Source organism: Sphingomonas sp. AC449 (genome assembly GCF_979253475.1).
The window spans coordinates 615,929-657,140 of record NZ_CEEDCZ010000002.1 but is presented as its reverse complement, the minus strand read 5'-3'; the positions used below and the strand labels follow the sequence as shown (position 1 = coordinate 657,140).

Sequence of the window (41,212 nt, the reverse complement as noted above, 5' to 3'; positions counted from 1 at the left end):
GCTTGCAGCATCTGGTTTTTTGCGACCACCGCGGTAACCCGTAAGGCACTCCGCTGCGGTGACACCCCTCTAGGCCCCTCCCCCAACCCCGTCAAATGCAAATTTCACTTTTATGGCAATTTTTGACTGATCACGGTCGAAAGCCCTCTGGCCGGCTCCTCGAGAGCTTCCAGCGCTAATAGCTCGAGCATAAGTTTGCGCTGCCTTGCAGGAGAGCAGAACGCCGCTGCTTAAGTGAGCATGGACGCAGAACGTCAGGCATGAAAAAACCGGCGCACGCCTGATTGCGTACGCCGGTTCTGTCTCTCGGTCAGCTGGCACTCGGCCAGGCTGGCATTACTTGCGGAGCGTGAGACCGCCACCAAAGCGCTTGTTGAAGCGCGCGACCTGGCCGCCCGTGTCGAGCATCGTGCCACGACCGCCAGTCCATGCCGGATGCGCGAGCGGATCGATTTCGAGCGTCATCACATCGCCTTCCTTGCCCCAGGTCGACCGCGTCTGATACTTCGTACCGTCGGTCATCTGGATGGTGATCATGTGATAGTCGGGATGCGTATCGGCCTTCATCGAAAGTCTCCGGTATTGTGGCTGGTTCCGACCAGCCTGAAAGGAAGGCGCGCCCGTACACCGCAGCACGCCGAGTTACAAGATCGGTAGTCTTATGCCTTGGGCGGATCCGCGATCATGGCCGTGAAATTGGCTTCGGCGACGAGCTGTCCGTCGACAAGAGCACGACCCGCGAACTTGCAGACGCTGGCGCGCTTCTGAACAAACGATACGTCGAGTTGCAGGAGAACGCCGGGTTCCACGGGCTTGCGGAACTTCGCACCGTCGATCGCCATGAAATAGACGAGCTTGCCCGAGCCGGCGAGGCCGAGCGACTCGACCGCGAGGATCCCGGCCGCCTGCGCCATCGCCTCGACGATGAGCACACCCGGCATGATCGGCCGCCCAGGAAAATGTCCCTGGAAGAACTGCTCGTTCATCGACACCGCCTTGATCGCCGTGATCGACGTGTCGGGGACGAGGTCCACGACACGATCGACCAGCAGCATCGGATAGCGATGCGGCAGCGCCGCCATAACCCGGCCAATGTCGAGCGGACCGCTCGACCGGCCGGATGCGGCGTCGGATCCAGTATGTCCGTTGTCAGCGCTCACCGGAACGCGCCTCAGCGACCCTGGGGCTGCGTACGCGCAGGGGCACCACGCGCGGGAGCAGCCGGTACAGCGGCAGCGGCGCCACCCTGCTGGCCCTGCTGGTTGGGCTGCCAGCCTGCGGGCGGCGTAATGCCGACGGTTGGAACCAGTCGGTCGAGCTCGGCCGTGATCGACGTGGTGATGTCAGCCGCCGGCTGCGCGAACAGCGCTGCGTCGGGACGCAGCAGGAGCGTGACGTTCTTCGCGCGCACAGCGTTGGTGACCGCGTCGCCGAGCTTCGCCTGAATCTGCTCGATCACATATTGCTGCGCACGCTGCGCGGGCTGGGTCAGGCGGGCGAGTTCCTGATTAGCCGCGGTTTCGCGCGCCTGGATCGTCTGCGCCTGCGCCTGCAGCGCAGCCGCGTTCGGCGTCGGTGCGCGCTGCGCGGTCTGGAACGCGGTCACGAGCGGCTGAAGCTCGCGTGCGATCGCCTGGCGACGCGTTTCGGCCTGGTCGAGCTGAGCCTTGTACGTCGTCTCGATCTGGCCACGCGCGGTGGTCCAGGCCTTGGAGGCGGCAATCGCGCCCTGGGGATCGGCGACTGCGATACCCGAAACCTGGGCCTGCGCCGCGGGAGCGACGATCGCGGCGGGCGCGAGCACTGCCGCAGCGAGGAGAAGCGTCTTGAACGTCGTCATCAGAACTGTGTCCCTACGTTGAAAGTAATAAGCTTGGGGTCGTCACCCGGCTGCGTGAGCAATGCCTTGGCGAGATCGATACGCAGCGGTCCGAACGGCGAATTCCAGTTCACGCCGATACCGACCGACAGACGCGGTCGCGGCGAATTGCCGAGGAAGGTTTCCTTGAACGGCGCGATCGCGCTGGTCGCAATGATGTTCGCCTCTGCCCCGGCGCACGCGCCGCCGAGCGTATCCGAATAGCCAGTCTGGCACGTCGTGGCACGCTGCGCGGTCTCGGTCGCGCCGGTCGGCGTATACGTGTTGAAGTAGAGCTGGCGACCCGCGCTGTCGAACAACGGCGTGTTGATCGGCAGCACCGTGACGTTGCCGTTCGCGTCGACCGAGGTCGGGAAGGTCGCCGTCGGCAGCGGCCGCGTGATCCCGAACAGGCTGCCGACCTGTGCATAGATCGTCGGACGAAGCCCGAGCTCACGAGCACCCGAGCCCAACGGGATCTCGATTTCCGCGCGCGCCAGGTAATAGGCCCGGCCGCCGAGCGCGTCATCGACGATCTGGTTGCGATCGGTCACGACGGTCTGCGTACCATCCGCCGCGGTGACATATTGCTGGCGCAGCACGCGCGGTCCGACGCCGCGAATGTCGAAGCCACGGAACTGCGGCTCGCCGAGATAGAAGCGGTCCGTGATCCGGACGCGGTCGACGCCTTCGCCACGGCTCTTCTCGAGCGAATGGATATAGCCGCCCTCGGCGATGACCGACCCGATGAAGCCGCTGCCAAGATTCCAGAACTTCGACCCTTCGGCACGGGTACGAATATATTTCACGTCGCCGCCAAGACCGGCGAAGTCCTGGCTGAACGAGAAGCGCTGGCCCGCGGTCGGACGCAAGCGGCTGTTGAGCGTGTCGTAGATGAGCGAGTAGCCGATCGACGACGTCCAGCGGTTGCCGAGCGCCTCGCAGAGATAACGACCGGCCTTGAGCGGATCGCAAACACCGTTCGTGAAATAGGAGGCCTGATCGAGGCCGACCTCGTCATAGGACAGGCCGTATCGACCGGAAAGCGACCAGAATTCGGTCAGCGGCACGCCGGCGCGGATCTGGAAGCCGGTCGAGACCTGCGAATAGGTCGTCTGGCGATCGTTGCCGACATAGTTGAACGAGTTGAAATCGCGCCGGAAGAGGTCGCCGCCGATCGCGATATTCTTGTCCAGCAGGTAAGGCTCGGTAAAGCCCAGTTCGATCGATTTCGAATAGCTGGAATAGTTCACACCGGCGCGGAGTTCCTGCCCCTTGCCGCGGAAGTTGCGCTGCGTGATATTGGCCTGGATGATGAAGCGTTCGAGGCTCGAATAGCCTGCCGACAACTGAAGCTCGCCGGTCGACCGTTCTTCGAGATTGGTCTCGAGAATGACGCGATCGGGTGCGGAACCCGGCGTCTGCTTGATCTCCATCTTGTCCTGGAAATAGCCCAGCGAGTTGATGCGATCCTGCGAACGCTTGACCTGGAAGCTGTTGAAGGCGTCGCCCTCGGCAAGGCGGATCTCGCGACGCACGACCTTGTCCTGCGTCTGCGTGTTGCCGTTGATCTCGACGCGCTCGACATAGGTACGCTTGGCTTCGGCGATGTTGAAGTTAATCCCCATCGTCAGCGTTTCGGCGTCCTTCTGGAACTCCGGGTTCACCTCGGTGAACGCATAGCCGAACAGGCCCGCGGTCTGGCTCAGATTGTCGACCGAATCCTCGACCAGCTTCGCATTGTACCATTCGCCCTTCTTGAGCGGCAGCGTCGACGCGAGCTTCTTGTTGTCGAAATCGCGGATCTGGCTGTCGACGGTGACGTCGCCGAATTTGTACCGCTTACCCTCCTCCACCACATAGGTGATGATGAAGTCCTTCTTGTCCGGCGTCAGTTCGGCGACGGCGGACGTGACGCGGAAATCGGCATAGCCTTCGGTCAGGTAGAACTGGCGCAGCTTCTGCTGGTCGTAGCTCAGGCGATCCTGGTCATAGCTCGTCGCGGACGACAGCAGGCGGAACAGACGCGCCTGCTTGGTCGCCATCTGTCCGCGGATCTGGTCGTCGGAGAACACCTCGTTGCCGAGGATGTTGATCTGACGGACCTTGGACTTTGGTCCTTCGCTGATCTCGAACACCACATCGACGCGGTTCTGGTCGAGATTGACCATCTTCGGGTCGACGACCGCAGCAAAGCGACCCTGCCGGCGATACAGCTCGATGATCCGCGCAATGTCCTGACGGACCGCGGTGCGCGTGAAGATCTGGCGCGGCGCGAGCTTGATCTCCTTGGTGATCTTGTCGGCCTTGAGCGCCTTGTTGCCCTCGAGGATGACGCGGTTGATGATCGGGTTCTCGCGGATGCGCAGGACGATATTGCCATCCTCCACGCCCGAGATCGAATAGTCCGCGAACAGGTCGCTTGCCTGCAGGTCCTTGAGCGCCTGGTCGAGCGTTTCGGCGGTGTACGGAATCCCGACGCGCAGCTTGGTATAGCTGAGCACCGTCTCCGGCTCGATGCGCTGCGATCCCTCGACGCGCAAAGTCTTGATCAGCGTCTGGGATACAGGAGCCGCCAAGGGCGTTGTAGCTGCAGGTCGAGGGGTAGCCGCAGGTCGCGCGGCCGCCGGTCCCGTCGACCGAGCAACAGGTGCCGGTGCGGTCTGTGCCCAGACGGGCACGCCGGACAGCATCGTTCCTGCCAGAAGCAGGGCGCCGTTACGCGCAAAAGTGTAACCGTTGATCGCTGTCACCAAACCCACCCCAAGAAACTTGCATACGCAAGGGCGCGCCCGCCCTGCCCTAACCGCGTCACCCGATCAAGCCGGCCAGATTCTTCCACAGGCCGAAATTGCCCAGATCGTTGAAGGTCACGAGAAGCATGAGCGCAAGAATGGCGGCCAGCCCGCCGCGGAAAGCCCATTCCTGAACCTCCGGGCCGACGGGCCGGCGACGAACCGCCTCGATCGCATAGAAAAACAAATGTCCGCCATCCAGCATCGGCACTGGCAGGAGATTGATGAACCCCAGATTGATGGAGACGAGGGCAATAAGGAACACATAGGCCTCGATCCCCAGCGACATCTGCTCGCCCGACACCTTGGCGATGCTGAGCGGACCGCCGAGTTCCTTGACCGAACGGCGCCCGGTTATCACCTGGCCGAGCGTTTCCACCATCATCGACACGATCTCACCTGTCCGCTTGACCGCGACGACGGGGGCATCGAGCAGCCCGACGGGAACGATCACGGGCTTGGACCCGGCAATCCCGAGCCGACCGACTCGAAATTCATTGCCGAACCGATCACGCTGCAAGTCGGTCGCGATGACGACGTCGCGCGAGATCTGCTGCCCGTTGCGCGTCACGTCGATGCGGACGCGCTCGCCGGCACGGATTCGCGCGAAGCGAGCCATGTCGTCGAATGTCTCGATCGAGCGGCCGCCAAGCGCGGTGACGCGGTCTCCCGCCTGAAGCCCTGCCGCGGCCGCGGGACTGCCGGGCATCGCCGCACCGACGACGGGCGGCATGCGGATATCGCCATAAGCGAGCGCGAAGCCGCCGAGTATGACAATCGCGACGACGAAGTTTATGACAGGCCCCGCGGCAACGACGATCGCGCGCTGCCACACGGATTTTGCCTGGAACGTCTGCCGGCGTTCGGCCGCGGGGAGCGCAAGCCAGTCCGCCGAAGGCTGGCTCGCCGGGTTCATGTCGCCGGCAAACTTCACATAGCCGCCGAGTGGCAGCCAGCCGAACTTCCAGCGCGTCCCGCGCTTGTCGGTGAAGCCTGCGATCTCGCGGCCAAAGCCGATCGAAAACGCGTCCGCCTTGATGCCGAAATACCGGCCGGCCAGATAATGCCCCATCTCGTGAACGAACACGAGCGGTCCAATCACGAGGACAAAGGACAGGATCGTCAACAGGATACCCGGCGTTTCGATCAAACCACGCAATCCTTTACCCGCTTGTCCGCCAGTATCCGCGCCTCGGTGTCGATCGCCAGCACGGCCTCGACGCTGTCCGGCGCAACCGGGTCGTAGCACGACAGCGTATCTTCCACGATTGCGGCTATTTCGAGGAAGCCGATACGTCGTTGCAGGAAAGCCTCGACCGCGACTTCGTTGGCAGCATTCAGGATCGCCGGCCGGGCACCGCCCGCTTCCAGCGCCTCGCGGGCCAGCCGCAGCGCCGGAAAGCGCGCCGGGTCGGGCGCTTCGAAATCGAGGCGGCCGATCGCGACCAGATCGAGCGGCGCCATCGGCGTCGCCATTCGTGCGGGCCACGCCAGCGTGTGCGCGATCGGCGTCCGCATGTCGGGGGGGCCGAGCTGCGCAAGCACCGATCCGTCTTGATAGTCGACAAGCGAATGGATCACCGACTGCGGATGAATGATGATTTCGATCCGGTCATGTGGAATCGGAAACAGCCGGGCCGCCTCGATCAGCTCGAGCCCCTTGTTCATCATCGTCGCGGAATCGACCGAGATCTTCGCGCCCATCGACCAGTTGGGATGCTTGACCGCCTGTTCGAGCGTGACGTCGCGCATCCGTTCGGTCGTCCAGTCGCGAAACGGACCGCCGCTGCACGTCAGGATGATCCGTCGCACGCCCTCGGGGCGCGCGGAGTCGAAGCACTGGAAGATCGCGTTATGCTCGGAATCGGCCGGCAGCAGCACCGCGCCCGATCGCGCCGCGGCGGCCAGGATCACGTCGCCCGCGGATACCAGCGGTTCCTTGTTCGCGATGACGACGGTGCCGCCCTGCTCGATGGCAGCCATGACGGGTTTCAGTCCCGCACATCCGACGATCGCCCCCATCGTCCAGTCCGCGCCCGATGACGCGGCCTCCGCGATCGCGTCCGCGCCCCCGCCTGCGCGGATACCGGTGCCGGCAAGCGCCGCGCGCAGATCGGCGAGACACCGCTCATCGGCAACGACCGCCAGTTCGGCGCGCGTACGGATCGCGGCCGCCGCCAATCGGGCGACGTCGCAATTGGCAGTCAGCGCGACGACGCGGAAGCGATCGGGTTCGCGTTCGACGAGGTCGAGCGTCGAGGTCCCGACCGAGCCGGTCGCGCCGAGGATCGTGATCGTCTTCATGGCAGGAGATGCGGCAGCAGGATCAGCAGCGCCGCAACCGGTGCGACGGGAACGAGACCGTCGAGGCGATCCATGACGCCGCCATGACCGGGCAGGATATTGCCGCTGTCCTTGACGCCGGCGACGCGCTTCAGCCAGCTCTCATAGAGATCACCGCCTTGCGCCAGTGCCGCGAGGATCGGGGTCGCCAGCGCCAGGCGGAGCGGCAGTGCATAGCTATAATGCAGCGCGGCCGCGACGAGGCTTGCAAGGACGATCCCGCCGATCAGGCCCGACCATGTCTTGTTCGGGCTGATCACCGGCGCGAGCTTGGGACCGCCAAGCGTCCGCCCTGTGAAGAACGCGCCGATATCGCATGCCCAGACGAGCGAAAGCGCCCAGAGCGTATAGAGAATGCCGTCGTCCTGACGGCGGATCACCATCAGCGCGAGCACGGGCAGCCCGCAATAGATCACGCCGAGCGCGAGCCGCGGCCGGCGGGTAATGATGACCACGAAGAACGTCGCCCCGGCCAGCAGCCCGAGCGTGAAGAAGTCGCGGACGACGATGATAAGCGATGCAGGCGCCATCAGGGCGAGTGGAACCGACAGCGCGAACTGCGCGGTCCGCTTGGTCGCGCGATCGACGCCCTGGAGCATCGACCATTCGGCCATCATGAACAGCGCAGCGAGCGCGCCGAGCAGCCAGAAGACGATCCCGCCCATCATCAGCGCGACGGTCGCGACCGCAATCATCGCGACGCTCGCGATCATCCGCAGTTGCAGGTTCGACGGTGTGCGAAGCGCCTGATCGGGCGCCTTCTCAGGGTCGCTAAGCGTCACAGCCCACCATAACGGCGCTGGCGCAGACCAAACGCTGCAACCGCATCGGCGAGCGCGACGCCGTCGAAGTCGGGCCACAATGTGTCGACGAACAGCAGCTCGGCATAGGCTGCCTGCCACAGCAGGAAGTTCGACAGACGCTGCTCGCCCGAGGTGCGGATCATCAGGTCGAGCGGCGGCAGGTCGTGCGTGTCGAGCTCGGCCTCGATTGCCGCCGCATCGATGTCGGCAGGATCGAGCGAGCCGTCGCGCGCACGCTCGGCGAGGCGCCGCGCGGCGGTCACGAGCTCGGCATGAGCGCCGTAGTTCAGCGCGATCGCGAGGATCGGGCCGGTGTTGGTCGCGGTCCGCGCGATCGCGTCGTCGACCATCGCCACCAGATCGGGCGAAAAGCTGTGATAGTCCCCGATCACGCGCAACCGGACATTCTCGCGCGCGAGTTCGTCGAGATCGCTGCGGATGAAATGCCGGAGCAACCCCATCAGGTCGCTGACCTCCTCGACCGGGCGGCGCCAGTTCTCGGACGAGAACGCGTACAGCGTCAGCGCCTCGATCCCCATCGCGCGGGCGGCGCGCGTCACCTTGCGCACCGCTTCGACCCCGGCCTTGTGCCCGGCAAAGCGCGGCAGGAACCGCTTCTTCGCCCAGCGGCCATTGCCGTCCATGATGATCGCGACATGACGCGGCACCGCGCCGCCCGAAGGGACGGCAGCCAACGGCGCAGTCGAAGAGGCCAACGGCCTCACTTGCCCAGGATTTCCTTTTCCTTGGCGGTCGCGGTCGCATCGAGATCAGCGATCGTGCTGTCGGTCAGCTTCTGGACTTCGACTTCGTGACGCTTGCGCTCGTCCTCGCCGAACACGCCCTTCTTCTCGTCGACCTTCAGCGAATCCATGCCGTCGCGGCGGACGTTGCGGACCGCGATGCGCGCCTTTTCGGCATATTGGCCGGCGAGCTTGGCGAGCTCCTTGCGGCGCTCCTCGGTCAGATCGGGAATCGGCAGACGCAGCGTCTGGCCGTCGACGATCGGGTTGAGCCCGAGGCCGGCAGAGCGGATCGCCTTGTCGGTCGGGCCGACATTCGACTTGTCCCAGACCTGCACCGACAGCATGCGTGGCTCGGGCGCGGACACGGTCGCGACCTGATTGAGCGGCATCGACGAACCGTAGACCGTCACCATCACCGGATCGAGCAGCGCGGTCGACGCGCGGCCCGTTCGCAGACCGGCAAGGTCATGCTTCAGCGCTTCGACGGCACCCGCCATGCGGCGTTCCAGGTCGCTCTTGTCATACGCTGCCATCTTAACTCTCCTGCTCGTTCTGAACGACCGTCGACACGCCATCACCGCTAAGCACCGCGGCGAGATTGCCGGGTTCGCGGATGTTGAAGACGACGATCGGGATATTGTTGTCGCGGCACAGCGCGATTGCGCTCGCGTCCATGACCTTGAGGTCGTCGGACAGCACGCGGCTGTACGACACCGTCTCGTATCGCACCGCGTCGGGGTGAGTCTTCGGGTCGGCGTTGTACACGCCGTCGACCGAGGTGCCCTTGAACAGCGCATCGCACTTCATCTCGGCAGCACGCAGCGCGGCGCCCGAATCGGTGGTGAAATAGGGGCTTCCGACGCCCGCCGCGAAGATCACGACGCGACCCTTTTCAAGGTGGCGCTCAGCGCGGCGGCGGATGAACGGCTCGCACACGCTCGCCATCGGGATCGCCGACTGGACACGCGTGTCGATGCCGATCTGCTCGAGCGCGTTCTGCACCGCGAGCGCGTTCATCACGGTCGCGAGCATGCCCATATAGTCGCCGGTCGCGCGGTCCATCCCGCGGGCGGCGCCGGCCATGCCACGGAAGATGTTTCCGCCACCGACGACGATGCAGATCTCATAGCCCTTGGCTCTGATGTCGGCGATCTCCTGCGCGACACGCGCGGTGACGGTCGGATCGATCGACAGGCCGGACGGTCCCATGAGGACCTCGCCCGACAGTTTCAGCAAAATACGTTTGAAGCGCGGAGGCGTCATAAATCTCGAATTGTGATTGGCGGGGCGGCGCGGACCTTAGGCGGCGAGCGCCACGATGGGAAGCGCTGCGCGACGCCTGCACCGATTCCTGACGGCAATTCGACGGAAAAGTCATCGGTCGCGGGGTGCGCACACGACAAGTATCGTCATTCCCGCGGAGGCGGGAACCCATGATGGCTGGCGTCTCGATCGATCACCGCGCGGAGGATGTGGATCCCCGCCTGCGCGGGGATGACGGAGCGGGCGGAATACCACCGCCTACCGCTATCCTTCTCCCCACGGGGAGAAGGTGACCCGGCAGAGCCGGATGAGGGGGCGTGAGGTTCGCGACCTCGCCACTCCCCTCACCCTTCCCACAGCCAAGTGGCCGCGGGCCCCTTCCCTCTCCCCGTAGGGGCGAGGGAAAGTGTCAGCTTACGCCTGCGGAACGCCCGATGCGGCAGCGACTTCGGCTGCGAAGTCGGACTGCTCCTTCTCGATGCCTTCGCCGAGCTGGAAGCGGACATAGTCCACCAGCTTGATCTCGGCGCCCGCATCCTTGCCGGCCTTGGCGACGACGTCGGAGATCTTCGTCTTGCCGTCCATCACGAACAGCTGGCTGACCAGAGCATGCTCCTTCCGGTACTTGGCGATGCCGCCCTCGACCATCTTGGCGATGATGTCGGCAGGCTTGCCCGATTCGGCGGCCTTCTCGGTCGCAATCGCGCGCTCACGCTCGATCTCGCCCTCGTCGAGGTCCGCTTCGTTCAGCGCCTTCGGGAATGCGGCTGCGATGTGCATCGCGAGCTGCTTGCCGAGCGACTGGAGAACCTCGTCCGAAGCCTCCGATTCGAGCGCCACGAGCACGCCGATTTTGCCGAGGCCGGGAGCGGCGGCGTTGTGGATGTAGGGCACGACTGCGCCCTTGCTGACTTCCAGCGTGCGCGAGCGGCGCAGCGACTGGTTCTCGCCGATCGTCGCGACGTTGTTCGTCAGGACTTCCTCGACGGTCTTTCCCGATGGCATCGCCTGCGACTTCAGCGACTCGATGTCGCCGCCCGATGCGAGCGCGATCTGAGTCACGTCACGGACGAACGACTGGAACTGGTCGTTCTTGGCGACAAAATCGGTTTCCGAGTTCACTTCGACCGCTGCACCCTTGGTGCCCGACACAGCGACGCCGACCAGGCCCTCGGCCGCGGTACGGCTGGACTTCTTGGCAGCGGCGGCGAGACCCTTGGTCCGCAGCCAATCCATCGCCTGATCCATGTCGCCGGCGTTCTCGCTGAGCGCCTTCTTGCAATCCATCATGCCCGCGCCGCTCTTTTCGCGCAGATCCTTGACCATTGCTGCCGTGATATCGGCCATGTCTCTCATCCTTGTTTAGGTCTGAATGTAGTTGCGGGCGAGGCAGAGCGAATGCCCTACCCCGCCCGCATGACGGTTCGGCGACGACGCTTATGCGTCGATCTGGCGCTCACCCTCGGCCGCGAACTCTGCGGCGGTCTCGGCGTTTGCCGCAACCTGTGCCGTGTCAGCCGAAGCTTCCACGACCGGCTCGGCAACAGCCTCTTCCTTCGGCGGCTCGATCATCGCGCCGATATCGGCACCCGTGCGGCGCTGCTGCTCCTGGCCGCCACGCGTCGCGGCGATCGCGATCGCCTCGCAGTACAGGCGGATGGCGCGGGCGGCGTCGTCGTTCGCGGGAACCGGGAAGGCGATGCCGTCCGGCGACACGTTCGAATCGAGGATCGCGACGACGGGAATACCCAGCGTGTTCGCTTCCTTGATCGCCAGCTCTTCCTTGTTCGCGTCGATCACGAACATCACGTCAGGAATGCCGCCCATGTCGCGGATGCCGCCGAGCGAAAGCTCGAGCTTGTCCTTCTCACGGGTGAGCTGAAGCACTTCCTTCTTGGTCAAGCCGACGGTGTCACCCGACAGCATTTCCTCAAGCGTCTTCAAACGCTTGATCGAACCCGAGATGGTCTTCCAGTTGGTGAGCATGCCGCCCAGCCAGCGATGGTTGACGAAGTGCTGGCCTGCGCGACGTGCGGCGTCCGCGACGGGCTCCTGCGCCTGGCGCTTGGTGCCGACGAACAGGACCTTGCCGCCGCCGGCGACGGCCGACGAGACGAACTCGAGCGCGCGTGCGAACAGTGGCACGGTCTGCGAGAGGTCGAGGATGTGGACGCCGTTGCGGTCACCGAAGATGTAAGGCTTCATCTTGGGGTTCCAGCGATGCGTCTGGTGACCAAAATGTGCGCCCGTTTCAATGAGCTGCTGCATCGAGACGACTGGTGCCGCCATAGGGATATATCCTTCCGGTTGTGCCTCTGGGAAGCGGATGACGTGCCGGCCGAATGACCGAAACGCACCGGGCTATGATGCCTCCCATGCGGGGTTAGAGGCGCGGCCCTTAACCGGGTGCCAGGCAAAACACAAGCCACAGAGCGTCGCTTGACAGTCGGAACGCAATGAGAACATAAAGGGTTCAGAGGGGAACAGATGTTCGACTCGGCGCAGATTCGGCCCCGCATGACGGGAATCAAAATGCGACGAACGGAACGAAGTTTCTGGCCAAGTGTTTGCGGACGTTAGTGAATTGTTCGCAACTTACAGGAAGGCGGACGTGATGTTGGTTCTGAGCTTCGTGATATTCGCAGGTGCATTCGGGGTTGCAGGGATGACGATCGTCACGGCGATCGCCCCGCAATGGAACCGTATTGTCCGGCTTGCGCTCGGCAACGTCGAGCCCGCCTTCCAGCCGCTCCGGGCGCTTGCGGTTGCCGAGCGCCGGATAGCGGTCAGGCGCTGGGCGTCGACGTCGGTTCAGCCACCCGCGCGCCGCTGGAACGCTGCCGCCTGACCTTGGCGTAGCTTGCGATGCTGAACGGCATCGAGATCAGATAGAGAATGCAGATGATGCTGAGCGTGTGCCATGGCGCGCTCACCAGCGCTGCACCGAGCAGGACGACGAGCGCAAGCGCCTCGAACCTGACGTTCCGGCGAAGCTTGAGCGACCCCCAGGAATAGGTCGCGATGCTCGATACCATCAGCAGCGCGACGAACGCGATCCACGGCGCCACCAGATAGGGCGACGCGAAACGCGGCTCGTCGGTCCAGAACCAGAAGAACATCGGCATGAGCGCGAGCCCGGCCCCCGCAGGCGCGGGAACGCCGGTCAGGAAGCCCGCGGATTTATGCGGCTGGTCGCTTTCATCGATCTTGGCGTTAAAGCGTGCGAGACGTAGCGCGCAGAACACTGCGAAGATTAGCGCAGAGATCCAGCCGACACGCGGAAGTGCGGCGAGCGACCAGAGATAGACGATCAACGCCGGCGCGACGCCGAACGAGATCGCATCGGACAGCGAATCAAGCTGCTCGCCGAATCGACTCTCGCCGTGCAGCATCCGGGCGATCCGGCCGTCGAGCCCGTCGAGCACGCCCGCGACCATGATCATCGCGACCGCGCTCTCCCATTGTCCACCGATCGCGAACCGCACACCGCTCAGGCCGGAACACAGCGCAAGCGCGGTGACCGCGTTCGGGGCGACGGCCCGCAGCGGAAGGCCGCGCGGGGCGCGACGCGGTCGACCGGATCGAATCGGGCCACGCGCGTCCGCCGGCACGGCCGGATCGTGGTCGATCACTGTGCGATGCCGCCGACCGGCACGCCGCCGACGCGGCCCAGCACGGTCTCGCCTGCGATGCTGCGCTGACCGAGGCACACTTGCGGCACGACATGGTCGGGCAGGTACACGTCGACCCGGCTGCCGAATCGGATCAGACCGATCCGCTGGCCGACCGCAACCATGTCACCCGCCTTCACGAAGCCGAGAATGCGCCGTGCGACGAGGCCCGCAATCTGCGTGAAGCCGATTCGCATCCCGTTGCGATCCTCGACGACGAAATGCTGGCGCTCATTCTCTTCGCTCGCCTTGTCGAGGTCGGCGTTGAGGAACTTGCCCGAGATATAGACGACCTGGCGGATCGTGCCCGCGATCGGCGTGCGATTGATATGCACGTCGAACACCGACATGAAAATCGACACGCGGACGAGCGGTACGTCGCCCAGCCCGTTCTCGCCGGCCAGTTCGCGTGGGATCGGCACGCGCTGGATCATCGTGATCAGGCCATCGGCGGGCGCGACGATCAGACCTTCGCCCTGCGGCGTGGTGCGGACAGGATCGCGGAAGAAGGTCGCGACCCAGATCACGACGCCGACCATCGGCCAGAACAGCACATGGCTGACCATCGTCAGCAGCAGCGTGATGCCGGTCGCGATCGCGACGTATTTATAGCCTTCCGGATGGACTGCGGGAAATCGCCATTTGACCGTGGAGGTCGTGACGGGCGGCTTGTCGAGCGATGCCATAGCGTGCGGGTCTATCCGTGCTGAACGCGCGATACAACGCCGAACCTGAACGGGCACGCGATCGACGCTGTCGTCAATTGCCCGGCCGGGCGGTTGATCGACGCCGTCGGCTCCCCTAGACGCTCGTCCAACCCCCTCCCCCGAAGGACCGAAAATGGCGAAGATCAAGGTAAAGAATCCGATCGTGGAGATCGATGGCGACGAGATGACCCGGATCATCTGGGAATGGATCCGTGAGCGCCTGATCAAGCCGTATCTCGACATTCAGCTCGATTATTACGACCTCGGCGTCGAGCATCGCGACGCGACCGACGACCAGGTCACGATCGACAGCGCGCTCGCCACGCAGAAGCACGGCGTCGCGGTCAAGTGCGCGACGATCACGCCCGACGAGCAGCGCGTGACCGAATTCGGCCTGAAGAAGATGTGGAAGTCGCCGAACGGCACGATCCGCAACATCCTCGGCGGCACGATCTTCCGCGAGCCGATCGTGATCAAGAACGTCCCCCGCCTGATCCCGGGCTGGACGCATCCGATCGTCGTCGGCCGTCACGCATTCGGCGATCAGTATCGCGCGACCGATTTCCTCGTCCCCGGCCCCGGCAAGCTGCGTCTCGTGTTCGAAGGCGATGACGGCGCGACGATCGACCGCGAGGTGTTCCAGTTCCCGTCGGCGGGCGTCGCGATGGCGATGTACAACCTCGACGACTCGATCCGTGATTTCGCACGCGCATCGATGCATTACGGCCTGAACTTGAAGTGGCCGGTGTACCTGTCGACCAAGAACACGATTTTGAAGGCCTATGACGGCCGCTTCAAGGATCTCTTCGCCGAGGTGTTCGAGGCCGAGTTCAAGGACAAGTTCAAGGAAGCGGGCATCGTCTACGAGCATCGCCTGATCGACGACATGGTCGCCTCTGCACTGAAGTGGAACGGCGAGTTCGTCTGGGCGTGCAAGAACTATGACGGCGACGTCCAGTCGGATCAGGTCGCACAGGGCTTCGGCTCGCTGGGTCTCATGACCTCGATCCTGCTGACCCCGGACGGCAAGACCGTCGAGGCCGAGGCCGCGCACGGCACGGTCACGCGCCACTTCCGCATGCACGAGCAGGGCAAGGCGACCTCGACTAACCCGATCGCGTCGATCTTCGCGTGGACCGGTGGCCTGAAGTATCGCGGCAAGTTCGACGACACGCCCGACGTCACGAAGTTCGCCGAGACGCTCGAGCGCGTCTGCATCAAGACGGTTGAGGACGGCCACATGACCAAGGATCTCGCGATCCTGATCGGGCCCGACCAGCCCTGGATGACGACCGAGCAGTTCTTCGAGCAGGTCCGCTCGAACCTCGAAGCCGAAATGGCCAACTGGGCTTAACCGAATTCCCCCGCTCCCCGATGACGGGAGCGGGGTTTTTCGCCAGACACTGCCCCCCTCCCGTCATCCTGACGAAAGTCAGGATCCAGGGTAACCGAGCGCCGTCCCTCGCGGCTCTGGATCCTGACCTTCGTCAGGATGACGGAGGAGTCTGAGGACGATGCAACACCACGGGTGACAATTCCGCCACGCCTCCCCTAAGGTTGCAGGCATGGCATTACGGCTCGACAACCAAAGTTTCAGCGACGCGCTCGTCATTCTCGGCGCCGCCGGGCTGGTGATCCCCGCCTTCGCGCGGTTCAAGGTAAGCCCGGTCATCGGCTTCATCCTGGTTGGATTGCTCGTTGGCCCTGCCGGGCTTGGTGCGCTCACGGGCGTCGCGCCGTGGCTTTATTACCTCACCATATCGAACCCCGAATCGATCGAACCGTTCGCCGAGTTCGGGATCATCCTGCTGCTGTTCTCGATCGGGCTCGAACTCTCGTTCAAGCGGCTGTGGTCGATGAAACGGCTGGTGTTCGGGACGGGTGCCGCCGAGCTGATCGGCTCCGCGCTGATCATCGGCGTCGCGCTCCACTTCATCGGCCAGGGATGGGCCGGCGCGATCGGGCTGGGCTTTGCGCTCGCACTCTCGTCCACCGCGCTGGTCCTGCCGCTGGTCGGCACCACCGGCGCGGTCGGGCGCGGCGCGTTCGCGATGCTGTTGTTCGAGGATCTGGCGCTCGTCCCGATCATCTTCGTGCTGGGCGCGCTCGCGCCGACCGCGAGCGACGATGGCTGGGTGGATATCGCCGGCGTGGCCCTGCGCGGCGGGCTGACCGTCGTCGCGATGTATGTCGGCGGCCGTGTCGTGCTGCCGCGGCTGTTCGGCCAGGCTGCGCGGACCAAGAGCCCCGAACTGTTCCTCGCGGCGTCGCTGCTGGTCGTCATCGTCGCCAGCGTCGCGACCACCGCGGCCGGACTGTCGCCGATCGTCGGCGCGCTGCTCGCCGGGCTACTCATCGCCGAGACCGAATATCACAGTGAGGTCGAGGTGATCACCGCGCCATTCAAGGGCCTTGCGCTCGGCGTGTTCCTTATCTCGGTCGGGATGAGCCTCGACCTCCGGCTGATCGCGCAGAACTGGCCGTCGCTGCTGCTCGCGGTGACGGGCGTCGTCGCGGTCAAGGCGGTCGTGACGTTCCTGTTCCTGCGCGTCGCCAATTCGCGGCGCGGCGTGGCAGCCGAAACGGGCCTGTTGATGGGCAGCCCGTCCGAGACGACGCTGATCGTGCTCGCCACCGCCGCGCAGGCGCAGTTGATCATGCCGTCGACCGCGTCGTTCTGGCAGACCGTCACCGCGATCGGCCTTACGATCACGCCGTTGCTCGCCAAGCTCGGCCGCACCGTCTCGCGCCAGCTGGAAAGCCGGACGGTCGCGGACACGGGCGACATCGAGATCGACGACGACGGCCCCGGGACGGTCGTGATCGGCTTTGGTCGCGTCGGCAGGATGGTGGCGGACATGCTCGCCGTGCATGGGCAGAAATATGTCGCGGTCGAGGCGGATATCGATTCGGTCGAGGCCGCGCGGCGGCAAGGGCACCCGGTGCTGTTCGGCGACGTCTCGCGCGCGGAGCTCGTCGACCGGCTGAAGCTGCAGACCGCGAAGGCGCTGATTCTGACGATGGACGATCCGGTGCTGACGGTGCGGCTCGCGCGGCGGGTGCGCGCGTTGGCGCCGGACCTGCCAATCGTGGCGCGTGCCCGCGATACCGCGCATGCTGCCGAGCTGTACCGCGCCGGCGTGACCGATGCGGTGCCCGAGACGCTGGAGAGCTCGCTTCAGCTCGCCGAGGCGGTACTCGTCGATCTGGGCGTGGCGATGGGCCCGGTGATCGCGTCGATCCATGAGAAGCGTGACGAGCTCCGGCAGGAGATCAAGAAGGCGGCGGACATGCTGGTCGAGCCGCGTATCCGGAAGGCCAAGCGCACGCCGCGCTCGGTTTAAGGCGCGAACTACGAGCGAAGCGCCGTTGTCGGCCATTTCCAAAAAAAGGTCGACACCGCGCCCCTCCGCACGCCGGAAAGGCACGGTATACGACCGCGCTCGATTACGCCGCCAGCGCGAAATCCTTGAAGCGATCGCGGAGCGCGGTCTTGAGCAGCTTCCCCGTCGCGGTGTGCGGCAGTTCGTCGACGAAGACGATCGCGTCGGGCAGCCACCATTTGGCGACGTGTTTCGCGAGGTGGTCGAGGATCGCCTGATCGGTAACCTCGCTGCCGGGTTTGCGGACGACGATCAGCAGCGGGCGCTCGTCCCATTTGGGATGATACACGCCGATCGCCGCCGCCTCGGCAACGCCCGGACAGCCGACCGCGGCGTTTTCGAGATCGACCGAGCTGATCCATTCGCCGCCGGACTTGATGACGTCCTTCGAGCGATCGGTGATCTGCATCGTGCCGTCGGGGTGGAGCATCGCGACGTCGCCGGTGTCGAACCAGCCGTCCGCGTCGACCGCATCTTCGTCGGCGCCGAAATAGCGCTGGACGACCCACGGCCCGCGGACCTGGAGCTTGCCCGCGATCGACCCGTCGCGCGGGAGGACGGTCCCCTCGTCGTCGACGATGCGCAGTTCGATCCCGAACGGCACGCTGCCCTGCTTGCCGACGAGATCGAGCTTCTCGTCGTGGCTCATGTCATCCCAGTGCGGCGGCGCGAAGCCTGCGGTGCCGATCGGCGAGGTCTCGGTCATGCCCCAGAGGTGCTTCACATCGGCCCCCATCCGCATGATCCGGTCGATCATCGCGCGCGGCGCCGCCGAGCCGCCGATCGTCACCAGCTTCAAATGCTCGGGCGCCTCACCGGTCGCGTCCATATGGCCGAACATCGCCAGCCAGACGGTCGGTACGCCGGCGGAGTGCGTCACGCGCTCCTGGTTCATCAGCCGGCACAGCACCGCGGGATCGTTGACCGCCGAATAGACGACCTTCGCCCCCGACAGCGCGCAGGCAAACGGCAGCCCCCAGGCGGCGGCGTGGAACATCGGCACGACCGGCAGCACGACCGCGCTCGGCGACAGGTCGAACACCCAGGGCGCGACCTCGGCCATCGCGTGGATCATCGTCGAGCGGTGCGTGTAGAGCACGCCCTTGGGATTGCCCGTGGTGCCGCTGGTGTAGCAGAGCATGCACGGATCGCGTTCGGGGCCTTCGACCCAGTCGTAATCGCCATCCTCGGCATCGAGCAGCGCCTGGAAACCGTCGGGGCCGAGATCGTCGAAGCAGATATAATGGCGGACGCTGGTCCATTGCCCGCGCAGCCGGTCGACGAGCGGCTGGAACGCCTTGTCGTAGAGCATCACGCGATCTTCGGCGTGGTTGGCGATGTAGACGAGCTGTTCGTCGAACAGCCGCGGGTTGATCGTGTGGATCACGCCGCCCATCCCGATCGTCCCGTACCAGGCGATGAGGTGATGCGCGTGGTTCATCGCGAGCGTCGCGACACGGTCACCGGTCGCGACACCGAGCTTTTCGAGCGCCTGCGCGAGCTTGCGCGCGTCGCACGAAATGCCCGACCAGCTCGTGCGCGTCTCGCGACCGTCGGCCCAGTAGCTGACGAGTTCCCGCGCCCCATGTTCGCGCGCAGCGTGGTCGATCAGCCGGGGGACGCGAAGCTCGAAATCCTGCATTCCACCCAGCATTCTCGCTCTCCCAAGCTGTTATCCGACCAGAGCGAGCCTCGTTTCAGAGGTCTTCAGCTCCACCTTGGTCACACCGTGCAACGACTCGATGTGCTCTGCAAGTTCGCCGTCGAGCAGGAAGTCGCGACCGAGCAGGATGCAGACCTCGCCATCGGGGAGCGGCGCTCGGACGCGCACCTCGCCGCGCGCGCCGCGATGGTCCGCGAGCAGCGATGCGAGCCCGGCGAACGCGGCCATGTCCGAGATCGTCACCACCACCTGGAACCGCGCAAGGTTGGCGAGCCCCTCGAACGGCTGGATCCGCTTGATGCTGACGCGCGGCGTGTCCTCGCCGGGCTTGCGATCAAGCTCGACGGTGATGAGCCCGCAGCCGCCGGCCTTGGCGGCTTCCTCGAGATCCCTCGAAACCTGCTCGTCGAAGCACGTCGCCATGAACTGGCCGCTGGCATCCGAGCACTGCGCCATCATGAAGCGCTTGCCGCGCGCGGACGTGCGGTAGCGCGCGTCCTCGACCAGCACCGCCATCGTCGCGCCCGCGCGGCTGCCGTCGTCGGGGATGTTGAGCTCGGACAACGCGGTATAGGCGCGCGCGCCGTGGCTGTTGGCGATGTGGCGGTGGCGATCGACCGGGTGCGCGGAGAAATAGAAGCCGAAAGCCTCCTTCTCCTGATCCATCCGCTGGCTGAGCGTCCAGCGCACCGACGGCGGCAGCTTGATCGCGTCGCCCGCGGGTTCGGCATCGCCGAAGAGGCCGCCCTGCCCGCTGGTCTTCTGTTCGTGCGTGCGCGCGGCGATCGCGAGGATCGTCTCGGCGGTGGCATGGATGCCGGCGCGGTTGGGCTCGAACGAGTCGAACGCGCCCGCCGCGGCGAGCGTCTCGAGCTGGCGCTTGTTGAGCAGGCGCGGATCGACTCGCTTGGCGAGCTGGTCGAGCCCGGCGAACGGGCCGTTCTCGACACGCTCGACGACGAGCTTCTCCATCGCGCCCTCGCCGACCGACTTGAGCGCACCGAGCGCATAGCGGACGGCGAGCCCGTCCTCATGCGCCTCGACGTCGAACTCGGCCTGGCTCTCATTGATGCAGGGCGGCAGCGTGGCGATGCCCAGACGGCGCATGTCGTCAGTGAAGATCGCGAGCTTGTCGGTCTGGTGCAGGTCGTAGCACATCGACGCGGCGAAGAATTCGTGTGGGTAATGCGCCTTCAGCCACGCGGTCTGATAGGCGAGCAGCGCGTACGCCGCGGCATGGCTCTTGTTGAAGCCGTACCCTGCGAACTTGTCGATCAAGTCGAACAGCTCGTTGGCCTTGGCCTTCGGGATGTTGTTCACCTTGGCGCAGCCCTCGACGAAGATCGCGCGCTGCGCGTCCATCTCCGCCTTGATCTTCTTGCCCATCGCGCGGCGCAGCAGATCGGCGCCGCCGAGCGAGAAGCCCGCCAGGATCTGCGCGGCCTGCATCACCTGTTCCTGGTAGACGAAGATCCCGTAGGTCTCCGACAGAATCGTCTCCAGCGCAGGGTGCGGATATTCGATCGTCTCGGTGCCGTTCTTACGCCTACCGAACGACGGGATATTGTCCATTGGGCCCGGTCGATACAGCGACACGAGCGCGATGATGTCGCCAAAATTGGACGGACGGACTGCGGACAGCGTGCGGCGCATGCCCTCCGATTCGAGCTGGAACACGCCGACCGTGTCGCCCTTCTGGAGCAGCGCGTAGACGCCCGCATCATCCCATTCGAGCGCGTCGAGATCGACCTTGACGCCGCGCTTGGCGAGCAGCTGGACGCCCTTCTGCAGCACCGACAGCGTCTTCAGCCCGAGAAAGTCGAATTTCACGAGGCCCGCGCCCTCGACATATTTCATGTCGAACTGCGTGACGGGCATGTCCGAGCGCGGATCGCGGTACAGCGGCACGAGCTGCGCAAGCGGCCGGTCGCCGATCACCACGCCCGCGGCGTGCGTCGAGGAGTGACGCGGCAGCCCCTCCAGCTTCATCGCCAGATCGAGCAGCTTTCGCACGCCATTGTCGTTGGCATATTCCTTGGCGAGCTCGCCGACGCCGTTCAGCGCGCGCTCGAGCGTCCAGGGATCGGTCGGGTGGTTGGGGACGAGCTTGGCCAGCCGGTCGATCTGGCCATAGCTCATCTGCAGCACGCGGCCGGTATCCTTTAGCACCGCGCGCGCCTTTAGCTTACCGAAGGTGATGATCTGCGCGACCTGATCGCGGCCGTATTTCTCCTGGACGTAGCGGATCACCTCGACCCGCCTGGTTTCGCAGAAATCGATGTCGAAATCGGGCATCGACACGCGTTCCGGGTTCAGGAAGCGCTCGAACAGCAGCCCCAGCTTGATCGGGTCGAGATCGGTGATCGTCAGCGCCCAGGCGACGACCGAGCCTGCGCCCGAGCCACGGCCGGGACCGACCGGAATGTCGTGATCCTTCGCCCATTTGATGAAGTCGGCGACGATCAGGAAATAGCCGGGAAAGCCCATCTGGACGATCACGTCGACCTCGAACGCGAGGCGCTTGCGATACACCTCGCGCCAGCCGTCCTCGCCCTCCCCGTGGAGCTCGGTGATGCGCGCCAGACGCTTTTCGAGCCCGGCCTCGGCGTCGTCGCGCAGCAGCTTGGCCTCGCCCTCGATATCGCCGGCGAGGCTGGGGAGGATCGGCTTGCGGTACGGCGCCATCACCGCGCAGCGCTGGGCGACGACGAGCGTGTTGGCGATCGCCTCGGGCAGGTCGGCGAACATCTCGTGCATCACCGGCGCGGGCTTCATCCACGCTTCGGGGCAGCTGCGGATGCGGTCCTCTGTCTCGACATAGGTCGAGTGCGCGATGCAGAGCATGGCGTCGTGCGCGTCGCCGAACGCACTTTCGGTGAAGCAGCACGGGTTGGTCGCGACGAGCGGCAGGTCGCGTTCGTAGGCGATGTCGATCAGCGCCTCCTCGGCGGCGGTCTCGGTCGCGTCGCCGCGGCGTGAGAGCTCGATGTAGAGGCGGTCGCCGAACAGCCCTTGCAGCCGGTCGAGATAGGCGCGCGCGCGGTCGGGCTGGCCCTCCGCGAACAGCCGCGCGAGACCGCCCTCGCCGCCAGCGGTCAGCGCGATCAGCCCGTCGGTGTGGCGTTCGAGCGCGGCGAAATCGACATGCGCGGGCATTTCGATCGGGCGGTCGAGATGCGCCATCGAGACGAGCGCGCAGAGATTGTCGTAGCCGGTCGTGTTCTGCGCGTAGAGCGCGATCCAGTCGAACGGCGTGGCGACGCCGTCGGGCATGTCGGGGCGGCTCAGCCCGAGCATCACGCCGATGATCGGCTGCACGCCGTCCTTCTTGGCGGCGTCCGAATAGGCCATCGCGGCGTAGAGCCCGTTGCGATCGGTCAGCGCGGCGGCGGGGAAGCCGAGCGCGCGCGCCTGCTTGGCGATCGCCTTGGGATCGATGGCGCCGTCGAGCATGGTGTAGCAGGAGAAGACGCGGAGCGGGACGTAACCGGAATGCATCGATTGCAGGTAGGCGCTCGAGCGTGATTCGACCAGTCGCGTTGGGGGGCTATGCACGCGCCGACGCGACGAACCGAGGCGGGGGTTGCCGGGGGCGCGGGGGTCGTCCGCCCTGCCCCCGTCATCCTGGGCTCGACCCAGGATCCAGAGCCGCGGACGACGGACTGCGTGGCTCTGGATCCTGACTTTCGTCAGGATGACGGGAGTGTGGGTTGAGGACGGCGCCGGCACGCAAGACGGGCGCGCGCGCGTTTTCGGTTAGCATTGTTCTCCCGCGAAGGCGGGAGTCCAGTCTGGGCCCCCGCCTTCGCGGGGGAACATCCTTTTGGTGAGGGTGCTGTCCACCGCCACCGCCACCCCGGCGGAGGCCGGGGTCCAATTGGGGGACGGTGGTGGCGGAGGTGCGCTTCGTTACTGCGACCTTTCCAATTGGGCCCCGGCCTTCGCCGGGGTGGCGGTGCGAGGGGTGACGGCGCGTTAGAGCAGCTCCTCGATATCCGTCCGAATGTCCGCAGGCTTGGTCGTGGGCGCGTACCGATCGACCACGTTGCCCTCCCGGTCGACGAGGAACTTGGTAAAGTTCCACTTGATCGCCTTCGACCCCAGCACACCCGGCGCATCCGCCTTCAGCCGATCGAACAGCGAATCCGCCTCCCCACCGTTGACGTCCACCTTCGCGAACACGGGGAAGGTCACGTCGTAGGTCAGCGAACAGAAATTCGCGATCTCCGCCGCGTCGCCCGGCTCCTGCCCGCCGAACTGGTTGCAGGGGAACGCCAGCACCTCGAACCCGCGGTCGGCATAGTCGCGGTGGAGCGCCTCAAGCCCTTCATATTGCGGGGTGAAGCCGCATTTCGAGGCAGTGTTGACGATTAACAGCACCTTGCCGGCATAGGCCGCGAGCGACGCGGGGGTGCCGTTGGCGGTCTTCACGGTGAAGTCGGTGATGGTCATGCGCGGTCCTCGTGTCGGGCGAGCAGATAGGTCAGGTTCTGACGGACGCCCGGCCATTCGTGGCGCAGAATGCTGTACACGACAGTATCGCGCAAGCGGCCGTCGGCCATCACCTGATGCCCGCGCAGCACGCCGTCGCGTTTCGCACCGAGCCGCTCGATCGCGGCCTGTGAGCGCTTGTTGAGGCTGTCGGTGCGGATCTGGACGCATTCGCAGCCGAGCGTGTCGAACGCGTGGGCGAGCAGCATCCGCTTGGCCTCGGTATTGACGCCGGTGCGCTGGACCGCGGTGGCGTAGAAGGTGCCGCCGATCTCGAGCCGCCGGTTCGCCGCGCTCATCCGCATGAAGCGGGTGCTGCCGCGGACGATGCCGTCGACGACCACCGCGAAGACCCGCGCGCGGCCAAAGTCCTGCTGCTCGAACGCCGCCGCGAGCCAGCGGTCGGGCGCCTTCATCAGCGCGACATTGGCGTAGAACAGGTCCCACAGGCCGTCCGCCGATGCGGCGGCGACCAGCGCGTCCTTGTCCGCCGCGACCAGCGGGCGGAGCGTGACGTGACGCCCGACGAGCGTCGGTGTCGCGTCCCAGCTCAAGCCAGCCGGCCCTCGTGCAGCCGGAACACGCGGTCCATCCGCGCGGCGAGCCGTTCGTTGTGGGTCGCGACCAGCGCCGCGGTGCCCTGTTCGCGGACCAGCCGGACGAATTCGGCAAAAACGATGTCGGCGGTATGCTCGTCGAGATTGCCGGTCGGCTCGTCCGCCAGCACGAGCGCGGGCTTGTTGGCGAGCGCGCGGGCGACCGCGACACGCTGCTGCTCGCCGCCCGAGAGCTGGCTGGGACGGTGCGTGAGGCGGTGGCCGAGCCCGAGCTGGGTCAGGAGTTCGGCCGCGCGCGCATCCGCCTGTGCGCGCGTCGCGCCGTGGACGAGCTGCGGCAGGACGACATTCTCCGTCGCGTTGAAATCGGGGAGGAGGTGGTGGAACTGATAGACGAAGCCGAGGCTGTCGCGGCGCACCACGGTGCGCTCGTGCGCGTTGAGCTTCGACGCCTCGGTACCGGCGATCTTGATCGATCCCTGGAAGCCACCTTCCAGCAGCCCGACCGCCTGGAGCAGCGTCGACTTGCCCGAGCCCGACGGGCCGAGCAGCGCGACGATCTCGCCCGGTGCGATTCCGAGCTCGATGCCGCGCAGCACGTCGATCGTCGCGCCGCCCTGTGTGAAGCTTTTGGTCAGGCCGCTGGTCTGCAGGACATAGTCGTACGCCTGCGCGCTGCGCCGCTCGATCGGAAGGCCATTATTCATAACGCAGCACCTGCACGGGGTCGGTACTCGCCGCCTTCCAGGCCGGATAGAGCGTCGCGAGGAAGCTGAAGATCAGCGCCATCAGCGCGATCACGATGATCTCGACCGGATCGGTCTTGGACGGGAGTTCGGTCAGATAGCGGATCGAGGGATCCCAGAGATTCTGGCCGGTGACGAGCTGGACGAAGTTCACGACGCCCTGCCGGTAGAACAGGAAGACGAAGCCGAGCCCGAGCCCGGCGAGCGTGCCGAGCGCGCCGATCGTCGTGCCGACGACGATGAAGATCCGCATCAGCCCGCCGCGCGTCGCGCCCATCGTCCGCAGGATCGCGATGTCGCGCGTCTTGGCGCGGACCAGCATGATCAGCGAGGACAGGATGTTGAACACCGCGACGAGGATGATGATCGACAGCACGGTGAACATCGCGACGCGCTCGACCGCCAAGGCCTCGAACAGCTGCGCGTTCATCGTCCGCCAGTCCTGGATGACCGCGCGGCCGCCGATCTTCTCGGCGAGCGGCCTCAGGATCTCGCCGACCTTGTCCGCATCGACGGTCTTCAGCTCGACCATGCCCGCGGCGTCGCCCATCAGGAGGAGCGTCTGCGCATCCTCGATCGGCATGATGATGTACGCCTTGTCATAGTCATAGACGCCGATCTCGAAGATCGCGCCGACCTTGTAGCTGACGATGCGCGGTACGGTGCCGAACGGCGTGGTTTGCCCCTGCGGGCTGAACAGCGAGATGTCCGAGCCGACCTGCGCGCCGAGCGACTCGGCAAGCCGCGAGCCGATCGCGATCCGGCCGGACCCTTGCGTGATCGACTGGAGCGACCCCATCAGCACCTTGTCCTGGATCGTCGAGTTGCGGCGGATGTCGTCGACGCGCATGCCGCGGACGAGCACCGCCTCCGCACGGCCGTTATAGGTGGCGGCGAGCGGCTGTTCGATCAGCGGCACCGCGCTGGTGACGCCGGGGGTGGCGCGCGCCTGTGCGACGATCTCGCGCCAGTCGGGCATCCGGCCACCGAGCGGCTGGACCACCGCATGGCCGTTGAGCCCGACGATCTTGTCGAACAGCTCGGCACGGAAGCCGTTCATCACGCTCATCACGATGACGAGCGCGGCGACGCCGAGCATGACGGCGACCAGGCTGATCGAGGCGACGAGGAAGATGAACGCCTCGCCCTTGCCCGGCAGCAGATAGCGCCGGGCGATCATCCGTTCATAGCGTGACAGGATCATGGGTGCGGGGGTTCGATCGTTAGAAAAGACAGTCCTGCGGCTCTAGGACGCGGCCCGGCGCTAGGCAACCACTCCGCCCTCCCCGCTGTCCGCTCAGCCCCTGAGCGCGCATGGCTAGATTGGTCTGTTGCGGATTCGACACAGCACCGATCCAATCGTGTGGCCTCGCCCGCAAACAGGGTGACAAACCCCCTGTAAGTATTTAGCAAAAACCTCGCTGAGACACAGGCAACGGCCGTGGTTCGGGGAATGCTTCTACGCCGCACCCAAGGTGCTGAGCGGAAGCGAAAAAATGGGGGCTGACGAGCGATCGTCACGCAGGCGCCCGGATCGGCAACGGTCCGGGCGTTTGCTTGTCCGGAACAGTTCTGGACTTGGGCTGTACTTCATCATCGTAGATTAGTTGCCGGGCGGAAAGCGGGAGCTTCCGGATCTCACTTCCCGCCCGGCGCCCCCCTTAGAGGGGATTCCTTTGCATATCCTTGCTGAACCGCATCAGAACGACCGCGATACCGTGACACCGTAAGTGCGCGGATCGCCCGGCTGGCCGACGATCAGCCCCGTGCTGCCCGACTGTAGCGCGAGAAGCTCGTAATAGTCCTTGCCGAACGCGTTGCGGACCCAGGCGAATACGTTCAGCCGGTCCTCGCCACGGAAGCCGAGGCGGAAGTTGCTGAGCGCATAGCCCTTGATGTTGGTATAGGCGGAGGGCGACGGGTTGGATGAGAAGGTCGAGCGATAGCTCCCGTCATAGCCGAGATAGACCTGGCCATCGAGGTCGCCGATCCGGGCCGGCAGGTCATATTCCGCCCCGTACGAAAACGCCCATTTCGAGATGCCGGGCAGCCGCTGTCCCGAGATGTTGCAGTTGGACGGGCTGACGGTGCCGGTGCCCGCAGGCGCCGCAGGGCTGGTCGCGGTCGGTGCCGACCCGCCGGAGAGCTCGGGCGGACACGGCGCATCGACGAAGCGGACATATTTGGCGTCGGTATAGGCACCGTTGGCATAGACATTGAACCGCGAGGTCGGGCGGAACGCCGAGTCGAATTCGAACCCGCGCGTCCGGACCTTGCCCGCATTCGCCAGATAACCGCGAAGCACCCCCAGCTGCCCGTTGGTGACGGTCGCCTGGTAATCGTTGATCTCGGTCCAGAAGCCCGCGAGGTTCAGCGTCACGCGGCGATCGAGAAACTGCGTCTTCAGCCCCAGCTCATAGTGGTTGACGGTCTCCGGCTTGACCGTCGCGGAGGCGAGGATCGGGTTGTTCGCACCGTCGAGCGGGAGCCCCGACAGGTTGATGCCGCCCGATTTGTAGCTGCGCGCATAGGTCGCGTAGGCGTGAATGTCCTGCGCGAGATCATAGGCGAGCGTCGCGTCGCCCGACACGTTCCAGTCGTCGAAATCCGGGGTGTAGACCTGTGGCGCGAGCGTGCTGCACTGGTCGCGGACGACCGAACTCGCCCCCTGCGCCGCGGTCGAGCAATTCAGCACCGCGCCCGCGCCGGTCGTCACGACCGATACGTAGGAGCCCGTCTTCTTGTCATAATTGACGCGGACGCCGGGTGCGAAGGACAGCTTGTCAGTGACGTGCCACGTCAGCTTGCCGAACCCTGCGGCCGACGTGTTCTCGAACCCGATCGTGTTGACCGAGGTGAGCCCGTTGAGCACCGCGGGGTTCGACGCGTTCGCGCTGGTCGGGTTGAGCAGATAGCGACTCGCGGCGGGGCCCTGGACCTGCAATCCCTGCGTATCGATCGTCTGGTGGAAGTAGAACAGCCCCGCGACGTAATCGACGGTGTTGCGGCCGTTGGACGACAGGCGAAGCTCCTGGCTGACCTGTTCCTGCTGCGACGGGTTCGCCGACACGGTGGTGATCGGCAGCCCGATGAAGTCGCGATCGTTCGACGGCTTCCAGTCCCAGAACCGCCACGCGGAAACGGACGTCAGCGACACCGCACCCAGATCCCATTCGGCGAGCAGCGAAGCGCCGCCCAGTTCCTGCCTGGCACGCAGCGGGGTATCGAGATCGGTGACGCGGTCGAACGCGTCGCGCGATGGCGGCGCATAGCCGAATGCGGCCGCGAGCGCGTCGTACTGACGCGCGGTCGGCCGCTGCGTCTTGCCGACACGGGCGAAGATCTGCGCGCAGCAATCGGGATCCTGGTGGTTGTAGTCACCCGACAGCGTCAGATCGAGATTGCCCGTCGCATGCCAGTAGAGCTGCCCCCGCAGGCTCTGATTGTCCTGCGCGTTGACGTCCTTGCCCGTGCGGACGTTCTCGATCGTCCCGTTGCGGCGCGTGATCGACGACGAGAGCCGGATCGCAAGCCTGTCGTCGACCAGCGGCCCCGACACCGATGCCTTTGCCTGGACGAACTGCAGATTGCCCGCGGTCAGCTCGATCCGCGCCTCGGGAGTGAAGCTGGGCTTGCGCGTATAGATGTTGATCGCGCCCGCGGTGGTGTTCTTGCCGTACAACGTGCCTTGCGGGCCACGCAGGATCTCGATCCGCTCGGTATCGGTGAAGTCGAACGTCGCCGAGGCGATGCGGCTGTAATAGACCTGGTCGACATAGATGCCGACGCCCTGCTCGATCCCGTCGTTGGTCAGGCCGAACGGCGCGCCGAGCCCGCGGATGTTGGCAGCCGAGTTGCGCGGGTTGGTCGAATAAAATTGCAGCGTTGGCTGGAGCTGCGTGATGCGGTTGACGTTGTACGCGCCAGTGTCGGCAATCGCCTGCCCGCCAATGACCGAGATCGCGATGGGGACGCTCTGGATCGTCTCGGCGCGACGACGCGCGGTGACGACGATGTCCCCCCCGCCCTGCTGCGCGGTGCCGAGCCGTCCGGTCTCGCGGGCGGAGTCACGCGACTCTCCCGCCGCGTCGGTGGGTGTGGACTGGGCGGGTGCGGTCTGGGCTGAATCGGGCGCGGGTTGGACGGGCACAGCCGCCTGCGCCGCGAGTAGAAACGCTAATGTTATCGACATTCCGTGAATTCCCCTGAGCCGTCCCCGTTAAACTCTACTGATTTGGTGGGCGTTCAACGCGATTCAGCTTGCCACCGGGAAAGCGTGCCTATCGAAGCGGATAATTTTCCCCTGGTCGCGGGGATTTCGCCCTCTTGACGGATCCGGACGCGATCCCAGATCTGCACCGCGCAGTGCCAGACGGGCTACGCGCCCAAGTCGCGCACAGGCGGACATGGGCTTTTGTTGGATTGCTCAAGACGAGGATTTGACCATGCGACTCGACCTTACCCCCTATCGCCGCTCGACCGTTGGTTTCGACCGGCTGTTCGACATGATCGAGACGAACGCGCGCGCCGCATCGTCCGATAATTACCCCCCGTTCAATCTCGAACGCATCGCGCAGGACCGCTATCGGATCACGCTCGCGGTCGCGGGTTTCGCGCGCGACGAAATCGCGATCACCGCGCAGCAGAACCTGCTGCTGGTGTCGGGCAAGAAGGACGAAAAGGCGCCCGAAGGACAGTTGCTCCATGTCGGCATCGCCAACCGTTCGTTCGAGCGGCGCTTCGAGCTCGCCGACTTCGTTCTGGTGCACGACGCGCGGCTTGCAGACGGCCTGCTGGTGATCGATCTGGTCCGCGAAGTGCCCGAGGCGATGAAGCCCAAGAGCATCGCGATCAAGACCGGCGCGCCGCTGGCTGCGGTCGACGCGAGCGCGGATACGGCGGTGATCGACCAGGCTGCCTGAACGACGTTGCCTAGGATTGTTGGGCGTCCGGACTCTTGGGTCCGGGCGCCCTTATTGTGTCTGGGGTTCGGAGCGTAGGAAGTTTGTTCGCGCGGAGGCGCTAAGGCGCGAAGATTTTGGGGTCTTATGTGAGCGGCGCCTGGGTTCGAGTCCCTCCGCGCCTTTGCGTCTTCGCGTGATCAATACTCCGCTTTCGTGGGCGCCCTTTGGGGGGCGCCCACTGCAGTTCAGACCAGGCGGCTCTGCTTCACGGCGGCTTCGATGAAGCTGGCGAACAGCGGATGCGGGTCGAAGGGCTTGCTCTTCAGTTCCGGGTGGAACTGGACACCGACGAACCAGGGGTGGTCGGGCCGCTCGACGATTTCGGGGAGCGTACCGTCGGGCGACATACCCGAGAAGACGAGGCCGCCGCGCTCGAGCGCTTCCTTGTACCCGGTGTTGACCTCGTAGCGATGGCGGTGGCGTTCCGAGATCTCGGTGCCGCCATAGATCGACGCGACGACGCTGTTGCCCGCGAGCTTGGCATCATAGGCACCGAGCCGCATCGTACCGCCGAGATCGCCTTCCGCCGCGCGCGTCTCGAGCCCCTCGCGGCCCATCCATTCGGTGATCATGCCGACCACAGGCTCGTCGGTCGGGCCGAATTCGGTCGACGACGCATTGGGCACGCCGCTCAGGTCGCGCGCGCCCTCGACGCACGCCATCTGCATCCCGAAGCAGATCCCGAAATACGGGATCTTGCGCTCGCGCGCGAACTTGACCGAGGCGATCTTGCCCTCCGCGCCGCGTTCGCCGAACGCACCGGGGACGAGGATCGCGTCGCATGGCTCCAACTGGCCGGCGATGTCGCTCTCGGCATTCTCGAACAGCTCGGCGTCGATCCAGCGGACGTTGACCTTGACGCGGTTCGCGATTCCACCGTGGACCAGTGCCTCGTTGAGCGACTTGTACGCGTCCTGCAGCCCGACATATTTGCCGACCACGCCGATCGTGACTTCGCCTTGCGGATTGGTCAGCCGGTCCATGATCTCGGTCCAGCGCGACAGATCGGGTGCCTCGGCAGGCTCGATCCCGAACGCGCGGAGCACTTCGATGTCGAGGCCCTCGCCGTGATACTGGAGCGGCACGCCGTAGATGCTCTTCGCGTCGAGCGCAGGAATCACCGCGCTTGCGGGCACATTGCAGAAAAGCGCGATCTTGGCGCGCTCCGACGGCGGCAGCGGGTGCTCGCAGCGGCACACGAGCACGTCGGGCTGGACGCCGAGCGCGGCCAACTCACGGACCGAATGCTGCGTCGGCTTAGTCTTCAACTCGCCCGCGGCGGCGATGTAGGGGACCAGCGTCACGTGGATGCTGATCGCCTTGCCGCGGCCTTCCTCGTTCTTCAGCTGGCGAATCGCCTCGATGAAGGGGAGCGATTCGATGTCGCCGACGGTGCCGCCGATCTCGCAGAGCACGAAGTCGACATCGTCGGTCTCGGCGCGCGCGAACGCCTTGATCGCGTCGGTGACGTGCGGGATGACCTGCACCGTCGCGCCGAGATAGTCGCCGCGGCGTTCGCGCGCGATGATCTGCTGATAGATGCGACCGGAGGTGACGTTGTCCGACTGGCGCGAGGGCACGCCGGTGAAGCGTTCATAGTGACCGAGGTCGAGATCGGTCTCGGCGCCGTCGTCGGTCACGTAGACCTCGCCGTGCTGATAGGGCGACATCGTGCCGGGATCGACGTTCAGATACGGATCGAACTTCCGGATCCTGACGCTGTAGCCGCGTGCCTGGAGGAGGGCGGCAAGCGATGCCGCCATGAGACCTTTACCGAGCGACGATACCACGCCCCCGGTGATGAAAATGTACCGAGCCATGGGAAGAGTCTCGTAGCGTGTGTTGGGGACGAACGACAAGAGCCCCGCGGATCACGCAGGGGCCTTTTGTCGGCGAATGGAGTGTTTAGTTGGCTAGCGGGACGGCGCCGTTGTCGGCCGGGGCCGGCGCAGCGACGCCCGCATTCTCGGCACCACCGGCGAACGGCGCGGCGTCGCCCTTGGGCTGCGCGGTCGGGACCGCGGTGGCCGCTGCGGCTGGCGTGCGTGCCAGCGAGGTATCGATCTCGCTGGTGCGGTGATTCGCGGCAAGCACCGCGAGCAGGATCGAGAAGAGCACGAACATCGTCGCGAGGACGCCGGTCGCGCGCGTCAGGAAATCCGCCGCGCCACGCGCCGACATCAGCCCCGCCGGGCTGCCGCCCATGCCCAGACCGCCGCCTTCCGAGCGCTGCATGAGGATCACGGTGACAAGGGCCGCCGCGATGATCGCGTGGATGACAAGCAGAAAGGCGAACATTGCGCGGAAAACCCCGGAACTTTTGCGAAGGCGCGCACATAGGCGAGTCAGCGGCAACGATCAACCGCAACCCGGGCTCCGCTTATCGCGCCCTCAGCCCGAAACCACGGAAACAAGCCGCGAGGGCGGGCGTTGTGACACCGTAATGACGCTCTTGGATGAGCATCGTGCTTAATATTCAGATGGCGGATCAACGCTGTGGCATCAATGGCAGTCAATACCCTATCAACCTGGATGACGGCTTTGGTTGATTATGTCCGGTCGGGTGAACCTGATCTGACCAATCGCCAGATGGCGCTCCTCCTGCTCGTCTACCTCAAACCCGGCCCGCATACCGTGCGCGGTCTGGCGCGTGCACTGAACGTATCGAAGCCCGTCGTAACGCGCGCCTTGAACAGGTTGGGTGCCCTCGGCTATCTGCGCCGGCAACGCGACGATAGCGACAAGCGCAACATCTTTGTCGCACGGACCAGCGAAGGGGCAGTGTTTCTTGAAGAATTCGGGCAATTCATCGGCGATAACGACGCCCAGCCCCACGCGGCATAAGCCTGACACCGTCTCGCCGCGCCGGGACGCCGTTGATTCGCCCCGGCAGAGCTTTGCGCTGACGGGGCGGTCGGTCGAGCTCGACCCGCGGACGCACGCGGTACGGCGCGACATTGCCGACATCCGCCTCGCCGAGCTGGTTTTCGCGCCGCATTACGCCGTTCCCATGCCACGTATTGTCGCCCGCCCGGTGACGTTGCGCAGCGCGCGCGACGACGACAGCACACCAATGGCAACGCTCAACAGCGGCGACACGCTCGAAGTGCTCGAGATCGCGGGCAAGTCTGCCTGGGGCGTTGCGCGGCCAAGCGGGCTGGTCGGCTATGTCGATCTCGATGCGATCGATCAGGCAGCGCTAGCGGCGGTGGCGGCATGAGCGCGACGGTCTTCATTGACGGCGCGGTTGGTACCACCGGGCTCGAAATTCGCGACCGGTTGGCGGGTCGCACCGATCTGACAATCGCATTGCTGCCCGAAAAACGCCGCAAGGATCCCGAGGCCCGTCGTCAGGCGCTGAACGACGCCGATTTCGTCATCCTCTGCCTGCCCGACGATGCCGCGCGCGAAGCCGTGGCGTTGATCGACAACCCGCGCACGCGCGTGATCGATGCGTCGAGCGCGCACCGCGTCGCGCCGGGCTGGACCTATGGCTTTCCGGAACTTCCGGGCCAGGCGGAGCGGATCGCGAACGCCGCGCGCGTTGCCAATCCAGGCTGCTACCCGACCGGTTTCCTCGCGCTGGTCGCGCCGCTGGTCGCCGCCGGGCTGATCCCCGCAGACCTGCCGCTGAGCATCAATGCCGCGTCGGGCTATTCGGGCGGCGGCAAGTCGATGATTGCCGAATTCGAGGCAAATGGCCCGACGACCGCGTTCCGCGCCTATGCGCTCGGCCTCGCGCACAAGCACATCGCCGAGATGACGCAGCACGCCGGGCTGACGCATGCCCCGATCTTTGCACCCGCGGTCGCCAACGCGTATCGCGGCATGGTGGTCGAGGTGCCGCTGCACCTGCATGCCCTGCCCGGCCGCCCCTCGCTCGCGGCCATCGAGAACGTCCTGCGCGCCGCGTTCGAGGGATCGACGCTCGTCAACATGGCCGCCGGTGACGCTGGCGTGGTCGAGATCGAGGAGAATGCCGGCACCGATCGGCTTACGCTGAGGGTGTGCGGGAACGACGCGGTCGGCCATGCGCGGCTGATCGCGACGCTCGACAATCTGGGGAAGGGTGCCGGCGGCGCCGCAGTCCAGAACCTCAACATCATGGCCGGTGTCGACCCGGTCGCCGGCCTGGTCTTCTGACCGGGCAGTTCAGGAGCTTCCATGCATCGTAATCCCGTAGCCAAGCTGCTCCTGTTCGGCGCCACCGGCGATCTCGCGCAGCGCATGCTGCTGCCGTCGCTCTATGGCCTTCACGCCGACGGGCTGTTGCCCGAGGAGCTGACGATCACCGGTGCCGCGCGCCACGAATATGACGATACGCAGTACCGCGCGTTCGCCGAGAAGGCGCTCGGCGAGTTTCTGTCGGACGACCGCAAGGACGAGAACGCGATCGCGTCGTTCCTCGAGCGCATTCATTACCAGCCGACCGACCTGTCCGATCCCGCCGCGTTCCAGCCGCTCGCGGACAAGATCGGCGACATTTCCGGCGGTCTTGCGATCTATCTCTCGACCGCACCCTCGCTGTTCGAATCGGCGATCGAAGGCCTTCACAAGGTCGGGCTTGCCGGCGAGACGGTGCGCGTCGGTCTCGAAAAGCCGCTCGGCTACGACCTCGACACCAGCCGCGAGATCAACGACGCGGTCGCACGGGCCTTCCCCGAGGACCGGACCTACCGGATCGATCATTATCTCGGCAAGGAAACCGTCCAGAACATCCTCGCGCTGCGGTTCGGCAACTCGTTCTTCGAGCCCGTCTGGAACGCGCAGGGGATCGACAACGTCCAGATCACGATCTCGGAGACCGTGGGTCTCGAGGAACGTGCCGGCTATTATGAAAGCGCGGGCGCGCTGCGCGACATGGTCCAGAACCATATTCTCCAGCTGCTCGCGCTGATCGCCATGGAGCCGCCCGCGCGGTTCGAGGGTACCGACGTCCGTGACGAGAAGTCGAAGGTGTTCCGCTCGCTCCGCCTCATCAAGCCCGAGGAGGTGCCGCATGTCACGGTCACCGGCCAATATGGCGAAGGCGCGGTGAACGGGAAGTTCGTGAAAAGCTATGCCGACGAGCTCGGCGAGGCGTCGACCACCGAGACGTTCGTCGCGATCAAGGCGCATGTCGACAATTGGCGGTGGCGCGGCGTTCCCTTCTATCTGCGCACCGGCAAGCGCATGGCCGCCCGCCGCAGCGAGATCGCGATCCAGTTCAAGTCGGTACCGCATTCGATGTTCGCGGGGCGCGGCGGGCTGCTGCAGCCGAACATGCTGATCATCCGCCTCCAGCCCGAGGAATATGTCCAGCTGCTGGTGATGGCCAAGGAACCGGGTCTCGACCGCGAGGGCGTCCGCCTGCGCGAGGTGCCGCTGAACCTCAGCCTCGATGCGGAATTTGCAGGGACGCGGCGACGTATCGCCTATGAGCGCCTGCTGCTCGACCTGATCGAGGGCGACCAGACGCTGTTCGTGCGCCGCGACGAGGTCGAGGCGCAGTGGACGTGGATCGATGCAATCCGCGAGGGCTGGAAAGCCAACGGAATGAAGCCCAAAAGCTATCCGTCGGGCAGCTGGGGCCCGTCCGCCGCGATCGCGCTGACCGAGCGCGACGGCGTGACCTGGCAGGACGACTGAAGGTGCTTTTTTCCGTTCGTCCCGAGTAATCATCGAGCGAAGTCGAGATGGCGTATCGAGGGATGGCCCGCTTGTGGCATTGTACCTCGATACGGGCTCTCGGCTTCGCTCGATCCCTACTCGGCACGAACGGCCTGCGAGGCACGAGCGGGAATGTCGGGTACGAACGGTACCGTCGGGCACGAACAATAATTACTGAGTGAGTTTGAGCATATGACCGAGATCGAATGGTGGGATTACGAGGATTCCGAGGAACTCGCCAACGCCGTTGCCGGCGATATCCAGTTCGTCATCGAGAGTGCGCTCGACGCGCGCGGCTCGGCGGTGATCGCGCTGGCGGGCGGCAAGACGCCGATGGCGGCGTATGAGAAGCTCGCCCAGGCCAAGCTCGACTGGAAGAAGGTCACGATCATCCCCGGCGACGAGCGTATCGTGAAGCTGGGCGATCCGCTGTCGAACGTTACCGCGCTCGCCAAGATCTTCCTGCCCAAGGGTGCGCGGGTGAAGCCGATCGTCCCCGACGCGATCTCCGACTACAAGGCGGCGGGCCGCTCGGCGGATGCGCTGATGCAGGACCTGCACTGGCCGCTGGACTTCTGCCTTCTCGGCATGGGCACAGACGGCCATACCGCGTCGATCTTCCCCGGCCCCGATTTCGACGAGGCGCTGAGCGGTCCCAAGGAACGCCGCGCGGTGGGCGTGATGCCCGAGCCGCTGCCGCCCGAGGCGCCGGTCGCGCGCGTCACCCTGTCCGCGGCGGCGATCGCTTCGTCAAAGGCGCTGATGATCATGATCACCGGCGAGGAGAAGAAGACGCTGCTCGAACAGGCGATCGAGCAGGGTCCGTCGTCCAAATATCCGATCGGGCGCGTGCTGGCCGAGGTCGAGCTGCCCGTCGACATCCACTGGGCCGCCTGAGATGCTAAACGCCGTCGTCTCCGCGGTCACCGACCGGATCATCGAACGGTCGCGCGACAGCCGCGCCGCCTATCTCGCGCTGATCGACCGCGAGGGCGAGGCGCAGGTGCGCCGGCCGTCGCTGGGCTGCGCGAACCTCGCGCACGCCTATGCCGGGACCGAGGAGGACCGTGATGCGATGAAGGCCGATGCCGGCATGAACATCGGCATCGTGACGGCGTATAACGACATGCTGTCGGCGCATGCGGTCTATTACCGCTACCCCGAGCTGATGAAGGTCTGGGCACGCGAGGCAGGTGCCACCGCGCAGGTCGCGGGCGGCGTGCCCGCGATGTGCGACGGCGTGACGCAAGGCTATCCGGGGATGGAGCTGTCGCTGTTCAGCCGCGACACGATCGCGCTGAGCACGGCGATCGCGCTGAGCCACGGCACGTTCGAGGGCGCGGCTTTGCTCGGCATCTGCGACAAGATCGTGCCGGGGCTGCTGATGGGCGCGCTGCGCTTCGGGCATCTGCCGATGGTGCTGATCCCGGGCGGGCCGATGCCGACCGGATTGCCCAACAAGGCCAAGGCCGCGGTGCGCGAGAAGTTCGCCGAAGGGCTGGTCGGCCGCGAGGAACTCCTCGAGGCGGAGATCGGCGCCTATCATTCGAAGGGTACCTGCACCTTCTACGGCACCGCCAATACCAACCAGATGATGATGGAGGTCATGGGCCTCCACATGCCGGGCGCGGCGTTCGTCAATCCGGGCACCAAGCTGCGCCAGGAGCTGACGCGCGCCGCGGTCCACCGGCTCGCCAAGATCGGCGCGCGCGGCGACGATTACCGGCCGCTCGGCCGCTGCGTCGACGAGCGTGCGATCGTCAATGCGGCGGTCGGCCTGCTCGCGACGGGCGGGTCGACCAACCATCTCCTCCACGTCCCCGCGATCGCGCGTGCGGCGGGGATCGTGATCGACTGGGAGGATTTCGATCGCCTGTCGGCCGCAGTGCCGCTGATCGCGCGTGTCTATCCCAACGGCTCGGCGGACGTGAACGCGTTCGAGGCGGCGGGCGGCATGCCCTATGTCATCCGCGAACTGCTCGGCGAAGGCCTGCTCCACGGCGATATCATGACGATCGGCGGACAGGATCTGTCGGCCTATGCTAAGACCGCGGTCGTCGCGGACGGCGCGCTCGAATGGCAAGACACGCCCGACAGCGGTGACGAGACGATCCTTCGCCCCGCGACTGCGCCGTTCTCGGCGGATGGCGGTATGCGGATCCTCGCGGGCAATATCGGCCGCGCGTGCATCAAGGTGTCCGCGGTCGAGCGCGATCGCTGGATCGTCGAGGCGCCCGCAATGGTGTTCGACGACCAGCTCGACGTGATCGAGGCGTTCAAGCGCGGCGAGCTGGAAAAGGACGTCGTCGTCGTCGTCCGCTTCCAGGGGCCGCGCGCGAACGGCATGCCCGAGCTGCACAAGCTGACCCCGCCGCTGGGCGTGCTGCAGAATCGCGGGTTCAAGGTGGCGCTGGTCACCGACGGGCGCATGTCGGGCGCGAGCGGCAAGGTGCCGTGCGCGATCCATTGCTCGCCCGAGGCACTGCTCGACGGCGCGATCGGGCTGATCCGCGACGGCGACATGATCCGCGTCGATGCGGTCAACGGCACGCTCGAGGCGCTGGTCGACGCGGACGTGTGGGCGACGCGCGAGATGGTGACGTTGCCCCCCGCGGTCAGCGGCATGGGCCGCGAGCTGTTCGGCATGTTCCGCGGGCTGGCCGACGAGGCCGAAAAGGGCGCGTCGGCGATGCTGGCGGGCGCGGGACTTTAAAGCCCGCGCCTACCGTTCGTTCCGGGCGATGTCCTTCGACGTCGCTCAGGACGAACGACGATAAGAGATCAAGGATCGGGAGAGACCAATGGAAATCGTAGCGGCAGATATCGGCGGGACGCATGCGCGCTTTGCGATTGCCGAGGTCGAGAATGGCCGCGTCGTCAAGCTGGGCGAGCCGGTGACGATGAAGACCGCCGACCACGCGTCGCTGCAGACCGCCTATCAGGCGTTCGAGGCGGGGCTGGGACGGCCCCTGCCCCGCGCGCTGGGCATCGCGGTCGCCTCGCCGGTCGCCAACGACGTGATCCGGCTGACCAACAATCCGTGGATCATCCGCAAGTCGCTGATCACCGAGCGGCTGAAGGCGGACCAGTGGGTGGTCGTCAACGATTTCGGTGCGGTCGGCCATGCCGTCGCGCAGGTGCCCGACAGCGACTTCATCCACCTCTGCGGTCCCGATACGCCGCTCCCCGCCGAGGGGATCACCACGGTCTGTGGTCCGGGCACGGGGCTCGGCGTCGCGCAGGTGCTGCGTCACAAGAACCGCTATCAGGTGCTCGAAACCGAGGGCGGCCACATGGACTTCGCGCCGCTCGACGGGATCGAGGATGCGTTGCTGAAGCGGTTGCGCAAGACCTTCACCCGGGTCTCTGCCGAGCGCGTCGTCGCGGGGCCGGGCATCGTCGCGATCTACGAGACGCTCGCGGAGATGGAAGGACGCTCGGTGCCCAGCCGCGACGACCGGACGATCTGGACCGAAGCGATCGACGGCACCGATTCGATCGCGCTCGCAGCGCTCGACCGTTTCTGCCTCGCGCTTGGCGCGGTTGCGGGCGATCTCGCGCTGGCACAGGGCGCCAAGGCGGTCGTGATCGCGGGCGGGCTCGGCTTCCGGATCAAGGATCGCCTGATCCGCTCGGGCTTCGACCAGCGCTTCGTCGCCAAGGGCCGGTTCCAGACGATGATGGCGGCGATGCCCGTCAAGCTCATCACTCATCCCCAGCCCGGCCTGTTCGGCGCCGCGGCCGCCTTCGCACAGGAACACACGCAATGACCACGACCCCCACGATCGTCGACATCATGCAGACCAGCGCCGTCATCCCGGTGCTGGTGATCGAGGACGCGGCGCTGGCGCGTCCGCTCGCGGAGGCGCTCGTCGCCGGTGGCTTGCGCGTGCTCGAGGTGACGCTGCGCACCGGCGCCGCGCTCGAGGCGATCGCCGAGATGAAGAAGGTCGAGGGCGCGATCGTCGGTGCGGGCACCGTCGTCAACACGCGCCAGTTCGCCGAGGTGATGGACGCGGGCGCCGAGTTCATCGTCTCGCCCGGCCTGACCGAGCGGCTCGCGACGCCGATCATCGAGAGCGGCGTGCCGTTCCTGCCCGGCATCGCCAATGCCGCGGACATCATGACTGGGCTCGACCTCGGCCTCACGCATTTCAAGTTCTTCCCGGCGGAGGCGAGCGGCGGGCTGAAGGCGCTGAAGGCGCTGGCGGCACCCTTCTATCAGGCGCGCTTCTGCCCGACCGGTGGGATCACCGAAGCCAGCGCACCCGAATGGCTCGCATTCAAGCCGGTGCTGTGCGTCGGTGGCAGCTGGGTCACCGGCGGCACGATGGCGGAGATCGAAATGAAGGCGCGCGCGGCAAACGCGTTACGGGGGTAACGATCGGACGTGAGGCACCCATGCCCACGTCACCCCCTGCCCGTTCGTGCTGAGTAGAGACCGAGTAGACCTGAAGGGGCGTATCCCTGAAGGGGCGTATCGAGGGCTCGTATCGAAGCGCCGCTTGTCCAAGGAGGGCGTATCGGCGGAGGAGGCGCGTGCGCCAATTGTCCCTCGATACGCCGCTTCGACTTCGCTCAGCAGCTACTCGGGACGAACGGGGAAGATTACCGACCCGGCGCCATTCTGTCAGGTGCCGAGAGGCCGATCACATCTCGCCGCGGGCTTTGCGGATCGCGTACCATTTGCGGACATTGGCGTTGTGCTGGTCGAGCGTGTCGGCGAACACATGCCCGCCGGTACCGTCTGCAACGAAATACAGTGCGTTGGTCTGTGCCGGGTCGAGCACGGCATCGATCGACGCGCGACCGGGATTGGCGATCGGCCCCGCCGGCAGCCCGGCACTCGCATAGGTGTTATACCCGTTTTTCGCGCGCAGCTCGGACCGCAGGATACGCCGGCCCAGCGGGCGCCCCCTGGTGATCGGATAGATCACGGTCGGGTCCGCCTGCAGCGGCATGCCACTCCGCAGGCGATTGCCGTACACCGCCGCGACCATCCGGCGCTCCGACGGCTTGCCCGTTTCCTTCTCGACGATCGACGCGAGGACGATCGCCTCGGCCGGGGTCGATACCGCGATGCCCGGCTTGCGCGCGGCCCAGGCCTTGGCGAGGTACCGGGTCATCGCGCTCTGCATACCCGCCACGACCGACGCGCGCGTGTCGCCGCGCTGGAAGGCGTAGCTGTCGGGGAGCACCGATCCCTCGGCCGGGACCGCGACCGTGCCGGTAAGACCATCGGCCTTCATCAGCGCATCATGGACGAGCACCGACGGATAGCCCTCGGGCACCACCACCAGCCGCTGCAGCGTCTTGCCGCCCTGCAGCAGCTTGAGGATGTCCGACTGGCTCAGATGTGGCGGGATGCGGTATTCGCCCGCTTTGATCGGATCGCCCGAGCCGAAGATGCGCGCGTAGAGGCGGAAGCGGCTGGCCGAGCCGATCGCGCCGGCCTTTTCGAGCTCGGTCGCGGCGGCGGCGAGGCTTGACCCTTGCGCGACCTGGACGGTGAGCGTGCGCGCGGCCGGGCCGGCGCCGCCCCAGCCCTGGACGACGAGGAACAGCGCGACGAT

Annotated in this window: 35 protein-coding genes (1 of these 35 only partly in view); 11 read left to right on the top strand and 24 right to left on the bottom strand. The window is 65.7% G+C overall.

The features are described 5' to 3' along the window. Positions 1-336: 336 nt before the first annotated feature. The 14 genes from rpmE to AC0CH3_RS06580 form a co-directional block, all read right to left on the bottom strand. Complete coding sequence (rpmE, locus tag AC0CH3_RS06645; protein WP_031393312.1) at positions 337-567, bottom strand: 50S ribosomal protein L31; 231 nt, start codon at positions 565-567, stop codon at positions 337-339. Between the two features lie 92 nt (positions 568-659). Then, on the bottom strand, positions 660-1,160 hold the full coding sequence (gene fabZ / locus AC0CH3_RS06640; RefSeq protein ID WP_354302832.1) for a 3-hydroxyacyl-ACP dehydratase FabZ: 501 nt from the start codon (positions 1,158-1,160) through the stop codon (positions 660-662). 11 nt (positions 1,161-1,171) lie between these two features. Next, a complete protein-coding gene (locus tag AC0CH3_RS06635) occupies positions 1,172-1,840 on the bottom strand; it encodes an OmpH family outer membrane protein (protein WP_354302830.1) in 669 nt (222 codons plus the stop codon). Next, on the bottom strand, positions 1,840-4,551 hold the full coding sequence (gene bamA, locus AC0CH3_RS06630; RefSeq protein WP_354302875.1) for an outer membrane protein assembly factor BamA: 2,712 nt from the start codon (positions 4,549-4,551) through the stop codon (positions 1,840-1,842). Before bamA ends, AC0CH3_RS06635 begins: the two co-directional genes overlap by 1 nt. Positions 4,552-4,669: 118 nt before the next feature. Further along, positions 4,670-5,803, bottom strand: a complete 1,134-nt coding sequence (rseP, locus tag AC0CH3_RS06625; protein WP_354302828.1) for an RIP metalloprotease RseP — start codon at positions 5,801-5,803, stop codon at positions 4,670-4,672. Beyond that, entirely contained in the window at positions 5,800-6,957 is a 1,158-nt protein-coding gene (locus AC0CH3_RS06620; protein WP_465237711.1) for a 1-deoxy-D-xylulose-5-phosphate reductoisomerase, read from the bottom strand. The genes rseP and AC0CH3_RS06620 overlap by 4 nt, the downstream gene beginning before the upstream one ends. Further along, positions 6,954-7,709: a phosphatidate cytidylyltransferase gene (locus AC0CH3_RS06615; protein ID WP_354302873.1), complete on the bottom strand. Its 756-nt coding sequence runs from the start codon at positions 7,707-7,709 to the stop codon at positions 6,954-6,956. Before AC0CH3_RS06615 ends, AC0CH3_RS06620 begins: the two co-directional genes overlap by 4 nt. A 65-nt stretch (positions 7,710-7,774) precedes the next feature. Continuing rightward, positions 7,775-8,494 carry an isoprenyl transferase gene (locus AC0CH3_RS06610; RefSeq protein WP_354302824.1) on the bottom strand — a complete coding sequence of 240 codons (720 nt, stop codon included), beginning with the start codon at positions 8,492-8,494 and terminating at the stop codon, positions 7,775-7,777. Positions 8,495-8,520: 26 nt separating this feature from the next. Continuing rightward, positions 8,521-9,078 carry a ribosome recycling factor gene (gene frr / locus AC0CH3_RS06605; RefSeq protein WP_056021953.1) on the bottom strand — a complete coding sequence of 186 codons (558 nt, stop codon included), beginning with the start codon at positions 9,076-9,078 and terminating at the stop codon, positions 8,521-8,523. A gap of 1 nt (position 9,079) precedes the next feature. Then, positions 9,080-9,808, bottom strand: a complete 729-nt coding sequence (pyrH, locus tag AC0CH3_RS06600) for a UMP kinase (protein ID WP_354302821.1) — start codon at positions 9,806-9,808, stop codon at positions 9,080-9,082. 414 nt (positions 9,809-10,222) lie between these two features. Then, a complete protein-coding gene (tsf, locus tag AC0CH3_RS06595) occupies positions 10,223-11,155 on the bottom strand; it encodes a translation elongation factor Ts (RefSeq protein WP_354302819.1) in 933 nt (310 codons plus the stop codon). 90 nt (positions 11,156-11,245) lie between these two features. Further along, positions 11,246-12,097, bottom strand: a complete 852-nt coding sequence (rpsB, locus tag AC0CH3_RS06590) for a 30S ribosomal protein S2 (protein ID WP_056021946.1) — start codon at positions 12,095-12,097, stop codon at positions 11,246-11,248. 497 nt (positions 12,098-12,594) lie between these two features. Then, positions 12,595-13,395, bottom strand: a complete 801-nt coding sequence (locus tag AC0CH3_RS06585; RefSeq protein WP_200916291.1) for a CDP-alcohol phosphatidyltransferase family protein — start codon at positions 13,393-13,395, stop codon at positions 12,595-12,597. Between the two features lie 41 nt (positions 13,396-13,436). Beyond that, on the bottom strand, positions 13,437-14,165 hold the full coding sequence (locus tag AC0CH3_RS06580; RefSeq protein ID WP_056021944.1) for a phosphatidylserine decarboxylase: 729 nt from the start codon (positions 14,163-14,165) through the stop codon (positions 13,437-13,439). Positions 14,166-14,319: 154 nt separating this feature from the next. On the opposite strand from AC0CH3_RS06580, the gene AC0CH3_RS06575 reads away from it, so the two are divergent. Together AC0CH3_RS06575 and AC0CH3_RS06570 are read left to right on the top strand one after the other, a co-directional pair. Next, a complete protein-coding gene (locus tag AC0CH3_RS06575) occupies positions 14,320-15,540 on the top strand; it encodes an NADP-dependent isocitrate dehydrogenase (protein WP_354302816.1) in 1,221 nt (406 codons plus the stop codon). A gap of 211 nt (positions 15,541-15,751) precedes the next feature. After that, entirely contained in the window at positions 15,752-17,530 is a 1,779-nt protein-coding gene (locus tag AC0CH3_RS06570) for a cation:proton antiporter domain-containing protein (RefSeq protein WP_354302814.1), read from the top strand. 103 nt (positions 17,531-17,633) lie between these two features. Here AC0CH3_RS06570 and AC0CH3_RS06565 read toward each other — a convergent pair whose 3' ends face one another. The 7 genes from AC0CH3_RS06565 to AC0CH3_RS06535 all read right to left on the bottom strand — a co-directional run bounded on the left by AC0CH3_RS06565 (position 17,634) and on the right by AC0CH3_RS06535 (position 29,218). Beyond that, the gene (locus AC0CH3_RS06565; protein ID WP_465237710.1) at positions 17,634-19,223 is read right to left on the bottom strand and encodes a long-chain fatty acid--CoA ligase; all 1,590 of its coding nucleotides are present in this window, start codon (positions 19,221-19,223) and stop codon (positions 17,634-17,636) included. 18 nt (positions 19,224-19,241) lie between these two features. Next, the gene (gene dnaE, locus AC0CH3_RS06560; protein ID WP_465237709.1) at positions 19,242-22,685 is read right to left on the bottom strand and encodes a DNA polymerase III subunit alpha; all 3,444 of its coding nucleotides are present in this window, start codon (positions 22,683-22,685) and stop codon (positions 19,242-19,244) included. A 522-nt stretch (positions 22,686-23,207) separates the two neighbouring features. Continuing rightward, the gene (locus AC0CH3_RS06555) at positions 23,208-23,684 is read right to left on the bottom strand and encodes a glutathione peroxidase (RefSeq protein ID WP_354302810.1); all 477 of its coding nucleotides are present in this window, start codon (positions 23,682-23,684) and stop codon (positions 23,208-23,210) included. Further along, positions 23,681-24,277, bottom strand: a complete 597-nt coding sequence (locus tag AC0CH3_RS06550; RefSeq protein ID WP_354302809.1) for a GNAT family N-acetyltransferase — start codon at positions 24,275-24,277, stop codon at positions 23,681-23,683. The genes AC0CH3_RS06555 and AC0CH3_RS06550 overlap by 4 nt, the downstream gene beginning before the upstream one ends. Further along, a complete protein-coding gene (locus AC0CH3_RS06545; RefSeq protein WP_354302807.1) occupies positions 24,274-24,987 on the bottom strand; it encodes an ABC transporter ATP-binding protein in 714 nt (237 codons plus the stop codon). The genes AC0CH3_RS06550 and AC0CH3_RS06545 overlap by 4 nt, the downstream gene beginning before the upstream one ends. Further along, positions 24,980-26,230, bottom strand: a complete 1,251-nt coding sequence (locus AC0CH3_RS06540; RefSeq protein ID WP_031396032.1) for a lipoprotein-releasing ABC transporter permease subunit — start codon at positions 26,228-26,230, stop codon at positions 24,980-24,982. Before AC0CH3_RS06540 ends, AC0CH3_RS06545 begins: the two co-directional genes overlap by 8 nt. 495 nt (positions 26,231-26,725) lie before the next feature. Then, the gene (locus AC0CH3_RS06535; protein ID WP_354302805.1) at positions 26,726-29,218 is read right to left on the bottom strand and encodes a TonB-dependent receptor; all 2,493 of its coding nucleotides are present in this window, start codon (positions 29,216-29,218) and stop codon (positions 26,726-26,728) included. A 253-nt stretch (positions 29,219-29,471) separates the two neighbouring features. On the opposite strand from AC0CH3_RS06535, the gene AC0CH3_RS06530 reads away from it, so the two are divergent. Continuing rightward, positions 29,472-29,948 (top strand): Hsp20 family protein, encoded by a 477-nt coding sequence (locus AC0CH3_RS06530; RefSeq protein WP_354302803.1) that lies wholly within the window; start codon positions 29,472-29,474, stop codon positions 29,946-29,948. 227 nt (positions 29,949-30,175) lie between these two features. Here the strand turns inward: AC0CH3_RS06530 and AC0CH3_RS06525 are convergent, their stop codons facing one another. Beyond that, positions 30,176-31,810, bottom strand: a complete 1,635-nt coding sequence (locus tag AC0CH3_RS06525) for a CTP synthase (protein ID WP_056021917.1) — start codon at positions 31,808-31,810, stop codon at positions 30,176-30,178. Positions 31,811-31,895: 85 nt separating this feature from the next. After that, the gene (gene secG / locus AC0CH3_RS06520) at positions 31,896-32,288 is read right to left on the bottom strand and encodes a preprotein translocase subunit SecG (RefSeq protein WP_056021915.1); all 393 of its coding nucleotides are present in this window, start codon (positions 32,286-32,288) and stop codon (positions 31,896-31,898) included. 234 nt (positions 32,289-32,522) lie between these two features. On the opposite strand from secG, the gene AC0CH3_RS06515 reads away from it, so the two are divergent. From AC0CH3_RS06515 to eda, 8 genes are all read left to right on the top strand, one after another. After that, complete coding sequence (locus AC0CH3_RS06515) at positions 32,523-32,834, top strand: MarR family transcriptional regulator (RefSeq protein ID WP_056021912.1); 312 nt, start codon at positions 32,523-32,525, stop codon at positions 32,832-32,834. Between the two features lie 166 nt (positions 32,835-33,000). After that, positions 33,001-33,210, top strand: a complete 210-nt coding sequence (locus tag AC0CH3_RS06510; RefSeq protein ID WP_354302800.1) for a hypothetical protein — start codon at positions 33,001-33,003, stop codon at positions 33,208-33,210. Next, positions 33,207-34,133 (top strand): N-acetyl-gamma-glutamyl-phosphate reductase, encoded by a 927-nt coding sequence (gene argC / locus AC0CH3_RS06505; RefSeq protein WP_354302798.1) that lies wholly within the window; start codon positions 33,207-33,209, stop codon positions 34,131-34,133. The genes AC0CH3_RS06510 and argC overlap by 4 nt, the downstream gene beginning before the upstream one ends. A 21-nt stretch (positions 34,134-34,154) precedes the next feature. Further along, entirely contained in the window at positions 34,155-35,618 is a 1,464-nt protein-coding gene (gene zwf / locus AC0CH3_RS06500; RefSeq protein ID WP_354302797.1) for a glucose-6-phosphate dehydrogenase, read from the top strand. 213 nt (positions 35,619-35,831) lie between these two features. Then, positions 35,832-36,536: a 6-phosphogluconolactonase gene (pgl, locus tag AC0CH3_RS06495; RefSeq protein ID WP_354302795.1), complete on the top strand. Its 705-nt coding sequence runs from the start codon at positions 35,832-35,834 to the stop codon at positions 36,534-36,536. Between the two features lies 1 nt (position 36,537). Continuing rightward, the gene (gene edd, locus AC0CH3_RS06490; RefSeq protein WP_354302793.1) at positions 36,538-38,352 is read left to right on the top strand and encodes a phosphogluconate dehydratase; all 1,815 of its coding nucleotides are present in this window, start codon (positions 36,538-36,540) and stop codon (positions 38,350-38,352) included. 88 nt (positions 38,353-38,440) lie between these two features. Next, positions 38,441-39,409 carry a glucokinase gene (gene glk / locus AC0CH3_RS06485; RefSeq protein ID WP_354302791.1) on the top strand — a complete coding sequence of 323 codons (969 nt, stop codon included), beginning with the start codon at positions 38,441-38,443 and terminating at the stop codon, positions 39,407-39,409. After that, on the top strand, positions 39,406-40,020 hold the full coding sequence (gene eda / locus AC0CH3_RS06480; protein ID WP_354302789.1) for a bifunctional 4-hydroxy-2-oxoglutarate aldolase/2-dehydro-3-deoxy-phosphogluconate aldolase: 615 nt from the start codon (positions 39,406-39,408) through the stop codon (positions 40,018-40,020). Before glk ends, eda begins: the two co-directional genes overlap by 4 nt. 268 nt (positions 40,021-40,288) lie before the next feature. On the opposite strand, the gene mltG is transcribed toward eda, so the two are convergent. Continuing rightward, positions 40,289-41,212, bottom strand: partial view of an endolytic transglycosylase MltG gene (mltG, locus tag AC0CH3_RS06475; protein WP_354302787.1) — the 3' portion only. Its footprint extends 45 nt past the window's final position; 924 of the gene's 969 nt are visible here — the last part of the coding sequence; its start codon lies off the right edge, out of view; the stop codon is at positions 40,289-40,291.

Bases quoted from the DNA above. Each gene is read 5' to 3' on its own strand.
- edd (WP_354302793.1), top strand. From the start codon at position 36,538: ATGCTAAACGCCGTCGTCTCCGCGGTCACCGACCGGATCATCGAACGG.
- rpmE (WP_031393312.1), bottom strand. From the start codon at position 567: ATGAAGGCCGATACGCATCCCGACTATCACATGATCACCATCCAGATG.
- AC0CH3_RS06580 (WP_056021944.1), bottom strand. From the start codon at position 14,165: ATGGCATCGCTCGACAAGCCGCCCGTCACGACCTCCACGGTCAAATGG.
- AC0CH3_RS06565 (WP_465237710.1), bottom strand. From the start codon at position 19,223: ATGCTGGGTGGAATGCAGGATTTCGAGCTTCGCGTCCCCCGGCTGATC.
- AC0CH3_RS06510 (WP_354302800.1), top strand. From the start codon at position 33,001: ATGCCACGTATTGTCGCCCGCCCGGTGACGTTGCGCAGCGCGCGCGAC.
- AC0CH3_RS06530 (WP_354302803.1), top strand. From the start codon at position 29,472: ATGCGACTCGACCTTACCCCCTATCGCCGCTCGACCGTTGGTTTCGAC.
- AC0CH3_RS06540 (WP_031396032.1), bottom strand. From the start codon at position 26,230: ATGATCCTGTCACGCTATGAACGGATGATCGCCCGGCGCTATCTGCTG.
- bamA (WP_354302875.1), bottom strand. From the start codon at position 4,551: ATGCTGTCCGGCGTGCCCGTCTGGGCACAGACCGCACCGGCACCTGTT.
- rpsB (WP_056021946.1), bottom strand. From the start codon at position 12,097: ATGGCGGCACCAGTCGTCTCGATGCAGCAGCTCATTGAAACGGGCGCA.
- AC0CH3_RS06525 (WP_056021917.1), bottom strand. From the start codon at position 31,810: ATGGCTCGGTACATTTTCATCACCGGGGGCGTGGTATCGTCGCTCGGT.
- zwf (WP_354302797.1), top strand. From the start codon at position 34,155: ATGCATCGTAATCCCGTAGCCAAGCTGCTCCTGTTCGGCGCCACCGGC.
- AC0CH3_RS06575 (WP_354302816.1), top strand. From the start codon at position 14,320: ATGGCGAAGATCAAGGTAAAGAATCCGATCGTGGAGATCGATGGCGAC.
- dnaE (WP_465237709.1), bottom strand. From the start codon at position 22,685: ATGCTCGACGGCGCCATCGATCCCAAGGCGATCGCCAAGCAGGCGCGC.
- secG (WP_056021915.1), bottom strand. From the start codon at position 32,288: ATGTTCGCCTTTCTGCTTGTCATCCACGCGATCATCGCGGCGGCCCTT.
- frr (WP_056021953.1), bottom strand. From the start codon at position 9,078: ATGGCAGCGTATGACAAGAGCGACCTGGAACGCCGCATGGCGGGTGCC.
- AC0CH3_RS06620 (WP_465237711.1), bottom strand. From the start codon at position 6,957: ATGAAGACGATCACGATCCTCGGCGCGACCGGCTCGGTCGGGACCTCG.
- glk (WP_354302791.1), top strand. From the start codon at position 38,441: ATGGAAATCGTAGCGGCAGATATCGGCGGGACGCATGCGCGCTTTGCG.
- pyrH (WP_354302821.1), bottom strand. From the start codon at position 9,808: ATGACGCCTCCGCGCTTCAAACGTATTTTGCTGAAACTGTCGGGCGAG.
- pgl (WP_354302795.1), top strand. From the start codon at position 35,832: ATGACCGAGATCGAATGGTGGGATTACGAGGATTCCGAGGAACTCGCC.
- AC0CH3_RS06555 (WP_354302810.1), bottom strand. From the start codon at position 23,684: ATGACCATCACCGACTTCACCGTGAAGACCGCCAACGGCACCCCCGCG.
- AC0CH3_RS06535 (WP_354302805.1), bottom strand. From the start codon at position 29,218: ATGTCGATAACATTAGCGTTTCTACTCGCGGCGCAGGCGGCTGTGCCC.
- AC0CH3_RS06570 (WP_354302814.1), top strand. From the start codon at position 15,752: ATGGCATTACGGCTCGACAACCAAAGTTTCAGCGACGCGCTCGTCATT.
- argC (WP_354302798.1), top strand. From the start codon at position 33,207: ATGAGCGCGACGGTCTTCATTGACGGCGCGGTTGGTACCACCGGGCTC.
- AC0CH3_RS06515 (WP_056021912.1), top strand. From the start codon at position 32,523: ATGACGGCTTTGGTTGATTATGTCCGGTCGGGTGAACCTGATCTGACC.
- AC0CH3_RS06635 (WP_354302830.1), bottom strand. From the start codon at position 1,840: ATGACGACGTTCAAGACGCTTCTCCTCGCTGCGGCAGTGCTCGCGCCC.
- eda (WP_354302789.1), top strand. From the start codon at position 39,406: ATGACCACGACCCCCACGATCGTCGACATCATGCAGACCAGCGCCGTC.
- AC0CH3_RS06545 (WP_354302807.1), bottom strand. From the start codon at position 24,987: ATGAATAATGGCCTTCCGATCGAGCGGCGCAGCGCGCAGGCGTACGAC.
- AC0CH3_RS06615 (WP_354302873.1), bottom strand. From the start codon at position 7,709: ATGATCGCGAGCGTCGCGATGATTGCGGTCGCGACCGTCGCGCTGATG.
- tsf (WP_354302819.1), bottom strand. From the start codon at position 11,155: ATGGCCGATATCACGGCAGCAATGGTCAAGGATCTGCGCGAAAAGAGC.